At 64.1% G+C, this 50,542-nt stretch carries 41 protein-coding genes, 1 pseudogene and 1 riboswitch; of the genes and pseudogenes, 30 read left to right on the forward strand and 12 right to left on the reverse strand.

Features of this window, described 5'->3' with window-relative positions; all coding sequences use genetic code 11:
• Positions 1–164: 164 nt before the first annotated feature.
• From PG892_RS09500 to cbl, 6 genes are all read left to right on the forward strand, one after another.
• Positions 165–1,166: a sulfate ABC transporter substrate-binding protein gene (locus PG892_RS09500; RefSeq protein ID WP_042864432.1), complete on the forward strand. Its 1,002-nt coding sequence runs from the start codon at positions 165–167 to the stop codon at positions 1,164–1,166.
• A gap of 39 nt (positions 1,167–1,205) precedes the next feature.
• Positions 1,206–1,781 (forward strand): RBBP9/YdeN family alpha/beta hydrolase, encoded by a 576-nt coding sequence (locus PG892_RS09505; RefSeq protein WP_010672824.1) that lies wholly within the window; start codon positions 1,206–1,208, stop codon positions 1,779–1,781.
• 269 nt (positions 1,782–2,050) lie between these two features.
• On the forward strand, positions 2,051–2,890 hold the full coding sequence (gene cysT, locus PG892_RS09510; RefSeq protein ID WP_039039454.1) for a sulfate ABC transporter permease subunit CysT: 840 nt from the start codon (positions 2,051–2,053) through the stop codon (positions 2,888–2,890).
• Positions 2,887–3,780: a sulfate ABC transporter permease subunit CysW gene (gene cysW / locus PG892_RS09515; RefSeq protein WP_010672826.1), complete on the forward strand. Its 894-nt coding sequence runs from the start codon at positions 2,887–2,889 to the stop codon at positions 3,778–3,780. The genes cysT and cysW overlap by 4 nt, the downstream gene beginning before the upstream one ends.
• Before the next feature lie 31 nt (positions 3,781–3,811).
• Positions 3,812–4,879 carry a sulfate/molybdate ABC transporter ATP-binding protein gene (locus tag PG892_RS09520; protein WP_010672827.1) on the forward strand — a complete coding sequence of 356 codons (1,068 nt, stop codon included), beginning with the start codon at positions 3,812–3,814 and terminating at the stop codon, positions 4,877–4,879.
• A gap of 116 nt (positions 4,880–4,995) precedes the next feature.
• Positions 4,996–5,943: an HTH-type transcriptional regulator Cbl gene (gene cbl / locus PG892_RS09525; RefSeq protein WP_010672828.1), complete on the forward strand. Its 948-nt coding sequence runs from the start codon at positions 4,996–4,998 to the stop codon at positions 5,941–5,943.
• A gap of 110 nt (positions 5,944–6,053) precedes the next feature.
• Here the strand turns inward: cbl and gbpA are convergent, their stop codons facing one another.
• Both gbpA and PG892_RS09535 read right to left on the reverse strand, forming a co-directional pair.
• Complete coding sequence (gbpA, locus tag PG892_RS09530) at positions 6,054–7,475, reverse strand: N-acetylglucosamine-binding protein GbpA (protein ID WP_270825349.1); 1,422 nt, start codon at positions 7,473–7,475, stop codon at positions 6,054–6,056.
• 60 nt (positions 7,476–7,535) lie between these two features.
• A riboswitch (cyclic di-GMP riboswitch) is annotated at positions 7,536–7,621 on the reverse strand.
• A 229-nt stretch (positions 7,622–7,850) separates the two neighbouring features.
• A complete protein-coding gene (locus PG892_RS09535; RefSeq protein WP_270825350.1) occupies positions 7,851–9,530 on the reverse strand; it encodes a methyl-accepting chemotaxis protein in 1,680 nt (559 codons plus the stop codon).
• A 294-nt stretch (positions 9,531–9,824) separates the two neighbouring features.
• Between PG892_RS09535 and PG892_RS09540 the strand changes: the two genes are divergently transcribed.
• The 7 genes from PG892_RS09540 to PG892_RS09570 all read left to right on the forward strand — a co-directional run bounded on the left by PG892_RS09540 (position 9,825) and on the right by PG892_RS09570 (position 16,699).
• On the forward strand, positions 9,825–11,675 hold the full coding sequence (locus PG892_RS09540; RefSeq protein WP_270825351.1) for a M3 family metallopeptidase: 1,851 nt from the start codon (positions 9,825–9,827) through the stop codon (positions 11,673–11,675).
• Between the two features lie 398 nt (positions 11,676–12,073).
• The gene (locus tag PG892_RS09545) at positions 12,074–12,550 is read left to right on the forward strand and encodes a L,D-transpeptidase family protein (protein WP_029313677.1); all 477 of its coding nucleotides are present in this window, start codon (positions 12,074–12,076) and stop codon (positions 12,548–12,550) included.
• Positions 12,551–12,671: 121 nt separating this feature from the next.
• The gene (locus PG892_RS09550) at positions 12,672–13,385 is read left to right on the forward strand and encodes an AzlC family ABC transporter permease (protein WP_270825352.1); all 714 of its coding nucleotides are present in this window, start codon (positions 12,672–12,674) and stop codon (positions 13,383–13,385) included.
• 2 nt (positions 13,386–13,387) lie between these two features.
• Positions 13,388–13,723, forward strand: a complete 336-nt coding sequence (locus PG892_RS09555) for an AzlD domain-containing protein (protein WP_010672834.1) — start codon at positions 13,388–13,390, stop codon at positions 13,721–13,723.
• Positions 13,724–13,845: 122 nt separating this feature from the next.
• Entirely contained in the window at positions 13,846–15,372 is a 1,527-nt protein-coding gene (locus PG892_RS09560; protein WP_270825354.1) for a YjjI family glycine radical enzyme, read from the forward strand.
• 37 nt (positions 15,373–15,409) lie between these two features.
• Positions 15,410–16,258: a YjjW family glycine radical enzyme activase gene (locus PG892_RS09565; RefSeq protein WP_270825370.1), complete on the forward strand. Its 849-nt coding sequence runs from the start codon at positions 15,410–15,412 to the stop codon at positions 16,256–16,258.
• 117 nt (positions 16,259–16,375) lie between these two features.
• Positions 16,376–16,699 carry a DUF1820 family protein gene (locus PG892_RS09570; RefSeq protein ID WP_010672837.1) on the forward strand — a complete coding sequence of 108 codons (324 nt, stop codon included), beginning with the start codon at positions 16,376–16,378 and terminating at the stop codon, positions 16,697–16,699.
• 16 nt (positions 16,700–16,715) lie between these two features.
• Here the strand turns inward: PG892_RS09570 and PG892_RS09575 are convergent, their stop codons facing one another.
• The gene (locus PG892_RS09575; protein WP_442865629.1) at positions 16,716–16,856 is read right to left on the reverse strand and encodes a hypothetical protein; all 141 of its coding nucleotides are present in this window, start codon (positions 16,854–16,856) and stop codon (positions 16,716–16,718) included.
• 282 nt (positions 16,857–17,138) lie between these two features.
• On the opposite strand from PG892_RS09575, the pseudogene PG892_RS22625 reads away from it, so the two are divergent.
• Positions 17,139–17,345, forward strand: a pseudogene (locus tag PG892_RS22625) (zinc ribbon domain-containing protein); the annotation flags it as partial.
• Here PG892_RS22625 and PG892_RS09580 read toward each other — a convergent pair.
• Positions 17,342–18,103, reverse strand: coding sequence for a LysR family transcriptional regulator (locus tag PG892_RS09580; protein ID WP_442865630.1), 762 nt, complete (start codon positions 18,101–18,103; stop codon positions 17,342–17,344). The pseudogene PG892_RS22625 and the gene PG892_RS09580 sit on opposite strands and share 4 nt — an antisense overlap.
• A 58-nt stretch (positions 18,104–18,161) precedes the next feature.
• Positions 18,162–19,358 (reverse strand): amino acid aminotransferase, encoded by a 1,197-nt coding sequence (locus tag PG892_RS09585; RefSeq protein WP_270825355.1) that lies wholly within the window; start codon positions 19,356–19,358, stop codon positions 18,162–18,164.
• Between the two features lie 392 nt (positions 19,359–19,750).
• Here PG892_RS09585 and bcsG point away from each other — a divergent pair, with 392 nt between their 5' ends.
• The 7 genes from bcsG to bcsC are packed head-to-tail and all read left to right on the forward strand — an operon-like array spanning position 19,751 to position 31,622.
• The gene (gene bcsG, locus PG892_RS09590) at positions 19,751–21,397 is read left to right on the forward strand and encodes a cellulose biosynthesis protein BcsG (protein WP_270825356.1); all 1,647 of its coding nucleotides are present in this window, start codon (positions 19,751–19,753) and stop codon (positions 21,395–21,397) included.
• Between the two features lie 14 nt (positions 21,398–21,411).
• Entirely contained in the window at positions 21,412–21,636 is a 225-nt protein-coding gene (gene bcsR / locus PG892_RS09595) for a cellulose biosynthesis protein BcsR (RefSeq protein ID WP_270825357.1), read from the forward strand.
• Complete coding sequence (bcsQ, locus tag PG892_RS09600) at positions 21,633–22,295, forward strand: cellulose biosynthesis protein BcsQ (protein ID WP_270825358.1); 663 nt, start codon at positions 21,633–21,635, stop codon at positions 22,293–22,295. Before bcsR ends, bcsQ begins: the two co-directional genes overlap by 4 nt.
• Positions 22,292–24,859: a UDP-forming cellulose synthase catalytic subunit gene (gene bcsA / locus PG892_RS09605; RefSeq protein ID WP_270825359.1), complete on the forward strand. Its 2,568-nt coding sequence runs from the start codon at positions 22,292–22,294 to the stop codon at positions 24,857–24,859. Before bcsQ ends, bcsA begins: the two co-directional genes overlap by 4 nt.
• Positions 24,856–27,081 carry a cellulose biosynthesis cyclic di-GMP-binding regulatory protein BcsB gene (gene bcsB / locus PG892_RS09610; protein ID WP_128274219.1) on the forward strand — a complete coding sequence of 742 codons (2,226 nt, stop codon included), beginning with the start codon at positions 24,856–24,858 and terminating at the stop codon, positions 27,079–27,081. Before bcsA ends, bcsB begins: the two co-directional genes overlap by 4 nt.
• A 3-nt stretch (positions 27,082–27,084) precedes the next feature.
• Positions 27,085–28,194, forward strand: a complete 1,110-nt coding sequence (gene bcsZ / locus PG892_RS09615) for a cellulose synthase complex periplasmic endoglucanase BcsZ (RefSeq protein ID WP_270825360.1) — start codon at positions 27,085–27,087, stop codon at positions 28,192–28,194.
• Positions 28,179–31,622: a cellulose synthase complex outer membrane protein BcsC gene (gene bcsC / locus PG892_RS09620; RefSeq protein WP_270825361.1), complete on the forward strand. Its 3,444-nt coding sequence runs from the start codon at positions 28,179–28,181 to the stop codon at positions 31,620–31,622. The genes bcsZ and bcsC overlap by 16 nt, the downstream gene beginning before the upstream one ends.
• A gap of 28 nt (positions 31,623–31,650) precedes the next feature.
• Here bcsC and PG892_RS09625 read toward each other — a convergent pair whose 3' ends face one another.
• Entirely contained in the window at positions 31,651–31,926 is a 276-nt protein-coding gene (locus PG892_RS09625) for a metal/formaldehyde-sensitive transcriptional repressor (protein ID WP_041214512.1), read from the reverse strand.
• A 71-nt stretch (positions 31,927–31,997) separates the two neighbouring features.
• Between PG892_RS09625 and dmeF the strand changes: the two genes are divergently transcribed.
• A complete protein-coding gene (dmeF, locus tag PG892_RS09630; protein WP_270825363.1) occupies positions 31,998–32,939 on the forward strand; it encodes a CDF family Co(II)/Ni(II) efflux transporter DmeF in 942 nt (313 codons plus the stop codon).
• Between the two features lie 15 nt (positions 32,940–32,954).
• Here dmeF and PG892_RS09635 read toward each other — a convergent pair whose 3' ends face one another.
• Positions 32,955–33,356: a hypothetical protein gene (locus tag PG892_RS09635; RefSeq protein ID WP_041211001.1), complete on the reverse strand. Its 402-nt coding sequence runs from the start codon at positions 33,354–33,356 to the stop codon at positions 32,955–32,957.
• A gap of 261 nt (positions 33,357–33,617) precedes the next feature.
• Here PG892_RS09635 and pulA point away from each other — a divergent pair, with 261 nt between their 5' ends.
• Positions 33,618–37,676, forward strand: a complete 4,059-nt coding sequence (gene pulA, locus PG892_RS09640) for a pullulanase-type alpha-1,6-glucosidase (RefSeq protein ID WP_270825364.1) — start codon at positions 33,618–33,620, stop codon at positions 37,674–37,676.
• A 194-nt stretch (positions 37,677–37,870) separates the two neighbouring features.
• Here pulA and PG892_RS09645 read toward each other — a convergent pair whose 3' ends face one another.
• Positions 37,871–40,297 carry a zinc/cadmium/mercury/lead-transporting ATPase gene (locus PG892_RS09645; RefSeq protein ID WP_270825365.1) on the reverse strand — a complete coding sequence of 809 codons (2,427 nt, stop codon included), beginning with the start codon at positions 40,295–40,297 and terminating at the stop codon, positions 37,871–37,873.
• 253 nt (positions 40,298–40,550) lie between these two features.
• Between PG892_RS09645 and tpx the strand changes: the two genes are divergently transcribed.
• Together tpx and PG892_RS09655 are read left to right on the forward strand one after the other, a co-directional pair.
• Positions 40,551–41,051: a thiol peroxidase gene (gene tpx, locus PG892_RS09650; RefSeq protein WP_270825366.1), complete on the forward strand. Its 501-nt coding sequence runs from the start codon at positions 40,551–40,553 to the stop codon at positions 41,049–41,051.
• A gap of 146 nt (positions 41,052–41,197) precedes the next feature.
• Positions 41,198–42,418, forward strand: a complete 1,221-nt coding sequence (locus PG892_RS09655) for a DEAD/DEAH box helicase (RefSeq protein WP_270825368.1) — start codon at positions 41,198–41,200, stop codon at positions 42,416–42,418.
• Between the two features lie 95 nt (positions 42,419–42,513).
• Here the strand turns inward: PG892_RS09655 and PG892_RS09660 are convergent, their stop codons facing one another.
• From PG892_RS09660 to PG892_RS09670, 3 genes are all read right to left on the reverse strand, one after another.
• On the reverse strand, positions 42,514–44,073 hold the full coding sequence (locus PG892_RS09660) for a methyl-accepting chemotaxis protein (RefSeq protein ID WP_270825369.1): 1,560 nt from the start codon (positions 44,071–44,073) through the stop codon (positions 42,514–42,516).
• Between the two features lie 152 nt (positions 44,074–44,225).
• Positions 44,226–44,525, reverse strand: coding sequence for a hypothetical protein (locus PG892_RS09665; RefSeq protein ID WP_049635948.1), 300 nt, complete (start codon positions 44,523–44,525; stop codon positions 44,226–44,228).
• Positions 44,526–44,635: 110 nt separating this feature from the next.
• Positions 44,636–46,231 carry a peptide ABC transporter substrate-binding protein gene (locus PG892_RS09670; RefSeq protein ID WP_223916820.1) on the reverse strand — a complete coding sequence of 532 codons (1,596 nt, stop codon included), beginning with the start codon at positions 46,229–46,231 and terminating at the stop codon, positions 44,636–44,638.
• A 174-nt stretch (positions 46,232–46,405) separates the two neighbouring features.
• Here PG892_RS09670 and PG892_RS09675 point away from each other — a divergent pair, with 174 nt between their 5' ends.
• Positions 46,406–47,113 carry a ParB-like protein gene (locus tag PG892_RS09675; protein ID WP_041211007.1) on the forward strand — a complete coding sequence of 236 codons (708 nt, stop codon included), beginning with the start codon at positions 46,406–46,408 and terminating at the stop codon, positions 47,111–47,113.
• Between the two features lie 85 nt (positions 47,114–47,198).
• A complete protein-coding gene (locus PG892_RS09680; protein WP_039039476.1) occupies positions 47,199–47,627 on the forward strand; it encodes a DUF2753 family protein in 429 nt (142 codons plus the stop codon).
• Between the two features lie 2 nt (positions 47,628–47,629).
• On the opposite strand, the gene PG892_RS09685 is transcribed toward PG892_RS09680, so the two are convergent.
• Positions 47,630–48,379, reverse strand: coding sequence for an enoyl-CoA hydratase-related protein (locus tag PG892_RS09685; protein ID WP_041211009.1), 750 nt, complete (start codon positions 48,377–48,379; stop codon positions 47,630–47,632).
• Between the two features lie 89 nt (positions 48,380–48,468).
• Here PG892_RS09685 and PG892_RS09690 point away from each other — a divergent pair, with 89 nt between their 5' ends.
• From PG892_RS09690 to PG892_RS09700, 3 genes are all read left to right on the forward strand, one after another.
• Positions 48,469–48,909: a copper chaperone PCu(A)C gene (locus PG892_RS09690; RefSeq protein ID WP_039039478.1), complete on the forward strand. Its 441-nt coding sequence runs from the start codon at positions 48,469–48,471 to the stop codon at positions 48,907–48,909.
• 92 nt (positions 48,910–49,001) lie between these two features.
• A complete protein-coding gene (locus PG892_RS09695; protein ID WP_043155850.1) occupies positions 49,002–49,631 on the forward strand; it encodes a TIGR04219 family outer membrane beta-barrel protein in 630 nt (209 codons plus the stop codon).
• Between the two features lie 18 nt (positions 49,632–49,649).
• Positions 49,650–50,330, forward strand: a complete 681-nt coding sequence (locus tag PG892_RS09700) for an SDR family oxidoreductase (protein WP_045523363.1) — start codon at positions 49,650–49,652, stop codon at positions 50,328–50,330.
• The last annotated feature ends 212 nt before the right edge of the window (positions 50,331–50,542 follow it).

A 50,542-nucleotide genomic window follows, 5' to 3' on the forward strand; every position in this document is an offset into this window, starting at 1 on the left:
ATCGATTGGATCGGACATACTGAGTACAGTGAAACCAGAATAGAGCAATTAGATCACATCTTTAATCTGATTGGTATAAGAGATAAGCAAAGCGCTTTTTCTTTCTTCATGGAATATGCATAAGCGGGCATGCTGTACTCAACCCAACGATATGGAGTATCACCATGAAACTGCGAATGACCGCTCTCACCGTTCTCTCCCTGCTGGCTCTCGGTCAGGTCCAAGCCGCCGAGGTGCGGCTGCTGAATGTCTCCTATGACCCGACGCGGGAGCTGTTCCAGGAGTACAACAGTGCCTTTGCCAAGGAGTGGAAGGCCAAAACCGGCGACGATGTGGTGGTGAGCCAGTCACACGGTGGCTCAGGCAAACAGGCTCGTGCCGTGGTGGACGGACTGGAGGCTGATGTGGTCTCCCTGGCGCTGGCCTATGACGTGGATGCGGTGGCCAAGGCAGGTCTCACCGCCAGCGACTGGGAAGGGCGTTTGGCCAACAATGCCTCTCCCTACACCTCCACCATCGTCTTCCTGGTGCGCAAGGGGAATCCCAAGCAGATCAAGGATTGGGGCGACCTGGTGCGCAAGGATGTCGCCATCATCACCCCCAACCCCAAGACCTCCGGCGGTGCGCGCTGGAATTATCTGGCTGCCTGGGGCTATGCCCTGAAGAAAAGCGGCACTGAAGAGGGCGCGAAACAGTTTGTCAGCGATCTGTTCAAGAATGTGAAGGTGCTGGACTCCGGGGCTCGTGGCGCCACCACCAGCTTCATCGAACGCGGGCTCGGGGATGTGTTGCTGGCCTGGGAAAATGAAGCGTTGCTGGTGCTCAATCAGCCGGGCACCAGCGACAAGTTCGAACTGGTGGTGCCCTCGGTCTCCATCCTGGCCGAGCCGCCGGTAGCCGTGGTGGACAAGGTAGCCAAGAAGCATGGTACCGAGGCCGTCTCCAAGGCTTACCTCGAGTATCTCTACTCTGACGAAGGGCAGCGCATCATCGCCAAATACCACTATCGTCCGAGCAATCCGGCGATCCTGAAGGAGACAGCGGCCCAGTTCCCCAACCTGACGCTCTTTACTGTCAAGGATCTGGAAGGAGATTGGGACAAGGCACAGAAGAAGCACTTCGCCCAGGGCGGATCGTTTGACCAGATTTACCAACCGGGCCGCTAAGAGATGAAGGCCCCTGTGACAACAGATAGGAGTACCACGATGAACAAGATCCTTCTGGTTCCCGGTCTGCACAACAGTGGGCCGGATCACTGGCAGAGCCGCTGGCACCAGCAATTTCCCCAGTGGCAGAGAATGATGGGTCTGCCCTGGGACAAGCCGGATCTCACGGTCTGGAGCGCAAAGCTGGCGAGCAAGCTCAGGAGCCGGCGCAGCCGGGTCCACCTGGTCGCCCACTCCTTCGGCGCTCTGACGGCCATCGCTGCCGCCAGACTGCAACCAGACAAGGTCTCTTCCATCTTCATCGTTGCCCCTGCCGATCCTGCCCGTTTCGGTATCCCGGATGAGGTGTTGACGGGGTCCATCAAAGTCTCTGCCCAGTTGATCGCCAGTCGCAATGACCCCTGGATGAGTTTTGAGCGGGCAGAGTTCTGGAGCCGGCAGTGGCAGGTGCCGTTGTTCGATGCGGGGGAAGTGGGCCATATCAATGCCCAGTCCGGCCATGGGGAGTGGCACCAGGGGCTCGCTTTGCTCGGCACCCTATACCGCCGTGCCGAAATGGTGGTGGAGCCTGCTCCTGCCGAGTGGGGCAAGCAGGCCGCACTCAGTTTTCGATGAGGGACCATCGGATTGTCTCGGCACGATTTCCAGGCGGGCTGGCAACTTGGCCAGCGTGACTGACTTTGCATGTTCCCGGTTTTACCGCTCCGTCTTTTAGGTCTTTTATTTATATAAAAGACCTTTTTTTATGCTTATCGCTCTAAAAGCCTTGTTCCACCATTGTTAGATAAAAAAGTGCTTAGCAAAGGCATTATTGGTGTTTGTTGTCCCTGGCCGCCGTGAGCAAAATCGTCACATCCAAAGTATTTATAACAAATGGATGTGTTATGCGATTAAGTTCTTATTCCGTCCTGCCAGGCCTGGGGCCAACGCTGGGCTTCAGTCTGCTCTATCTGGGCATACTGGTGCTGCTGCCGCTCTCGGCACTGGTGCTGTTTGCGGTGAACAACCTGAGCGCCGCCGAGTTCTGGCAGGTGATCGGCTCCCCCCGGGTGCTCGCCTCCTTTCGCCTGAGCTTTGGCGCCGCCTTCATTGCCGCCCTGCTCAACAGTCTGTTCGGTCTGATACTGGCCTGGGTACTGGTGCGCTATACCTTCCCCGGCCGCAGACTGGTGGATGCGCTGATCGACCTGCCCTTTGCCATGCCGACTGCCGTCTCCGGCATTGCCTTGTGCGCCATCTTTGCCCCCAACGGCTGGATTGGCCAATGGGTCGCTCCGCTGGGCATCGAGCTTGCCTACAACCCCATAGGGGTGGTCATTGCCCTGACCTTTATCGGGCTGCCCTTTGTGGTGCGTACCCTGCAGCCGGTGCTGCGGGAAGCGGAGAGCGAGCAAGAGGAGGCGGCCGCGAGCCTGGGTGCCAACCGCTGGCAGACCTTCATCCGGGTACTGTGGCCGACCCTAGTACCTGCGCTGCTCACCGGTTTTGCCCTGGCGTTTGCTCGCGGCGTGGGGGAGTACGGCTCTGTCATCTTCATTGCCGGCAACCTCCCCATGGTGTCCGAGATTGCCCCCCTGATGATCATGAGTCACCTGGAGGAGTATGACTACGCCGGTGCATCGGCCATTGCGTCCGTCATGCTGCTCATTTCCTTTGTGCTGCTGTTGCTCATCAACAAGTTGCAAGCCTGGAGCTGGGCTCGCATCGGAGGAAGCCGTATATGAACGCCTCTACTGCACATCTCGATCAGGCCCAGGAGTCGGCTCCGGCCACCCCGGCGCGTCATCCCCCGGTGACCCATGAACCGGTCTGGGTCAAATGGCTGCTGGTCACCGTCGGTCTGGGCTGGTTTGCCGCCTTGCTGCTGTTGCCGCTGGCCACCGTCTTCATCCAGGCGCTGAGCCCGGGTCTGGCCTTCTTCTGGCACGCCATCAGCGAGCCGGATGCCCTGAGCGCCCTGGGGCTGACCGCTCTGGTGACGCTCTGCTCGGTGCCCCTGAACCTGCTGTTCGGGCTGGCCGCTGCCTGGGCCATCGCCCGGTTCCGCTTCCCTGGCCGGCAACTGCTTATCACCCTCATCGATCTGCCGTTCTCGGTCTCACCGGTCATCGCAGGCTTGATGTTCGTGCTGCTGTTCGGCAGTCGCGGCTGGTTCGGCGAGTGGCTCAGCGAGCACGACATCAAGATCATTTTCGCTACCCCGGGGATCATCCTGGCGACCACCTTCATCACTGTGCCCTTCGTGGTGCGCGAGCTGTTGCCCCAGATGGAGGCGCGGGGCCCGGAGGAAGAGGAGGCCGCCATCATGCTGGGGGCGAGCGGGTTGCAGATGTTCTGGCGGGTGACCCTGCCCGGCATTCGCTGGAGCCTGATGTATGGCCTGCTGCTCTGTACCGCCCGGGCGGTGGGGGAGTTTGGCGCTGTCTCCGTGGTTTCCGGCCACATTCGCGGCCAGACCAACACGCTGCCGCTGCACATCGAGATCCTTTACAACGAGTACCAGACCGGTGCCGCCTTCGCGGTGGCCAGCCTGCTGGCGCTGTTCGGGATCTTCACCCTGTTGGGTGAGACCCTGCTGGCCAGGCTGCGAGGCCAACCGACCCAGTCCCATTGATCCCGAATTAACGGTTATAGGAGAGGCATTCATGAGCATTCAGGTTCAAGGGCTCAACAAGCATTTCAATCAGTACGCGGCGCTGGCCGACATCAACCTCGATTTTCACGACGGTGAGCTGGTCGCCCTGCTCGGCCCCTCCGGCTGCGGCAAGACCACCTTGCTGCGGATCATTGCCGGGCTGGAGCAGGCGGACAGTGGCAGCGTCATCATCCGCGGCGAGGATGCCTCGGATCTCCATGTGCGCGAGCGCAACGTTGGCTTCGTGTTCCAGCACTACGCCCTGTTTCGCCACATGACGGTATTCGAGAACGTGGCCTTTGGCCTGAGGGTCAAGCCGCGCAGCGAACGCCCGGACGAGGCGGCCATCCGCACCCGGGTCAAGGAGCTGCTGGATCTGGTGCAGCTTAGCCACGTCGCGGCACGCTACCCGACCCAGCTCTCCGGTGGTCAGCGCCAGCGGGTCGCCCTGGCCCGGGCCCTGGCGGTGCAGCCCAAGGTGCTGCTGCTGGACGAGCCTTTCGGCGCCCTCGATGCCCAGGTGCGCAAGGAACTGCGCCGCTGGCTGCGTGAGCTTCACGACGAGCTGCATGTCACCAGTCTGTTCGTGACCCACGATCAGGAAGAGGCCCTGGAGGTGGCGGATCGGGTGGTGCTGATGAACGCCGGCAAGGTAGAGCAGATTGGCACCCCTGCCGAAGTGTATGATCAGCCCGCCAGTGCCTTCGTGCACAGCTTCCTTGGCAGCGTGAACCTGTTTCGTGGCAGGGTGGCCGGGCAGGGGCTCGGCATCGGTGAACAGCAACTGGGTGGCCCCATCCCCTCCCATCTGGCAGAAGGGAGTGCGGCCATTGCCTATGTGCGCCCCCACGAGCTGGAGATCCTGCCCTCGGATGCCCCCGGTGGCATTCGCGCCACCATTACCCGCCTGCTGCCCATGGGGCCGCGCATCCGGGTGGAACTGCGTGGCGATGGGGAGACGGGAGGCGCCCACTACGAGGCCGAACTGAGCAAGGAGGCCGCCCGGGCCTTTGCCCCCGGCCAGGGGGTGCGTCTGGTGGCCAGGCAGGCACAGCTCTATCCCGACTACCAGATCTGAGGGCAAGCCGCGAGGTGCGGCCCTCTGTCAGGCTTGCTGCCGGGCTATGATCCCGGCAATCCATAACAAGAGGACGGTGGCACGAGCCACCGCCACTCAGCGCAGGAGGCGATGAGGTGAACTTTCAGCAATTGCGAATCATTCGGGAGGCGGCACGGCGGGATTACAACCTGACCGACGTGGCCAATGCCCTCTTTACGTCCCAGTCCGGGGTCAGCCGCCACATTCGCGAGTTGGAGGAGGAGCTGGGGCTCGCCCTCTTCATTCGCTATGGCAAGCGTCTGCTCGGCATGACCGAGCCGGGCAAGGAGTTGCTGGTGATCGCCGAGCGTATCCTGGGGGATGCCGACAACATCCGCAAACTGGCGAGCACCTTTGCCAATCGCGACTCAGGCCGGCTGCTCATCGCGACCACTCATACCCAGGCCCGTTATGCCCTGCCGAGGGTAGTGAAGGCGTTTCGGGAGCAATTTCCTCTGGTACAGCTGGAGCTGCGTCAGGGGAGCCCGGAGGAGATAGTGCGGCTGGTGCAGACCGGCGAGGTGGACATCGGCATCAGCAGCGAGCAGCTCGACAAGAGCGAAGGGGTGGTGGCCTTTCCCTACTACCGCTGGCACCACAATATCGTCGTGCCGGAGCAGCACCCTCTCACCGCCGAGCGGGAGCTGACCCTGGCCGCTCTGGCCCACTGGCCCATCGTCACCTATCAGGCCGGCCTCACCGGTCGGGCACGGGTGGATGATGCCTTTGCCGAGGCGGGCATAGTGCCGCAGATCCTGCTGACCGCCCAGGACTCCGACGTCATCAAGACCTATGTCGAGCTGGAGATGGGGGTGGGCATACTGGCGGACATGGCGTTCGATTCCCAGCGGGACAAGGGACTGGTGCAGCTAGACGGCAGTCGGTTGTTTGCGCCGCACACCGCCTGGATCGGCCTCAAGCAGGGGCAGTTCCAGCACAACTTTGCCTGGCAGTTCATCCAGCTCTGCAACCCCGAGCTGGCGCTGGCGGAGATCCAGGCCCGCGCCATGAGCAACGAGCCTCTGCTCGACTATCAGATCTGAACCGAGGGGGGATGAAAAACGGGGAGCCATGTGCTCCCCGTTTGTTTGATGTTGACCTGATCTGGCACGGGAAACGCCGAGCGGGTTCCCGCCAGGTCGGATACGTCCCATCACTGCGCTGTCCAGGCCTCCTGCCAGTGGGAACCTACGCCCGGTTCATACTGGGTGGCCGTGCTCGCCCACTGGCTGCACCAGCCGCTGTAGGGGAAGGGTTTGCACTGATAGACCTTGCCGTTCTTCGGCTGCAGCACCCGGGTTCCGGCGGTGTAGGACTTGAGGCCGTCCGGGAAGGTGAACTGGTAATCGCCCCCGCTTGCCGGATCCTTGAACATGAGGTCCTGGGTCTGCTGCACCGCGTCACCACCGGCCTTGGGTTTGCCCTCGATCACCAGCTGATGGTGGCCTGCACTCAAGCCGGTCAGCGCCATGGAGAAACTCTGGCTGCCGTCCTTGATGTCGGCGCTGCTCTGTCCCCTGGCGACACCGCCGTGGTCATAGAGGGTGTTGGTGATGGCGAGATCCCCCTGGGCCGTGACGGTGAAAGCCAGGGTGAGCTTGCCGTTGTCGAGGGGGTAGTCGCTCGCCAGACCGCTCACGCTGATCCCGTTCTCAACCGGGGGCTGCTGTTGCTCAAGCTGGATCTCGACCCGTTGCAGGTTGCTGCCAGCCTTGAGGTAGACCGGGTTCTGGCCATAGACGGGGTTGAACTGGCCGTCCGTACCTTGCTGGCCCGCACGGATCTGGCTCTGCTCGGCGTTGATCTTGCTCGCCAGGGCGTGGGCCCAGTTGTTCTTCTGGCCCTGCCCGGCGCTGGCGATGGTCAGCTCGGTCTGGAGATCGGTGCGCTCGCCATTGGCATCGAACACCCGGGTTCTGGCTTTGTCACCCGCCACCAGGTCGATGGAGGGATAGATGGTCCCTCCCTGGTTCCAGGTCAGCGGGGGCTGGGTGCCATCCTTGAACCGGGCGTCGATCAGGTTGTAGAAGCTGTTGGCGGTATCCCCTACCTCCCACACCCCGAGAATGACCTGATAACCGGTACGCGGGGGCAGGGTGCACTGATGGGTCACCTGTTTGGGGGGCTGCACCATGTTGCCATCGATGACGCAGAAGGGATTGAGATCGAACGCATCCCGGGTGAGGGGCTGGTTCGGGTTCCAGTCCTGCTTGGTGAGGTAGTAGCGCCAGTTGCGGGTCACGTGGTTGGCAGTGAAGGTCCAGCTGATGGCGAAGGGGCCGGCCTGCACCTCACGTTTGGTCCAGCGATCGAGGGTCTGGGTGTTGAGCTCGCCGAATTGGGGGTGACCGGCCGAGGCTATCTGGCCGTCGGCGGGGCCGCCATCAGGGAAGCCGGAGGGGGCTTCCAGGCTCTGGGGTTCCCACTGGATGGCGCCACACTGGCTGTTGCCCCCTGTCTTGCACAGGTAGTTGCGCCCTTCGGGCTGGCTGATGTAGCCGTGAGCGAGCACGCCGCCACTGGCCAGCAGCGCCAGCGCTGCCGCGAGATGGGTGAGTCGGATATTTGCTGCCATACATTCCTCTGTTCGGTGATGTGGGCAGTCACGTTGGCAGGGGAGTTCCCCGAAACACGGTGCTGCAACCCCGCTATCCTGGACAGCTTGTCTTTAGACCGGAGGCTTTGCGTCCTGGCCTTTCAACCAGTTTGCCAAATGACTACAGAAAGGATCATGGTGCCGCCTGTGGCGACCACTCATCATGACTATATTTTGTTAAAAAATTAAGTGTAAAAATTGACAGTGCCGTCTCATCGGAGCAGCGCATCAGCGGTAGATCACGCCATCGGGATCTGCGCGCTGGTTCAGTGCGAGAGGGTGGCCCGGGAGAGGCTCCCGTGGCCATGACAGGAAAGGAGCCCCTGCCAGCCTGGCAGGGGCTCATGGGGCCACTCAGTGGCGGGGTTGCATGCCTGCTCGGGAAGAGGACGCCTGGGTCGGTCGCATCATCCTGTCCTGGGCTTGGGCGTTGTCCAGCTTGAACACCGCCAGTCGCTCGTCGAGGCTTCGGGAGAGACCGGCCAGCAGTTCGCTCTCCTGGGCCAACTGGGAGGCCGCCTGGGACATCTCTAGCGCCGAGTCGTTGATGCCGCTGACGTTGCGGTTCATGTCTTCCGCCACCATGCTCTGCTGCTCCGCCGCCGTGGCGATCTGGGTCGCCATGTCACTCACGTGCTGGATGTGATTGACGATGAGGGAGAGATCCTGCCCCGCCTTCTCGGACTGGTTGACGCTGCTCTCCGCCAGCTTGCGGCTGGCGTCCATGGCGTTGGCGGCGGTGACAGCCCGTTGCTGCAACTGGGTGATGGTACTCTGGATCTCCTCGGTGGAGTGGCGGGTGCGACTGGCCAGCTGGCGCACCTCGTCGGCCACCACGGCGAAGCCACGGCCCTGCTCGCCGGCCCGGGCCGCCTCGATGGCGGCGTTGAGGGACAGCAGGTTGGTCTGCTCCGAGATGGCGCTGATGACCGCCGTCACCTCGCTTATCTGCATCACACCCTCCTTGAGCTGGTTGACCTGCGAGGTGGCCTGATCCACCTCGGTGGCCAGCGCCTGGATGCCGTGCACGCTGGCATGGACATCCTGGTTGCCGAGCCCGGCCTCGCTGGTGGCATCCTGGGTGTCGCGGGCCGTATTCTCGGCGTGACCCGCCACGTCTGCGATGGTGGCGCTCATCTCGTTCATGGCGGTGGCGAGCTGGGCGAGCTGATCCCGCTGACTGTTGACCGCCTGGTTGGTCTGTTCGGCGGAGGTGGCGATGCGCAGGGCGGCATCCGCCACGTTGCGGGCCCCCTGGCTCGCCTCCAGCAGGGCGCGGCGGATGGCATCCAGCCCCTGGTTGGTGGAGCTGGCGACGGTGCCGAGCTCATCCCTGCCCAGCACCGGGATGCTGACCACCAGATCGCCGGCCGCGACCCGGGCCATGGCCTTGTTGATCTCGGCCAGGGGATTGACGATGGAGCGGCTGATGGCGAGTCCCAGCAGCCCCATCAACAGGATCACCAGCAAGGTGGCGCCACCCATCCACTCATATTGCGACCACATGGTGGCCTCAATGTCCTGCAACAACACACCGGAGCCCAGGATCCAGCCCCAGGGCTGGTAGCCCGTCACCAGCGACATCTTCTGGGCCGCCTCGCCGGACGGGGAGACCCACTGATACTCCAGCCTGCCCTGGTGGCCGCCCTTGCCGAGATCCACCATGTGCTGCCAGTGGGACTCGGCAGGGTTGTTGCCCATCTGCTGGCCGACCAGCTCGGGTTTGGCGGGATGCACCACCACCCGACGATCTTCATTCAACACGAACAGGTAGTTGTCCCCGTCAAAGCGCATGCTGTCGAGCATGGCCTTGGCCTGTGCCTTGGCCTGCTCCGGGGGGAGGGTGGCGGCCAGAGCCTGGATCCGGCTCATGGCCAGATCCAGCACCGCCTGCAGCCTGGCTTCCCGTTCACTCATCAGATTGCGGTGCAGGGCACTGGCCGAGATGAGCAGCAGTGCGATGAAGCCGACCAGGGCCAGTGAGAGCAGCAGCATCAGCTTGCGACTCACGGCAATATCACCGAGCTTGAACATAGTCTTATCCTTACTTTCCCATGCGGGTCTGATTGTGGCCGAACTGCCGGCCGGACCTGATTGTTATTATTTTTAACATATCATTAACTTTCAATGGGTTGCGGTGGAAAACAGCCAATTGAGCAGTTTGACAACCAGTATAGCCAGCAGACAGAAACCCTCGCTTTTGATAGCGTGATGGCGCGCATCCCGGCGCACAATTTGTCTACTCAATTTGCAAGAAGTGTGAATGGGTTGGCATTTCACCAAAAAGGAGTGGGCGCCCCGTGGTCGCCCCATAACAAGAGGGAAGTTATGAGTTCCATTGCCAGGAATTATCTCAACCAGCTCAATGCCGATTACCTGCAGGTGCACAGTCGCAAGGAGGACCTGTTCTGGTCCACCTACATGGGCACCAGCGACGATCAGGCAGGCTTCACCGCGGCCGAACAGGCCTACAAGGCGTTCTGTGCCGATCCTGCCCGCCTGCCGGTGTTGCGGGAGATGCAGGCCCAGGCCGAAGAGGCGGATCTCAGGCGCGGCCTGGGGGGCTGGATCGCCTTCTTCGAGTGCAACGTCATCGAAGATCCCGGTGCCTCCGCCCTGATGGACGAGCTGGTGGCCGCCGAGGCGGATCTCTTCACCCGTCGCAAGGGGTTGAAGCTCACCTTGCTGGACGAGCAGGGCCGCCAGGTGCCCGGCAGTCTGCCCGCCGCCAGCACGGCGCTGGCCGCCAGCAGCAACGAGGCGGTGCGCCAGAGCGCGCTCGCCATGTTCCAGACCCTGGAGCAGTGGGTGGTCGACAACGGCTATCTGGCCATCGTCGCGCTGCGCAACCGCTTTGCCCGTGCCATGGGCTATCGCGACTACTTCGATTACAAGGTGCACAAGAACGAGCAGATGAGCCCGGAGCAGCTGTTTGCCATTCTTGACGACTTCATCGCCCGCACCGATGCCCGCTTGCACCAGAGTCTGGCGGAGCTGAAAGCGGCCAAGGGGGAAGCAGCCCTGCTGCCCCACAACCTGCGCTACAGCGTGAGTGGTGACGTGACCCGCCAGCTCGACCCTTACGTGCCCTTCTCCCGGGCGCTGAAGGATTGGGTCGAGAGCTTCCGCCGGCTCGGCATCCAGTACCGCGGTGCCACCCTCACCCTGGATCTGCTGACCCGGGAGGGAAAATACGAGAACGGCTTCTGTCACGGCCCGGTGCCGAGCTTCTGGCAGGATGGAGAGTGGGTGCCGGCGGTGGTCAATTTCACCAGCCTGGCCAATCCGGCCCAGGTGGGCAGCGGTTGGAGCGGGCTCAACACCCTGTTCCACGAGGGAGGCCACGCGGCGCACTTTGCCAACGTCACCGGCAACGCCCCCTGCTTCTCCCAGGAGTTTCCGCCCACCTCCATGGCCTATGCCGAGACCCAGTCCATGTTCTGCGACAGCCTGCTGGACGACGCGGACTGGCTCAAGCGCTACGCCAGAAACGCGGCGGGAGAACCCATCCCCGATGCGCTTATCCAGGCCATGATTGAAGCGCGCCAGCCATTTCGCGCCTTCAACGAGCGCCAGATCGCGCTGGTGGCCTACTTCGAGCGGGATCTCTACGCCATGGCAGATAGCGAGCGCACCCCGGCAGCCGTGCTGGCCCTGGCCCGCCGCTGGGAGCGCCAGATCCTGGGGGTGGAGAGCCCACGCCCGCTGCTGGCTATCCCGCACCTTCTGAACCAGGAGTCGGCCTGTGCCTATCACGGCTATCTGCTGGCGCTGATGGCAGTGGAGCAGACCCGCGCCTATTTCCTGAGGCGCGACGGCTACCTCACCGACAACCCGCGCATCGGGCCGGATCTGGCCACCCACTACTGGGGACCGGGCAACGGCATTACCCACGACGAGACACTGCAGAGCCTCACCGGCGAGGGTTTCAGTGCGGTGCCGCTGGCAGAGGCGTGCAACCGGAGTGCCGCCGAGGCGTGGCAACAGGCGCAAGCATGCATGGCGGCCGCGCGGCAGCGCCCACCGGCAGGGGAGGGGACGCCCCTCGACGCCCATATCCGGGTGGTACACGGGGCCGAGCTTATCGCCGACAACAGCGAGTCCGAGGCGCGCATGCTGGCAGAGTTCGAGGCCTGGATCCGGCGCCTTGAGACCGCTGCACCAGTGAACCCGGCCTGAGCCCTGTGTCGCACCGTCAAAAGAGCCCCATCAGGGGCTCTTTTTTGTGGGTTGAGATGACCTGACCCCATGGCGCCAGCCTTGGATTGGCGGGTGGACAGGCTCAAGTGTCCTTGACGGCGCTGCCCGCTGGTTTTTCTTCCTGCGCCATCTTCCTGGCCTTGACGATCAGCGCTGAGGCGCCCGGTTGCGGGCAAGAGGCGACGCCCTACCCTTGGCAGGGTGTCTGCATGGCGGGTTGACGGCCATTTCCCCCTGCTGGCCACAGATATGTTTCTCCCGATATATTGAGTATTCACGGCGATCCCATATCATGGCGCTCGCTCGCCACCAGAGGGTGGCGGCATTCAGATGATTTGCTAACAAGAGAGCCCAGAAGGCTCGCAGAGGGATGGATAGTGAGAGCCGTATTGCTGTGTTTGCTGGGGCTGTGGCCCGCGTTGAGTTTTGCCACTCTGTCCGCCGATATGGTGGTGGTGAAGAAGTCGAGTTACAGCCTGACCCTGATGAAGGATGGCAAGGAAGTGAAGCGCTACTGGATTGCCCTGGGCCCGGCTCCCAAGGGACACAAGCAGCGTGAAGGGGATCAGCGTACCCCGGAAGGTCGCTATACCCTGGACTACAAGAAGAGCAACTCCGGTTTCTACAAGGCCATTCACATCAACTACCCGAATCTGGACGACATCAAGCGCGCCAACGAGCTGGGTGTGAACCCGGGCGGGATGATCATGATCCACGGCCAGCGCAACAGCCTGGGGGATCGCAGGGTGCAGCCGTCCAACTGGACCAATGGCTGCATCGCGGTGCTGAACCACGAGATGGACGAGATCTGGAACGCCATCGAGCCCGGCACTCCCATCATCATCGAGCCCTGATCCTGTCTGCCAACGCCCGCTCTCATGCGGGCGTTGCATTTGTCGCAGACCATGACGTGACACTGCCTCCTGCGCCGTGCTAGTTTTTCCGGTTCGCATTGGCTGTGACAAGGATGATCCCATGATGTCGGAAACCCGCCCCCCTGTGCCCGAGCGCACGGGGGCGCTCTGGTGGCGTGCCACCCTGGATATGCTCCCGCTCTCCATTTCCGTCATCCCCTGGGGAATACTGTGTGGCGCCCTGGCGCTTCAGGCGGGTATGAGCCCGCTCCAGGCACAGCTGATGTCGCTGCTGGTCTATGCGGGGGCGGCCCAGCTCTCGGCCACCACCCTGTTTGGGGCGGGGACGCCGCTGCTGCCCATCATGGGCTCCACCATGGTGATCACCTCCCAGCATCTGCTCTATGGCTTCACCTTCCGGCGCGACGTGCTGCCGCTCTCCCTGCGCTGGCGGGCCAGCATCGCCTTCTTCCTGACCGACGAGATGTTTGCGGTGGCGCTGAAAGAGAGGGAGCGCAGCGGCGCCTTCAATCCCGCCTATGCGCTCATCGCGGGCTTTGTCTTCTATCTGTTCTGGAACCTGGCGACCCTGCTCGGCATCGCCGCCGGCCAGTACATTGACGGGCTGGACAAGATGGGGCTCGACTTTGCCATTGCCGCCACCTTTATCGCCATGACGCTTCCCGCCATGAAGAACCTGCCCATGGTGGCGGCCACTCTGGTGAGCGGCGGGACGGCGCTCGTCACCAAGCCGCTGCTGGCGGAGATCCACATCATCGTCTCGGCCCTGGCCGGCATGGTGGTGGGCTATGTGCTGCACCGGATGAGGAGGTGATCATGGGCTGGCTGATGATAGGGCTGCTGGCCCTGATCACTTTCTTCAACCGTTTTGCCTTCTTCTCGCGGTTGACCCGTTATCAGCCGGGGGCCGAGATGGGGGCTTTCCTCAGCTTCTCGGCCCAGTCGGTGCTGACCGCCATCTGGCTGCCCATCGTCTTCAGCTATGAGCCCGGCCACGGGCTGGACTGGGATCCGGACTACCTGGCCGCCACCCTGCTGGTGACGGTGTTGACCCTGCTGCGCCTGCCTACTCTGGTGGTGGTGGTCGTCGGCATGGGGGGCTTCTTCCTGCTGCGTTGGCTGGGGGGCGTGGCCCTGTTCTGGCCCTGGTGAAGGATGTGCCGTGATCCGGCATGGCGGATGTCTTAATGGGATATCCGCTCAGTTGGGAATGTCACTTCAAAAAAGGCCTCTCAAGTGTGAGGATTTTGGTTCCACCCGCCACGGAGCGAGCCATGTCTTTCACCGAAACCTGCCAGCGCATCGTGCGCGACCCTCTGCTCTCATCGGCCCAGAAGGGTCGGGCCCTGGCGCTCGCCGCCGAAAACGCGTTGCCTTACCCCGAGTTGCCTGCCGCCGTGCAGGATGCCATGGCACAAGGGATGCTGTGCGACATGTTCGAGGGGCACGCCCCCTACAAGCCGCGCTATGTGCTGCCGGATTACGCGCGGTTTTTGCGCCAGGGCTCGGCCTGGCTGGAGCTGGCGCCACCGCGTGACTTCGACGAGGCCCTCGATGCCCTGCGCATCCTCTACCACCACGTGCCCTCCGTCACCAGCATGCCGGTCTGGCTGGGGCGCCTCGATCACCTGCTGCTGCCCTTCGTCGGTGAGCTGGATGATGAAACGCTCCATCGCAAGCTGAAGGCCTTCTGGATCTATCTGGATCGGGTGCTGCCGGATGCCTTCATGCACGTCAACATCGGCCCCGACGACAACCGGATCTGCCGGCTGATCCTGCGCATCGACAGGGAACTCCAGCAGGTGGCGCCGAATCTCAGTCTGTTCCACGACCCGGTGCAGACTCCGGACAGCCTGTTGCTGCAAGGGGTCGAGAACATCTCGGCCTGCAGCAAGCCCCACATCGTCAACTATCCGCTGCACAGGGACACCTTCGACGAACGCGGCTTTGGCATCGTCAGTTGCTACAATGCCCTGCCCCTGGGGGGCGGTGCCAATACCCTGGTGCGCCTTTCCCTCAAGGGCGTGGCCGGGCAGAGCGCAGGGGTTGAGGATTTCATGGCGCGCACACTGCCTCACTATTGCGAGCAGGCCTCGCGGCTCATCGAGGCGCGTGCCGCCTTCCTGCACCGGGAGTCGGGTTTCTTCGACAGCTTCCTGGTGGAGGAGGGGCTGGTCGAGGAGACGCGCTTCGTCCCCATGTTCGGCATCTTTGGCATGGCGGAGGCGGTGAACCTGCTGATGGAGAAGGGAGGTTTGCCGTGGCGCTATGGCCATGACGATGAGGCCAACCAGCTTGGCTATCGCATCTCTGCCCGCCTCTCCGAGTGGGTGGCCAGGAGGGGCCAGACCCATGCCTGGGGCGGCCGCGCCCTGCTCCACGCCCAGGGTGGACTCAGCGTGGACAGGGGCGTGACCCCGGGGGTACGGATCCCCTATGGCGAGGAGCCGGATCCCGCCAGTCACCTGCTGGCCCTGGCGCCCCACCACGGCTTTTATCACTCCGGGATCAGCGAGATCCTGACCCTGGATCCCACCATACGCCAGAACCCGCAGGCGCTGCTGCAACTCTGCAAGGGGGCCTTCGCCCTCGGCATGCGCGAATTCAGTGCCAACGTGGCGGACAGCGATCTGGTGCGGGTGACCGGCTACATGATCCGCAAGCGCGATGTGGCCCGCTTCGCGGCAGAAGGCTCGCGGCTGCAGACCACCTGCCTCGGCGCCGAGGCGAGCGAGCTGACCGGGATCCGCCAGCGGGCACCGCGGGTGGTGGCTATCGAGACCCTCTTGAATGAGCACTGAGAACGGCAGGCAGAAGGGGGCCGAGTTCAGGGCGACGGTGAGCCGCTGGCTGCCCTTCTCCTGCGTGGACGGCCCCGGCAACCGGCTGGTGCTGTTTTTGCAGGGCTGCAACTTCCGCTGCCCCGGCTGCCACAACCCCCACACCATGGGGTTGTGCGATCACTGCGGTGACTGCGTGCCCGGTTGCCCGGGCGGAGCCCTGGCGATGCAGGAGGGGCGGGTGAGCTGGCAAGCCGAGCTTTGTACCCACTGCGACCGTTGCCTAGATGTCTGCCCTCGCCACGCCAGCCCCAAGACGCGCCAGATGTCGGTGGCCGAGGTGCTGGCCCTGCTGCGCCGCTATGGCCCGCTGCTCACCGGCATCACCGTCTCCGGCGGGGAGGCTACCACCCAGTTGCCGTTCGTGATCGCCCTGTTCACGGCCATCAAGGCTGCGCCGGATCTGGCCCGTCTCACCTGCCTGCTCGACAGCAACGGATCCCTGGGTGAAACGGGTTGGCAGCGGCTGTTGCCGGTGCTGGACGGCGCCATGATAGACCTCAAGGGGTGGCGCGAGCCTGTGCATCTGGCCCTGACCGGGCGGGGCCGCGAGCGGGTGCTGGCATCGCTGCAACTGCTGGCGCAGGCGGGCAAGTTGGCGGAGGTGCGGCTGCTGCTGGTGCCGGGGCGGAGCGATTTTCTCGATGCCACCGGCGCGCTGGAGGAGGCGTTGACGGCCTTCTTGCTGTCGCTGGGGCCCGTGCCCATCCGCCTCAACGGCTTTCGCCACCACGGGGTGCGAGGGGAGGCGCTGTCATGGCCAGAAGCCGGGTCGGCTGACCTGACAGTGCTTGCCAACGCATTGAAGGCCAAGGGATTTGGGTCGGTGATGCTGCCTGCGATCTGAGCTCTGCGGCACGTCGGGATGCTGAGACCCGATATGACGCAACTGTGAACTCTGTCTATAGGGGCTGTCCGAGGGGACGGCTAGAATGGGCAAACCGTCCATCACCAACAGATACCCATGAGTGAATCCAACGCCCTTTATCGAGTGCAGTTCATTTGTCACAGCGAGCGTTACGAAGTCTATGTAAGAGAGGTGAATCAGGGCCAGCTGTTTGGCTTCATCGAGATCGCCCACTTCGTGTGGGACAACCACACGGCGCTCATCGTCGACCCCAGCCACGAGAAGCTGAAGAGCGAATTTGCCGACGTCACCCGCACCCTTATTCCCATGCACCACGTGCTGCGGGTCGATCAGGTGCGCAAGCAGGGGGCCGCCCGCATCACCGAACTGGGCAACAACGTCACCTCTTTCCCAGGCCCCATCTATACCAAGAAGCCCTGAGTCCTGCCACCAGGCATCATTGTGGGGCGTCCAGCTCCCGGGCCAGTTGCAGGATGCGCTGACGGAACCAGCGCAGGGCGGGATCTTCCCCCAGGGGGCCATACCACACCAGGCTGTGGGTCACGGCGCCGTAATCGAAGGGAACGGGGCGGCTCACCAGATCTTTGCGAGAAGCCCCTTCCTTTTAGGGAGGGGAGGTAGAGCAAAGCGGGCATCGACCGCTCATCTTGGTTTGTATTTCTTTCTTATAAATTAGAAGCTTGGTTAACAATATTCGTATTGATATCTGGATTTAATTGGCTTATTATGGATAGGAATATTCGTAGGCGATGTGAGCCCCAGCAAACTGGTAAAGACCAGGATGGCAAAGTCCTGGACGCTGGCTGGGCAATGCTCAAGACACAACTGTAATACAAAGCGATAGCGCGGTCAGTGGTTTGAAGTCGTCAATGAAAGCTACTCCACCCAGACTTGCTCGTGCTGCGGGACAATTCCCACAAGCAGTCCGAAAGGTAGGGCAGATCTCGGAATAAGAGAATGGACTTGTGTTGAATGTGGAGCGACATATGACCGCGATATTAATGCGGCCAAGAACATTCTTGCGGCGGGACATCGCCGTCTAGCAGTAGGAATCCCCGTCCTTTAGGGCGGGGAGGATGTCAAGGCCGTGAGAATGAGATCGCTCTGGCGCAGCAGGGCGGCGGCGCTGCCAAAATCCGGCAGGGTGGCCCCCAGTCTGCGCCGTACTTGGCGCTGGGCCAGACTCTGCTCGAAGAAGGGATCGGCCAGCTCCTGATCGCGAATGGCGATGTGGCGCCAGCTCAGGTAGGCATCGAGATCCCAGGGGCGCGTCAACGCCGGATGATCCGCGCGCATCAGGCAGACCAGCTCGTCCTCCCGCAAGGTTTCCCAGACGAGGCCGGGCTGATTGACCCCGGGCTGGCTCTGATCGTGGGGCAGGATCACGAAGTCGAGCTTGCCCGCCGCCAGAGCAGCCAGTCCCTGCTCGTCCTTGTTACGCACGACGGGCATCAGCCCCGGCACCTCCTGCATCAACTGACCCAGTACGGCCCCCATGGGCCAGATGATGCTGCTCTCCCGCATCGCCAGGTTTAGCTCCCCCTGCCAGTTGGCAGGGGCAAATCCTTCCTGGCTGGTGAGGCCGTTGAGCTCCCCCAGCAGGCGGCGCAGAGTTGGGCCGAGGCGCTCGGCAAACGGGGTCAGCAGCAACTGGTTGCCCTGGCGGTAGAGCAGTTGATCCCCCAGCAGTTCGCGCAACTGGTTGAGGGTCTTGCTGACAGTGGAGGGGGTGGTGCAGAGGCGTTCGGCGCTGCGGGTGTCGAGCAGCAGATGCAGGGTCACCAGGTGGCGACCGCCGAGGCGGGAGAGGGCAATGAGATCCATCACGGTTCCACGGGCAAGGGGACAAATGAAAAGCCCCGCCTGAGCGGGGCTTGCGGGCTTAGCCCTTGAGCGCGGCGGCCATGGCGTCGGCCACGTAGTCGACGTTGCGGCTGTTGAGGCCCGCCACGCACATGCGACCGGAGCGCACCAGGTAGACGGCGAACTCTTCCCGAAGGCGGTCCACCTGCTCCGGCGTGAAGCCGGTGTAGCTGAACATGCCGCGCTGGTTGATGAAGTAACTGAAGTCGCGGCCCGGCACCTTGGCACTCAGCACCTCGAACAGCTTCTGGCGCATGGCCTTGATGCGGGTGCGCATCTCGGTCACCTCACCGACCCACATGGCGTGCAGTTCGGGCTGGCTCATCACCGCCGCGGTGATCTGGCCGCCATGGGTGGGGGGGCTGGAGTAGTTGCGGCGCACGGTGGCCTTCATCTGGCCCAGTACCCGACCGGCCTCTTCGGCATCCTTGCAGATGACCGACAGGCCACCGCAGCGCTCGCCGTAGAAGGAGAGGTTCTTGGAGAAGGAGTTGCTGACGAAGAAGCTGACGCCGGCGGCCATCATGGCGCGGATGGCATAGGCATCCTCTTCCAGCCCATCACCGAAGCCCTGATAGGCGATGTCCATGAAGGGGATCAGGTTCTTCTCGACCACCAGGGCGATCACCTGGTCCCACTGGGCACGGGAGAGATCCACCCCGGTCGGGTTGTGGCAGCAGGGGTGCAGTAGCACGATGCTTTTCGCAGGCAGGCTGCTCAGGCAGTCGATCATGGCGTCGAACTGCACGCCGCCGGTGGCCGCATCGTAATAGGGGTAGTCGTGCACCTTGATGCCGGCCCCCTCGAACATCGCCTTGTGGTTGTCCCAGGTGGGATTGCTGACCCACACCTCGGAGGTCGGGAAGTAGCGCTTGAGCAGATCGGCACCGATCTTCAGGGCGCCGGAGCCGCCGATGGTCTGGATGGTGGCGATGCGACCCGCCTTGACCGCTTCGTGCTCGGCGCCAAACAGCAGGTGCTGCACCGCGGTGCGGTAGTTGGCGGCGCCTTCCATCGGCTGGTAGGGGCGCGGGGCCGGGGCAGCGGCGCGCTGCGCTTCGGCCTGCTGCACCGACGGCAACAGCGGAATGCGGCCCTGCTCATCGTAATAGAGGCCGATCCCCAGGTTCACCTTCTGCTCGCGGGTATCTTTATGGAAGGTCTCGACTAGCGTCAGTATGGGGTCGCCAGCATAGGCATCGACGTGTTCAAACATGGGGGGTCCTTGAAGTTGACTGTCCAATTCGGCCGGCCATCAGCCGGGCCGATATGATGGCGCAATCCAGAGGTGGCCTCAAGTTGTTCGAGATGGCGACAGGGCTGACAAAGTCTGTCGCAGTGGTAAGCGCGGGGCCCTTGTCAGGATCCTGCATCCCGTCTGCACGTTCCCGCCATTTTGTCAGAGAAGGCTGCCTTATCGGGATCGTTTGGATAATATATGGATACATACGGCCCCTCTCATTCCCCTTACACCCATCCGGGGGAGTCAGGTTCAGCGCCACCTGAGACAAATTAATAGTTGCATAATAGTCAGGCTATTCTTTTGACAACCATTGCAGTGTGCCCGGCCCCTTCGGGGGGCCCACGATAACAGGTGACTCATCGCCGATGACCCGACACGTTTCTGATACCGATTCTCCCTGGCTGGACTGGCACGGCCTGGGTGGCTGGAATGTCTATTTTCTTGCCAAGCTCGCCCTGCTCTGGGGGGGATATCTCAACTTCCACCCCCTGATCAACCTGGTGTTTGCCGCCTTCCTGATCTTTCCCCTGCCAAGGGCCGGGTGGCGCCGTGCGCGGCACTGGCTGGCGTTGCCGGTGGGGGCGGGGATCTTCTATCACGATACCTGGTTGCCGGGGATAGAGAGCATTCGTTCCCAGGGCAGCCAGGTCTTCTCCTTCACCCTGGATTACTGGACGGAGTTGCTCGGGCGTTTCATCAATTGGGAGATGGTCGGCGCGGGGTTCGTGCTGCTGACGCTCTATCTGTTCATCGCCCAGTGGCTGCGCTTCACCCCCTGGATCCTGCTGGCGCTGCTCTGGCTCTGGGTCTCGCCCCAGGTGAGCAATCCCTTCGCGAGCAGCAAGGGGGCGAGCGAGCACGCCCTGAACACGTCCCGGGAGGAGACCCGCTCTTCAGTGCTGCCCATGGAGGAGCAGCCTGACCAGAGTGCCCCGCCGACCAACGAGAACCTCAACGCCTATCTCGATGACTTCTATCGGGAGGAGCAGGAGAGACTGGTGCACTTCCCGGAGAGCCTGCCAGCCCAGGCGACCCCCTTCGATGTGCTCATCATCAATGTCTGCTCCCTGGCCTGGCATGATGTGGAGGCGAGCGGCCTGAGCGGGCATCCGGTCTGGTCCCACTTCGACATTCGCTTCAACCGCTTCAACTCCGCCACCTCCTACAGCGGCCCGAGTTCCATTCGCCTGCTGCGGGCCAGTTGCGGGCAGACCAGCCACCAGGGGCTCTATGTGACGGCGCCGAAGCAGTGTCTGCTGTTCGAGAATCTGGCCCAGCTCGGCTTTGCCAAACAGGTGGCCATGGATCACTCGGGGGATTTTGGCAACTACCTGACCGGCCTGCAGCAGTATGCCGGGCTGGATGTGACCCCCATGGACAAGAAGGGACTGGCCCATGATCTCGCCTCCTTCGATGGCGAGCCCATCTATCGCGGGGATGCCCTGTTCGGCCGCTGGCTGAACGAGCGGACACAGAGTCAGGCGGCACGCAACGTCACCTTCTTCAACCTCATCGCCCTGCACGATGGCAACCGCTATGTGGCGAGCCGCCAGATAGCGCCCTACAAGGCGAGGCTCAAGACCCTGCTGGATCAGCTGGACGACTTCATGACGACGCTGGAGCAATCCGGCCGCAAGGTGGCCGTGGTGATGGTGCCTGAGCACGGCGCCGCTCTCACCGGCGACAAGATGCAGATGGCCGGGCTGCGGGACATTCCCAGCCCGAGCATCACCCAAGTGCCGGTGGGGGTAGCCCTGCTCGGTACCAAGGCGCCCCACGAGGCGACCCGCAACGTGTACACCCCCAGCAGTTTCCTGGCGGTATCAGAACTGGTCTCCAGGCTGGTGGGGAAGGATGTTTTCGGGAGCGAGACCATCGATTGGGATGCCCTGCTGGGCGACCTGCCACAGACCCCGTCGGTGTCCGAGAACCAGGGCTCGGTGGTGATCGAATATCAGGGCAAGTACCACATCAAGCTGGGGCAGGGGGACTGGGTTCCCTATCCCCAATGAGACCGGAGGTGACGATGCGCAGCGAACGGCAATCAGACATGCAGACCCCCTTCGGCGTCCCGGTGGAGGGTTCGGTGATCAATGACGTGGCCATGGTCCAGCAGGTCTTTGGTGTCAGCCTCTCCTACCAGGATATTGCCGCCAGGGAGCGGCTCGCCGCCTTGTGCGCACGCTTCCCCCTGCTGGCGGAGGTGGCAGTGAAAGGGCCCGAGGGGACTGGCGAGGGGAGGTCTGCATGAAGGTGATCGCCCTGCAGGGGATCCGGGGAGGTGTGGGGACCACCGCCATCGTGGCGGGGCTTGCCCAGGCAGCCCATGAGCAGGGGGCAAGGGTGCTGGCGGTGGATCTCTGCCCGGACAACCAGCTTGGCATCCACCTTGGCCTGCCCCATGACGATCCGGGAGGCTGGAGCCGGCTGACCCAGCCGGCGCGGGAGTGGCGAGGTGCGCTTCACCGTCGGGAGGAGGTACTGGATCTGCTCTCCCATGGCGGGGGGGAGGGGGCGTCGGCCGAGTGGCTGGCGGGGATCGATGGCTATGATCTGGTGCTGCTGGATCTGCCCCTGGGCATGGCCCCCGTCATTCCCTGCAGGCGCTTGCTGGTGGTCAATGCGGATGCCAACTGCCATGTGCGGCTTCACCGCCACCCCTGGGCGGCCGATGAGCGACTGCTGGTGACCCAGTTCTCCAGCCAGCGGGCCCTGCAGCAGGGGCTGCTGGATCTCTGGCTGGAAGGGGGGCTCCCTCTGCTCAATCTTCATCTGCACAGGGACGAAGCCATGGCGGAGGCCATGGCCGCCAAGCTGCCGGTCGGACGCTATGCCCCCACCAGTCTGGTTGCCCACGAGCTGGCCGCCCTGGCGACCTGGTGTCTGGCAGAGGGGGAGGCGCCCCGATGAGAGTGCGGCTGCTGACGCCGGCTGCGGGCCTCTGGTGCTCGCAGTGCTATCGCGCACTGCGCGAGCGGGGGGCTTCCCGCCCGGGGGCGGCCGCATTGACCCTGGGCTGGCTGCTGGCCTGGGTTATCTTCCCCCTCGAGCGTCATGGTTGGCAATGGGTGCTGAGCCATGCCCGGGGGCTCTATCCCCAGCTGACGCACCCCCGGGTGGGGGATCCCCTGCGCGTTCTGTTGCAGAGCCTCTGGATGATAGTGCGTCGCCCACAGCCCATCCCTCTGCGCTGGCCTGCCTCCTGGCAACGGCTCTGGCACCGGGGCACTCAGGCTCTCGGTGCCTTCCTGGCCCGTCAGGAGGAGAAAGGGCTGGCCGCCGCCAGGGCCACGCCCCGCGAGGCACGCTGGAAGAGCGTGCTGCTCTGCGTGGTGGCCGGGAGCCTCTCCCTGCTCTGCGTCACCCAGCCGTTCACCCTGCAGGCGCAGCTGGTGTTCGTCCTCCTGCTGGCGGCCATGGCCTTCATCCTGCGCGCCGTGCCGGGCCGTTATCCCATGCTGATGATGATGGTGCTCTCCCTCACCATCTCCTGCCGCTACATCTGGTGGCGCTACACCTCGACCCTCGACTGGTTCGATCCCGTCAGCCTGGCCTGCGGCCTGCTGCTGCTGGCCGCCGAGACCTATGCCTGGCTGGTGCTGCTGCTCGGCTACTGGCAGACCGCATGGCCCCTGCACCGCCCTCCGGCACAACTGCCGGCGGATCCGACCCAGTGGCCCAGCGTGGATCTGATGATCCCCACCTACAACGAGGATCTCGCCATCGTGAAGGGGACTGTCTACGCCGCTATGGGGCTTGACTGGCCCGCCGACAAGCTGACCATCTGGCTGCTTGACGACGGGGGGCGGGCGGCGTTTCGCGACTTCGCCGAGGAGGCCGGGATCCGCTATGTGGCCCGGTCGACCCATGAGCACGCCAAGGCGGGCAACATCAATCACGCCCTCAAGATGGCCACCGGGGATCTGGTCGCCATCTTCGACTGTGACCACCTGCCGACCCGCTCCTTCCTGCAGATGACGGTGGGCTGGTTCTACCGGGATCCCCGTCTGGGCGTGGTCCAGACCCCCCACCACTTCTTCTCCGCCGATCCGTTCGAACACAACCTGCAACGGTTTCGCAAGATGCCGAACGAGGGGGCCCTCTTCTACGGCCTGGTGCAGGATGGCAACGACATGTGGGACGCCAGCTTCTTCTGCGGCTCTTGCGCCGTCATCAAGCGCACTGCCCTGGACGAGATCGGTGGCATCGCGGTGGAGACGGTCACCGAGGATGCCCACACCTCCCTGCGGCTGCACCGCCTCGGCTACACCTCGGCCTATATCCGGATCCCGCTGGCGGCGGGGCTGGCCACCGAAAGCCTCTCTGCCCACATCGGTCAGCGCATCCGGTGGGCGCGCGGCATGGTGCAGATCCTGCGTCTGGACAACCCCCTCTTCGGCAAGGGGCTCAAGCTGGGGCAGCGGCTGTGCTACTTCAATGCCATGCTGTATTTCCTCTCGGGCATACCGAGGCTCATCTTCCTGACGGCGCCGCTCGCCTTCCTGATCCTGCACGCCTACATCATCTATGCCCCGGCGGCGGCCATCGCCCTCTACATGTTGCCGCACATCTTCCACAGCGCTCTGACCAACTCCCGGTTGCAGGGCAAGGTGCGCCACTCCTTCTGGGGCGAGGTCTATGAGACGGTGCTGGCCTGGTACATCGCCAGGCCGACCACGGTGGCGCTGTTTGCACCCCACAAGGGGACGTTCAACGTGACTGCCAAGGGGGGGATGACGGAGGAGGTGTTCCTCGATCTGTCGGTCTCCCGCCCCTATCTGCTGCTGATCCTGCTCAATCTGTGCGGGCTGGGGTTCGGCCTCTGGCGCATCGGCACCGGCCCTGCCGACGAGGTGCCGACCCTGATCCTCAGCATGATCTGGACCCTCTACAACATGACCATACTGGGCGGCGCCCTGGCGGTGGCCTTCGAGTCGCGGCAGGTCCGTGCCAACCCCAGGGTGGAGATGGTGATGCCGGCGGCCATCAGGCTGGCGAACGGTCACCTCTACCCCTGTACCGTCAGGGATTACTCCAACGGGGGGGTCGGGGTGCTGCTCGAGGCGCCCCTGCCCCTGGCCGACAAGGAGAGGGTCTGGTTGCTGCTGCGCCATGACCAGCGGGAGCAGGCGTTCGCCGCCAAGGTGCAGTGGGTGTTCGGCTGCAAGCTGGGACTGGAGCTGGAACCCATGGCGCAGGCGCAGCATGTCGAGTTCATCCAGTGCACCTTCGCCCGGGCCGATACCTGGTCCCTGTGGCAGCAGCGTCTGGGCAAGGATCGCCCCCTCCACAGCCTGATCGACATTACCCTGCTCGGCTGGGGGGCTTACTGGCGTCTGGCCCGTACCTCACCCATCGGCTTTGTTTGTATCCTCCTCGAGAAGCTGGCTCGCTGGCTCCTCTCCTTCGTTCCCCGTCGCGTCTCCCCAGATTTCCGGGCCGGGACTCCGACCTCACAGACAGTGAAAGGATGATGAAACCACAACGCTACCTTATTCCTCTCCTGCTGATGGCTCAGGGTGCGACCGCCGCCGAGGCTGTCGGCCCCCTGCCGCCTGTTCCCGCTCCGGTGCGCACCCAGGGGATGAGCTTTGAACAGATGGCATCATCGCCAGGCACCCTGTCCCTGCGCGGCAATGCGCCAGACGGACTGGCCGACTTCACCGTGCGGCGGGACGAGGTGGTGACCCGGGCCACCCTGGACCTGAACTTCACGCCATCGCCCTCCCTGCTGCCGCTCATCTCCCAGGTCAAGGTCTATCTCAATGACGAGCTGATGGGGGTGACGGCCCTCAACCAGGATCAGATGGGGACGATGACCCATGCCAGCATCGAGCTGGATCCCCGCTATGCCAAGGATTTCAACCGCCTCAAGGTGAGCTTCGTCGGCCACTATCAGAAAGTGTGCGAGAACCCGGCGAGCGACACCCTCTGGCTCAACGTCAACCGGGACAGCAAGCTGACCCTGCAGTTGCAGACCCTGCCGGTGCGCAACGAGCTCTCCTTCTTCCCCATGCCGTTCCTCGACGTGCGGGACAATGGCAAGCTGACTCTGCCCATGGTGTTCACGGGCTCAGTGCCCCCGGAGCAGCAGCAGGCGGCGGCGGTGCTGGCCTCCTGGTTCGGCACCAAGGCCCAGTGGCGGGGCCAGCATTTCCCGGTGCTTATCAACCAGTTGCCGGATCGCAACGCCGTGATCTTTGCCACCAATGACGCGCGCCCCGATTTCCTGGTGGACTATCCCGAGGTGAAGGGGCCCACCATCGACATGATCAGCTCCCCCGACAATCCCTATGTGAAGCTGCTGCTGATCCTGGGGCGGGATCAGCAGGATCTGCTGACGGCGGTGCAGGGGCTGGCGCGAGGCGATGTCATGCTGCGTGGTCAGAGCGTCATGGTGGACGAGGTGAAGCCGCTCTCCCCGCGTCAACCCTACGATGCCCCGAACTGGGTGCGACTGGATCGCAAGATGCGCTTTGATGAGCTCACGGAGTACCCGGGCCAGTTGCAGGCAACGGGACGCACGCTGTGGCCCATGAGCCTGACGCTGCGCCTGCCGCCGGATCTCTATCTGCTGGGGGAGAACGGCATCAGGACGGAGCTGAAGTATCACCACACCTCGCCCACTCTGCGCGACGGTTCCCGGCTGGATGTGGGGGTCAACGGCCAGCTCATGAAGTCGTTCACGCTCGAGCCCGGCGAGGTCAAGAGTGAGCGGTTGCTGACCCTGCCGCTCTGGTTTGCCGACGACGGCGACACCATGGCGCTGCGCATGCCCGGGCTCAAGACCACCCAGGCCAACAGCCTGAGCTTCTCGTTCGAGTATGCCCAGCAATACATGGGAGGAACGGAGGATGGCCGTTGCGACCTGGTGATGCCGCCTGCCCATCAGGTACGCATCGACGAGGGCTCCACCATCGACTTCACCGGCTATCGCCACTTCATCGAGATGCCCGACCTCAAGGCGTTCGCCTATGCCGGCTTCCCGTTCAGCCGGATGGCGGATCTCGCCGACACCCAGATTGTCATGCCGGCCAGACCCCATCCCGGGCAGATCACCACCTTGCTCGATGCCGTCGGTGCCATCGGGGCCGAGACCGGGTATCCGGCGCTCTCCCTGCAGGTTCTGGACGACTGGGAGCGGGCGCGCACCGCGGATCGGGATACCCTGCTCATCGGCACCCTGCCGGAGGAGTTTCGAGGGGATCTGGCTCCCGACGCCCTGCTGCAATCCACGCGCAGCTGGGTCAACGAGCCAACCCGCCAGCACAAGGGGGATCTGCTGCACACCATGGCCGATCGCCAGCCCCAGGCCCGGGTGGGCATGACGGGCAACCGGGCCATCGCCGTCATCCTGGGGCTGCAATCGCCGACCCATGATCAGCGCAGCCTGGTCGCACTGCTGGCGGATGGACCGGCGGGGGTCACATTGCTCAATGAGGCTCTGCAGACCCGGACCCTGCGCGATCAGGTGGCAGGCTCGGTGGCCATCATCCGGGAATCCGGGGTGAAGAGCCTGGTGGTGGGGGATCGCTACGAGGTGGGCTACCTGCCGTGGTGGGAGCGTCTTTGGCAACTGTTTGCCCGTTATCCGGTGCGTCTTGCCGGGCTGACCCTGCTCTGCATGCTGGTACTGGGCTGGGGCCTGCGGGTGCTGCTCGCCAGTGCCAGTCGCCGCCGTCTGAAGGAAGATTAAGAGATGACTCAGATGAAAAATGTCTGTGGTGCCCTGCTCCTCTGGGCCCTTTGTTCCCTCCCGGCGCAGGCCGTCTGCCACTGGCCGGAGTGGGATCACTTTCGCCAGCACTACATCAGCGAAGAGGGCAGGGTCATCGACCCTGCCGAGGGGCGCCGCATCACCACCTCGGAAGGCCAGAGCTATGCCCTCTTCTTCGCCCTGGTCAACGATGACAGGGAGACCTTTGCCCGCCTGCTCGACTGGACGGAGCGGCAGCTCGCCCGCGGGGATCTGACCGGCTTCCTGCCATCCTGGCTCTGGGGCAGGCAGCAGGACGGCAGTTGGGGTGTGCTGGATGCGAACAGCGCGTCCGATTCGGATCTCTGGATAGCCTACAGCCTGCTGGAGGCGGGTCGCCTGTGGGACAACCACAGCTACTCGGCCCTCGGCACCCTGTTGCTGCGCCGTATCGCCCGGGAGGAGGTCGCCACGCTGCCGGGTCTCGGCCCCGTGTTACTGCCCGGGGCGAAAGGCTATGAGGGGGAGGGAAGCTGGACCCTCAATCCCAGCTATCTGCCTCCACAACTGCTGGCCAGATTCGCCTCCTTCAAGGGGCCCTGGGGCGAGATGCGGGCCCTCTTGCCCAAGCTGTTGCAGGAGAGTGCGCCCCGTGGCTTTGCCCCGGACTGGGTGGACTGGCAGGCCGACAAGGGATGGCAGGTGACGGCGGACAAGGGACCCCAGGGCAGCTACGACGCCATCCGCGTCTACCTCTGGCTCGGCATGTTGAGCGAGGAGGATCCCGCCAGGGCTTCCCTGGTGGCCCACTTTGCCCCCATGCTGGCGCAGCTGACCGAATCGGGTCATCTTCCCGAGCGGGTATCCAGCCAAAGTGGTCAGGTTCAGGGCAAGGGGCCGAGCGGCTTTGCCGCCGCCCTCCTGCCCCTGTCACGGGGCTTGCCGGCGCAGGTCACCTTGCGCAAGCAGGTCTCCGATCACGGGCTGGATGCGGATGCCTACTACGGCAGCGTGCTGACCCTGTTCGGCGCAGGCTGGGATCAGGGGCGTTATCGCTTTGCCGCCGACGGTACCCTGCAGCCGGATTGGAGCGAGTCATGTCAGGCAGAGTGACCCTGGCTTGCCTGCTCGCCTGCCTGATGAGCGGCAACCTGGCGCTGGGGGCCGTGCAGCCGGTGGACTGGCTGCTCGAGCAGGTCAGGATAGGGGAGGCCAGCGGGCGTGAGGATCTCGTCAGCAACAGCCTCTATTCCCTCTCCCTGGTGGAGCCCAATCACCCGGAGCTGCTGGCGGCCCAGGCGCGCCAGGCCCTGCGTCAGGGCAAGATCAGGGAGGCGAAGGCGCTGCTGGCCCGGCTCGGCAAGCTGGCGCCGGACTCCCCGATTTACCGCCAGGGCATGGCCAATCTCGCCCTGAGCGACTCGGCCCAGCGCCAGCAACTGCAACAGGCGCGGCTGCTGACCAATGCCGGCCGGCTGGAGGAGGCCGAGCGCCTCTATCGCTCCCTCTTCGTGGGGGATCTGCCCCCGAATCTCGACGTGGCGGTGGAATATGCCCTGCTGCAGATGCGCATGCCCGCCATGAAGGCGAAGGGCATGGCCTCGCTGGAGAGCCTGAACCGGCAATATCCGGGTGAGCCACGGGTGCGCAGCGGGCTGGCCCGCCACTACCTGGCCGACGGTCGGCGCCAGCAGGCCCTGGGGCTGCTGCGGGAGATGGCGAAGGATGACAACAGCCGCGGGGAGGCGGCGGAGATCTGGCTGGCGGACATCGAGGCCATGCCGGTCGGGCCCCGGAGCATCGACGAGTTGAAGCAATACATAGCCCTCTTCGGTACCGAGATGGAGGCCGACAAGGCCGAGGCGCTGCTCGCCACCCAGGAGGCGCAGTGGGCCTCTCCGGCCTATCGCTCCCGACAGCTGGCACTGGCCCGTACCGCCAGCGGCGGAGCCTCCATCGCCGAGCTGCAGCGGGCCCTCGCCGCCAATCCCGGGGATCCCGAACTCATGGGGGCCCTGGGGCAGGCCTATTCCCGCCACGATCAGCGCGCGCTCGCCATCGCCCAGTTTGAACAGGTGCTGGCACACCCTGAGGTGACCGACAAGGACAAATGGCGCAGCCTGCTGGCCACCAACCGCTACTGGCTGCTGGTGAGCCAGGGGCGCAGCGCCCTGGAACGGGAGCAGTGGGATGAGGCGGCGACCCTGTACCGCCGTGCCATCGCCCATGATGGGCGTGAGCCCGAAGCCTGGCTGGGGCTCGGAGACAGCGAGCGTGGCCGCCATCGCGATGCCGACGCGGAGTCTGCCTACCGCAAGGCGCTCGCCATGGGGAGCGCGCGGGAGCGGGCCCTGGCCCGGCTGTTCGATCTCTACAAGGAGCAGGATCCGGCGCGTGCCCTGGCCCTGCTGGAGCAGCAGGGCCCCCCCGGGATGCAGGCCGAAGGGCGGCGGCTCAAGGCCGGGCTGTTGCAGGAGGAGGCCGATCAGCTTGATCGGGCCGGCAAGGTGGCGGCGGCGCTGCGCCTTCGCGAGCAGGCACTTGCGCTGACCCCGGAAGAGGTGTGGCTGGCCTATCGAGTGGCCGATACCCGGGCCCGCCTCGGGGAGGCCGGCAGCGGGGAGCGGCTCTTGCGGGAACGGCTGGCGGCGCACCCGCAGGATGCCACCCTGCGCTACGCCACCGCCCTCTATCTCTCGGGGCAGGACAAGATGGTGGAGGCGAGAGGGGTGCTGGCCGCCATCCCTAGGTCCGGCTGGACACAAGACATGGATGCGCTGGATCAGCGCCTCGCCCGCGGCGAGGTGCTCGCCAGGGCGAGGGCGCGTCACGAGGCCGGGGATGATGAGGGGGCCGAACGCCTGCTTCAGCCGTTGCAGCCGGATGAAGAGGCGAGCCTGATGCTGGCGGAGTGGGCCACGGATCGGGGGGCCTATGCACTGGCGGAGCTGCGCTATCAGGAGGTGCTTGCCCGCACGCCGCAACAGCCCGAGGCCAGGCTTGGCATGGCCGAACTGGCCAGGGCCAGGGGCGATCTGGCAAAGGCCCGTCACTGGCTGCCCGCCTGGCCGGTCAGCCCGCTGCCCCCGGAGGGGGCCAACTACTACCGCCGGGTAGCCAATCTCTATCAGGCGCTGGGAGAGGGCGAGACAGCCCGCGCCATCTTCACCGACTACGAACCCCTGGTGGCGATGCAACCGGCCTCCCAGCAGACGGCGCTGTTCTGGCGCGATACCGCCCGTCAGCGCGTTGCCGAGCATGATGTGGAAGGGGCTCTGGTGCGGGATCGCAAGGGACTGGTGGCCGCAGGTCTGGCCCCCCGCGAGGATCTGGAGGGGGGCGAGCTGACCCGGCTGGCCCGCAGTCAGGATGGGGAGGGGTGGCTGGCATCCGGCCTGCGCAGCGATCTTGACAGACATTACCGGCAGAGCCAGACCACCTTCTCCCTCGACAGCGATTACTGGGGCTCCAGCGGTACCGGGGGCTACTCGGATCTGCGGGCGCTGACCCAGATGGCACAACTGGATACGCCGCTGGCCGGTGGTACCGTCTTCGGCCGCCTTGAACTGGTCGACATGGATGCCGGAGATCTGCCGGACTCTCCTTACCGGGCACAGTTCGGTACCTGCGCGGCCAGGGACTGTCGCGGGGACGCGCACCAGCAGAGCCGGGGCACCACCCTGGCGGCAGGCTGGCAGCGGGGGGCCTGGGCGTTCGATCTGGGGACCACGCCCCTCGGTTTCGAGGTGGTGGACTGGGTCGGGGGCGCCACCTTGACCGGTGACTGGCACACGCTGGGGTGGGGGATGACCCTCTCGCGTCGGCCCGTCAGCAGCTCGCTGCTCTCCTATGGGGGAACGGTGGATCCGGGCACGGGCATCAGCTGGGGCGGGGTGCGGGCGAACGGGATCCGCCTCGATCTCAGCCGGGATCTGGGAGGGGCCGTCGGGTTCTGGGGCAGCGCCCAGCAGCACCTGCTGACCGGCAAGAACGTGCCCGACAACTGGCGCACCCGGCTCATGGGAGGGGGCTATTACAAGTTCGTCAACGAGACCCATCGCCGTGCCAGCGTGGGGCTCAGCACCATGCTGTGGCACTACCAGCAGGATCTGGGGGGCTATACCCTGGGGCAGGGGGGTTATTACAGCCCGCAGGGGTACTTCTCGCTCTCGGTGCCGGTGAGCTACCGGCAGCGTACCCCGGACTGGTCGTGGGAGCTGGGGGGATCGGGATCCTGGTCCTACGCCCGAACCGACGACAGCCGTCGCTACCCGCTGGAAGGCCTGCTGCCCGCCGGTTTGCCAGACAGAAATGCGCCTGTGAAAGGGGGCAGTAGCAGTGGATTCGGCTACACCCTGAATGGCGTGGTGGAACATAGGCTGACGGAACACTGGCGCATCGGTGGCCGGGTGGACATCCAGCAGGCGGATGACTATGCCCCCAGCCATGTCACCCTGTTCCTGCGCTACACCTTCAAGCCCTGGCAAGGGGATCTCGACATGCCGCCAAGGCCTCTCACCCCCTACGCGGACTTCGACTGACAGAGGCGCCCGTCATCACCGGGCGCCCTTATTTCAGATAGGAACGCAGTACCCTCACCACCTGATCCAGATCCTCCAGCCGCTCGGCATGGGTCGCCTCCTCGGCGCCAAGATGCTCGCGCATGTGCCCCTCCAGCACCTCCAGCATCAGGCCGTTGACGGCGCCGCGGATGGCGGCGATCTGCTGCAGGATGGCGGCGCAGTCTGTTTCCTGTTCCAGGGCGCTCTCCAGGGCACCGGTCTGCCCCTTGATGCGCCTGACCCGTGCCAGCAGCTTCTTCTTGTCGTGAACCGTGTGTGACATGCAGGATCCTCTCGATCAATAAAACTATACTGGGGTATAGTATATAGCATCCTCGTTTTCAGGAGAAATCCATGCCATCCCTCGCCTCATCCCACTGCCATCACCCCGTCGTCCACGAAGGGAATCCCCTGGCCGAACAGAAGACCCGCTGGGCCGTGCTGCTCACCGTCGTCATGATGGTGGCGGAGATCGGTGGCGGCTGGTTCTACAACTCCATGGCGCTGCTGGCCGACGGTTGGCACATGAGCTCCCATGCCCTGGCCCTCGGCCTCTCGGTGCTGGCCTACCGCGCCGCCCGCCACTTCGCCCGCGACCACAGGTTCAGCTTCGGTACCTGGAAGATAGAGGTGCTGGGGGGCTTCAGCAGCGCCCTGCTGCTGGTGGGGGTGGCGGGGTTGATGCTGTTCGAGTCGGTGGCCAGGTTGCTGGACCCCAGCCCCATCCATTATCAGCAGGCGATCGGCATTGCCCTGCTGGGCCTGCTGGTGAATCTGGCCTGTGCCTGGCTGCTCAGGGACGATCACGGCCATCACCATGGTCACGACCCCCATCACGGTCATCACGACCACTCGCACGATCACCACCACGGCCATCAGGATCTCAACCTGCGCGCCGCCTACCTCCACGTGCTGGCGGACGCGGCCACCTCGGTGCTGGCGATTGTGGCGCTGGTGGGAGGCATGTTGTGGGGGGCGGACTGGCTGGATCCCCTGATGGGCATCGCCGGGGCCGTGCTGGTGGCGGTGTGGGCCAGGGGGCTGCTGCGTGAAACCGGGCGCGTCTTGCTGGATGCGGAGATGGATGCGCCCCTGGTGGACGAGATCCGCGAGGTGATCGCCGAGCTGCCTGGCGCCGAGATCCGCGATCTGCACGTCTGGCGGGTGGGGCAGACGCAGTATGCCGCCGCGATGTCGTTGCAGATGGCGACCCCGGTCCCGGCACAGGCGATCCGCGAGCGCCTCGCCATCCACGAGGAGCTGGTGCACCTGACCATCGAAGTGTCTGCCGACTGACGCCCCTGGCGGGCGTCAGCGGGGAGGCTCGCTCCCCTGATCTTGCCAGAGGGAGCCCAGCATCAGCCTCAGCAGCAGTCCCGGCGGGTCGTCGAGCAGGCGGCCCGGCTCCAGCAGCAGGTGGCCGTCGGCATGAAAGCCCAGGCTGGCGTGAACCTTGCCTTCCTCGCCACACACCTGGAGGAGGCCGTTCAGGGAACCCCCCTCGCCGGGTTGACAGCGCAGCCGCAGCTCCCGTGGTTCCCCCAGCAGGGTGAAGGCGCGGGCGAGGGGCGGGCTCTCTTCATAATCCGGCCAGTTGAAGAAGTGATAGCGTTCGGCGAGCACGCCGGCCTGCTGGCAGAACTGATCGAACAACTGGGCAATGCCCTGATACTCCTGGTCCAGCCGCCTGGCCTGCTCCTCAATCCGTTTCATCACCCAGCCCCCTCTATCCATTTGATTGGACATTGATTTCGTCACTCGCTCCCCTCTTCACGCTGGTATGGGCCGAAAGCGGTGCCAGGTCTGTGAGCGCGATCGAATTTTCGTTATGAAAACGTTATCTTGTTGATGCGGATTGGTTTTTTTTGCCCATCCGCTCACATTTACGGCAATTCCCGCTGATTAATATGGCACCGCTCGGCAATGACCGGGTACTCGGATATCGAGACTAACTACAGCGGGAATTATAAAAAAATGGATATGAAAAAGACCAAAGTGGCGCTGGTAACAGCCTCACTGCTCGCGCTTTTGTCAGGCTGTAACGACAACAGTTCTTCCTCTTCTACCCCCACCCCCCAGGATGAGCCCGTCGCTCGTCTTCCCAACGTCCAGCCCCCGGCCGAGCTGCTGACGGCCGGTCCCGACGAGGCCGTGATCGCCCTGGTCGATACCCAGAGCAGCGCGGCACGCGGGGCCACGGGCCCCTTCGCCAGCCACAGCCTGCACCTGTGGAACAACGACGCCTGCAACGCGACGGCCGAGAGCGGCCTCAACAGCAGCTGGGATGACAAGAGCAAGACGCCGTCCGAGGCGGACAGCTTCGGCCCGGCCTGGGTCGTGCCGCTCAGCAAGATGGAAGGCTGCATCAACTTCATCGCCCGCAACGGCGATCTCGCGAACCTGACCGGCAGCGACATGAAGGTGGTCTTCAGCGATCACCCGGATCGCACCGTGGCCATAGTGGCGGGCAAGAGTGAGATCTTCGGCAGCCGGGCCGAGGCCTTCACCGCCGCCTTCGGCGTGGCGGGGGCCAGCGCCCACCTGATCGACGACAACACCCTGATTTGGCAAGGGGGCAAGGACAAGCCCTATGTGCGCCTCTACTACACAGAGTCAGGCACCATCACCGCAAACAGCGAGGGTGTATTCGATTTCCCCTACCTCAAGCTGACCCCGACCAGCCTGACCGAAGAGCAACAGGCCAAATACCCGCACCTCAAGGATGCCGCCGCCTTCGCCCTGCCTGCGGGGAAAGATCTCAAGCCCCTGCTCAAGGGTGAGCTGGTCGCCATCGGGACCGATGCGGACGGCATCCTGCAGGGGGCGACCCTGGTGCAGAGTGCCGGTGCCCTCGATGCCCTTTACAGCGAAGCGGCCACCAAGCTGGCCTACGGCGCCGTGGTGGAGGGGGGCAATGTCACCTTCCGGCTCTGGGCACCGACCGCCAAGTCGGTCAAGCTGGCGCTGTTCGACGAGCAGCACAAGTCGCTTGGCGAGCGCGCCATGACTCTGGACGAGGCCAGCGGCAGCTGGAGCGTGCAGGGGGGCAGCGATCTTGTCGGCAAATACTACCGCTACGACATCCAGGTCTATCACCCGGTCAGCCGCAAGCTGGAATCCTATCAGGTGACCGACCCCTACTCCCTGAGCCTGGCGATGAACTCCGAGTTCAGCCAGGTGGTGGATCTCGACGATCCGGCCCTCAAGCCGGAAGGCTGGGACGGCCTCAAGGCGCCCCACAGCCAGAAGAACCCCGCCGATATCACCATCTATGAGGCCCACGTCCGGGATCTGACCGGCAACGACGAGTCGACGCCGGTGGAGCACCGCGGCAAGTTCCTCGGGCTGACCGACAGCGACAGCGTGCCCGTCACCCACCTGAAATCCCTGGCCAAGAGCGGCGTCAGCCACCTGCACCTGCTGCCGGTGTTCGACATCGCTACCGTCAACGAGGATCCGGCCAAGGTGGCCAACATCGGCGATGACTTCAGCAAGCTGTGCGAGGTCAATCCCGAGGTCAAGAACTCCAGGTTTGCCAGCCACTGTGGTGGCGGCGAGACCATCGAAGCCGTGCTCGGTGATCTGCAAGCCAGCGACAGCAAGGAGAACCCCGTGGTGCAGGAGCTGTACGGCTATCTGCGCGGGGTGGACTCCTTCAACTGGGGCTATGACCCCTACCACTACACCACCCCGGAAGGCTCCTACGCCACCAATGCGGAGGGGACGACCCGGATCAAGGAGTTCCGCGAGATGGTGCAGGCCATCAAGCAGAACATCGGCATGAACGTGGTGATGGACGTGGTCTACAACCACACCAACGAAGCGGGTCTCGGGTCCAAATCCGTGCTCGACAAGATTGTGCCCTGGTACTACCAGCGCCTCAATCCGGAGACCGGTTCGGTGGAAAACTCCACCTGCTGCTCCAACACGGCGCCGGAACACGCCATGTTCGCCAAGCTGATGGATGACTCTCTGGTCACCTGGGCACGGGACTACAAGATCGATGCCTTCCGCTTCGACCTCATGGGCCATCACCCGAAAGATCAGATGGTGCAGGCCCTGGCCGAGGTGAAGAAGGTCAATCCGGACATGTACTTCTACGGCGAGGGGTGGAACTTCGGCGAGGTACAGGATGACAAGCGCTTCGTGCAGGCGACCCAGAAGCACCTGGCCGGTACCGGCATCGGCTCCTTCTCCGACCGGCTGCGTGATGCGGTGCGCGGCGGCAGCCCGTTCGACGGCGGCGAAGCCATTCGCAAGACCCAGGGCTTTGGCAACGGCGCCCTGGTGGATGCCAACGAGCTGGACGGCGTCGATCTCGCCACCGCCCTGCATCAGTCCGATCTGGTGCGCCTCGGCATGGCGGGCAACCTCAAGGAGTTCGTGCTGACCGACAAGGACGGCATTCCGAAGAAAGGCTCCGACATCGACTACAACGGTCAACCGGCGGGCTATGCCCAGGATCCGACCGAAATCCAGAACTATGTCGACAAGCACGACAACCAGACCCTGTTCGACAACCTGGCGTACAAGGCACCCGCCGGGGCCGACCTGGTGCGGATGCAGGGGGTCTCTCTGGCGACTGCCATGCTGGGTCAGGGCATTCCCTTCACCCACGCAGGTGTCGAACTGCTGCGCTCCAAGTCCATGGAGCGGGACAGCTACGACTCCGGTGACTGGTACAACCGGGTCGATTACACCCTTGGCGACAACAACTTCGACAAGGGCTTGCCGCGCAAGGACAAGGACGAGGCCAACTACGAGCTGATCGAGCAGGTGCTCGGCCAGCACGCCAAGCCGGGTTCGGCCGAGATGCATCAGATGGTGAACTTCTACCAGGAGCTCTCCGAACTGCGTCAATCCTCTCGTCTGCTGCGTCTTGGCAGCGGCGCCGAGGTGATCAAGCGGGTCGACTTCCGCAACACCGGCCCTGAGCAGATCCCGGGTCTCATCGTGATGAGCGTGGATGACGGGGTGGGCGCCGGTGCGGATCTGGATCCGGCCATCGACGGCCTGGTGGTGATGATCAACGCCACCAATCAGCCCCAGAGCATCGGCGATTTCCGTGACGGCAAGGATCAGCCCATCGATCTGACCAGCATGGTCCTGAGCGGTGCCCACCGTGACTCCGATAGCATCGCCAGCGGTGCGGCCAATGACAGCGGTCAGCTGACCCTTGGCGCCTGGTCGGCGGCGGTGTTCGTCAAGCCGCAGAGCGGTGCCCAGGGCGCGGGGCTGCCGGTGAGCAAGAAGACGGATCTGAGCACCTTGCCTCCCTTCGGTGACACCGAGGTGTTCGTGCGCGGTTTCCTGAATCAGTGGGATCCGGTCAACAAGATGAACTTCAGTGGCAATTTCACCTATGAGTTCACCACCGAGGTGACGGCGGATCAGCTGGGGTCGACCCAGGTGAAGATCGCTGGCAACGAGTGGAGCGGCCCCGTCAATTACGGCAAGTGCAGCGATACCGACCAGCTTGCGACCGGCCAGGTCAATACGCTCTGTGCCAATGGCGGGGATCTGCCGTTCAACGTGGAGAAGGCTGGCACCTACAAGTTTGTCTTCACCGCCATGAACAAGGACAAGCCCACCCTGAGTGTCAGCTACACCGAACCGGCGCAGAGCTGCAAGGTGCTGGATACCGTCGCGGGCAATCCGCTCGGCTTCCCGCTCTATGTGCGCGGCAGTCTGAGCGACTGGAACGCCCAGCCGGCCTACCAGCTGAGCTACAAGGGGATGGAAGGCAACCTCGCTATCTATCAGGCCGCCTTCAACTACGCGGGCAGCTTTGACTTCAAGTTTGCCAACGACGATGGCAACTGGAGCAAGCAGTTCTTCGTGAAGGATGCCGGTGGCACCCTGATCGCACTGGAGCCCGAGCAGGTTTACCCGCTCCAACACGGCGATGGTGGCATGGGCAACAACAGCATCACGCTGGAACAGGGTCTGTGGAGCTTCCTGGTGAAGGTTGACCCGACCCAGACTTCCGGCGAGGTGGGCAGCGTCATCATCCAGGAGTGCAGCGCCAAGTAAGTCTTTCCCATCGAGCCCGGGGCTGGCTCGGCAGCCCCGGGTTGAATTCCGCCTCGCCAAGGGCGGGATAACACCGAGAGAGTAAGCAAAGCGCGACTGCCGACCGGCAGCCGCGCTTTTTCTTTGCTCGTGGGCGAGGCAATAAAAAAGCCGCCCCGTTGGAGCGGCTGTTGGTTGTACCGTTAACGGTCAGCCTAGCGTTTTCGCAGCAGGCGCAGGGCGTTGGCGGTGACCAGGGCGGTGGCGCCGGTGTCGGCCAGCACCGCAATCCACAGGCCGGTGATGCCGAGCAGGCTGGTGACCAGGAAGATGGCCTTGAGCCCCAGCGCCAGCGCGATGTTCTGGTGGATGTTGGCCAGTGCCGCGCGGGAGAGCCGGATCATGGCGGCGACCCCGCCGAGCTGGTTGTGGGTCAGCGCCGCATCGGCGGTTTCCAGCGCCACGTCGGTGCCGCCTCCCATGGCGATGCCGATGCTCGCCCGCTTCATGGCCGGGGCGTCGTTGATGCCGTCGCCGATCATCGCGACCTTTTGCGTCAGACCGAGCTTGGCGATCTCATCGACCTTGCCCTCCGGCAGCAGGCCGGCGCGCCAGCCCATGCCGAGCTCGGTGGCGATCGCCTCGGCGGCGCGGGGGTTGTCCCCGGTCAGCATGATGCTCTTGAGACCAAGCTGGTTGAGCTCTTGCAGCGCCGCAGCCGCCTCGGGGCGGATCTGGTCGCGAAGTGCCAGCAGGGCGGCCGGGGCGGCGTCAGGCTGACCGAGCACCACCACTGTCTTGCCTTGCTGCTCCAGGGTGGCGACCCGCGCCTGCATCGCCGCATCCAGGGTGGCGACCCGGCTCGGTGCCAGCAGCTGCCAGAGGACTCCGTCGATGCGACCCTCTACCCCCATGCCGGGCAGGGCGCGCAGCTCCTGGGCGGCGGCGAGGCTGAGGCCCCGTTCGCTGGCCGCCGTCACCACGGCGCGTGCCAGCGGGTGGTGGGAGCCCTGCTCGATGGCCGCCGCCAGCGCCAGCAGGTCGGCCTCAGGTTGACCATTGAGGCTTACTAGTTCGGTCAGCTGCGGCTTGCCCAGGGTCAGGGTGCCGGTCTTGTCAAAGGCCAGGGTATCAATGTGTGCCAGCCGCTCCAGCGCGGCGCCCCCCTTGATGAGGGCCCCCTGGCGGGTGGCTGCCGCCAGCGCTGAGGTGACCGCCGCCGGGGTGGAGATGACCAGGGCGCAGGGGCAACCGATGAGCAGCAGCGCCAGCCCGCGATAGACCCACTCGTCCCAGCTCAAGCCGAAGGCGAGCGGCGGTACCAGCACCACCAGCAGGGCGACCAGCATCATGGCCGGGGTATACCAGCGACTGAAGCGGTCGATGAAACGCTCGATGGGGGCGCGCTGGGTCTCGGCCTCCTCGATGAGATGCAGGATGCGGTCGATGGCGTTGTTGCCGGGTTCGGACACCACCTCGAGGCGCAGCACCCGATCCGCCGCCAGACTGCCGGCGGGGACCTTGTCACCCCGGCGGCGCTCCACCGGGATGGATTCGCCGGTCAGGGCGCTCTCGTCAAAGGCGCCGAGGGCGTCGAGCAGGCGGGCATCGGCGGCCAGGCGGGCGCCCGGGGCGATTTCGATGATGTCACCGGGACGCAGCTGGTCGGCAGCGACTTCTTCCCGTACCTCGCCCTCGGCAGGGGTACGGATGCGCAGCGCCTTGTCGGGCACCAGCGCCATCAGGGCGGTGACCCCGGCGCGGGCGCGGCCGGCAGCGTAGGCTTCCAGATGTTCCCCCAGCATGAACAGCAGCAGCACCATGGCCGCTTCGGCGGTTTCGCCGAGGAAGAGGGCGCCGATGGCGGCGACCGTCATCAGGGTCTCGATGGCGAAGGGGGAGCCGCTTCTGGTCAGTGCCCACGCCTTGCGGGCGACGGGCCACAGCCCCCAGAGGGTGGCCAGGGTAAAGAGCGGCTGACCAATCTGGCTCGGCAACAGGGCCGCCACCCCCATCAGGCCAGCCAGCGACAGCGGCTGCCAATACTTGGCGAGCAGGGTCTGCAGCGGGCCGCGCTCGCGGCCGGGCTGCTGCTTGCCGCTGCGCTCGCCCTTGAGCTGGAAGCCGGCGGCCAGCACGGCGGCGGTAACGGGGTCGGGGGAGAGGCCGGGGGCCAGATCCACCACCAGCTTCTCGGTGGCAAACAGCACCCGAGCCTGCTGTACGCCCTCCAGCCGGCTGACGGCGGTTTCTATCTTGCGGGCACAGCTGGGACAATCCATGCCCAGCACCTGCCAGCTATGGCGGCGGCTGTTCTGCTCGGGGGTCGTCAGCGGCGGCTCGGTCGCGGCGGCCGTATGGGCGTGCTCGTGCCCCTGTTCATGATGATGATCGTGGTCGTGGTCGTGGTCGTGGGCTGTGTCGGTGGCGCAAGCGCCTCTGGGGGGCTCTTCATCACCCGGGCCGTCTGCGCCACTTTGCCCCTGATGATCGTGGCGGGTCGGGTTGGCGACGCCACTGGCCTGTGCCGCGTTGTCGCAGCAGTGGCTGGTGTGGCTGTGCCCGGCCTGTGGGGTGGCGGCCTTGCTGACGGCCTTGATGGGGGCGGCGGCGTGTTGATGGCTGCAGCAGGATTTGCTCATGATGCGTTCCTCTTGAGGGATCCCGCCCCTGCGGGATCCTGGATGACTGAGCCGAGTGTAAACCTTGGTGTAAAGTCCAAGGTCAAGCCCTCTTCTCCTCTTTGTCCGGGGCCATGACAGTGGCCGCTGATCTGCCCCTGGAGCAGGGGGATGCAAAGGGATGCCAAATCCCTTTCATTAGCGGGTGTTTGTCATCCCGTGGCGGGCCTATACTGGGGACCCTGGATCCCACATCAATCATCAAGGACCTAACATGAGCAATACCGTCACCCTGCAAGGCAACCCCGTCTCCGTCTCCGGCCACTTCCCCGTAGTCGGTGAGCAGGCCAAGCCCTTCTCCCTGGTTGCTGGCGATCTGTCCGATGCGACCCTGGCGACCTTCGCCGGCAAGCGCAAGATCCTGAACATCTTCCCGAGCGTCGACACCCCGACCTGCGCCACTTCCGTGCGCAAGTTCAACGAGCAGGCAAGCGCCCTGAACAACACCGTCGTGCTGTGCATCTCTGCCGATCTGCCGTTCGCCCAGGCCCGTTTCTGCGGCGCCGAGGGTCTGGACAAGGTGGTGAACCTCTCCACCCTGCGCGGTGTCTCCTTCCTGCAGGACTACGGCGTGGCCTTCTCCTCCGGCCCGCTGGTGGGTCTGGCTGCCCGTGCCATCGTGGTATTGGATGAGCACGACAAGGTGCTGCACAGCGAGCTGGTGGCCGAAGTCGCCGACGAGCCGAACTACGCCGCCGCCCTGGCCGTTCTGTAAGTCGCGCCACAGGCTGATTGCCTGACGGCCTGCCCCGTTCACACGGGGCAGGCCGTTTTTATTGCGCTCCCGAACCTTTTACTTATGGGGTGGGTCTGGCTAGACTTCGCCTCCACATCCTCGTTCAGCCTGTATCTGCGATCCCCATGACGTTTGACGAACTCGCCCTTGACCCCGCCCTGTTGCTCCTGCTGCCCGCAGCGCTGGAAAAACCGACCCCCATTCAGCAGCTAGCCATTCCTGCTGCCTTGTCAGGACGGGATCTGCTTGCCCTGGCCAGGACCGGCAGTGGCAAGACTCTGGCATTCGGCCTGCCGCTGCTGCAGAGGCTGGACGCAGCCAGTGACCGGGTACAGGGATTGGTACTGGTCCCCACCCGGGAGCTGGCAAGCCAGGTGAGCGCCGCCCTGCAGGAGATTGCCGACGGGTTGGGGGTGCGCCTTCTGACCCTGTGTGGCGGGGTGGCCCAGGTGTGGCAGGAGCGGGAACTGGCTCTCGGCCCCCAACTGCTGGTGGCGACCCCCGGACGGTTGCGGGACTTGCTGGCCCAGCAGACGCTGGGGCTGGGTGCCCTGCGCATGCTGGTGCTGGATGAAGCAGATCGCCTGCTGGAGATGGGGTTCTGGCCCGATATCCAGTGGCTGATGAAGGCGATGCCGGAGGCGCGGCAGCAGATGCTCTTCTCCGCCACCTTGCCGGTCGAGCTGGAGAGCCTGGCCTCGGGCCTGCTGCAGGATCCGGTGCGCATCGAGGCCGAGCCGCTCAACAGCCTGGTGAACGACATCGAGGAGCGGCTCTATCTGGTCAACAGGAGCAGCAAGGTGCCTGCGCTGATCGCCCTGCTGGAGGCCGGAGAGTGGCCCCAGGTGCTGGTCTTCATCAGTGCCAGGGACGACGCGGACGGGGTGGCCAAGAAACTCGCCAGGGCTGGCATGACGGTGGCAGCCCTGCACGGAAACAAGGATCAGGCCACGCGGGAGCAGGCGCTGGCGGATTTCAAGGAGGGCAGGGTGCGGGTGCTGGTGGCCACGGATCTGATGGCGCGCGGCATCCACGTGGAGGCATTGCCGGTGGTGATCAATCTGGATCTGCCGGAGCATGCGCCCGTCTACGTGCATCGTATCGGTCGTACCGCCCGTGCCGGGCAGAGCGGTCTGGCCATCTCCCTTACCTGCCACGGTGATGGGGAGGCGCTCGAAGGGATCCGGGCCCTGACCGGTCGGCCCCTGCCCCTGGCGGCGCTGGCAGGTTTCCCGGTGACCGACAAACCCGCCAGCGGGGAGAGCAAACGGGCGCCAAGAGACAAGCAGGCGAACCGTCGCACCCAGGGCAAGCGCAGCATCAAGCAGTTCAAGGGCAAATCCTGAGACGGACTTCTTGCCCCCGGCGGGAGCCTGTCGTCGTGAAGGAGAGGAGAGATCGGCAGCGCGCCCGGGGGCGCGCCAAACTACACGGCAAGGGGTCAGTCGTGGAACTGGTTGATCAGGCGGGAGAGGTTCTGCAGCCGCTCCACCAGCAGGGTGATGCCATCGAGGGCCTGACGGCTGTTGTCCGCGGTGTGGCTCGCCAGTTGGTGGATCTGGTGGATCCCCTGATCCAGGGTGCTGGTGACATCCGCTTGCTGGCTCACCGCCTGGGCTATCTCGTCGCTGGTGTGGGTCACCCGGGCCAGCATCCGGTTGATCTGGTCGAGCACCTCGGCGGTGGCCCCCATGTGCTGCTGGCAGAGCACTGATGTCTGGGCCCCCTGCTCCATGCCATCGGACAGTTGCCGGGTACTCTGTTGCAGCGCCCCTATCATGTCGCTTATCTCGCCGGTGGAGCTGCGGGTCTTCTGGGCCAGGGCCCGTATCTCGTCGGCCACCACCGCAAAGCCGCGCCCTTGTTCACCGGCCCGTGCCGCCTCGATGGCCGCATTGAGGGAGAGCAGGTTGGTCTGATCCGCAATCTGCCCGATCACCTCCAGAATGCCGTTGATCTTCTGGCTGTCCTGGGTCAGGCGCGCCAGCACGCCCTGGCTGGCGTCCAGCTCCTGATGAAGCCTGTCGACCGAATCCCGGGTGGTGGCCAGCGCCTGCTGGCCACTGGCGGATACCTGCTGGACCTCGCCCACCAGCGCATTGGCCTGGTGGGCATTGTCAGCCACATCGCGGATGGACTGGCTCATCTGGGTGATGGCCGCCGCCAGTTGCTCGCTCTGGGCCCGCTGCTGTTGCAGGTGAGTGTCTATGGTCTGGATATGCCCCCTGTCATCCTCCGCCGCCTGCAGGATCTGCTGGTTGGTGTCCGCGCTGCGACCCACCACGGCGCGCAGCTCCGCCTTCTTCATGCGCAGCAGCAGTTCAAGGGCGGCCAGGCTGTCCTGACGCCTGGCATAGAGTACTTGGCAAAGGGCGCTGCCCTGCTCCTCGCCCGCCATGGCCAGCAGCCTGGCCAGCCGCCGTTGCAGATGCCAGCCATGTCCCATCTGGGCCAGCAAGCAGAGCAGGGTGATGACTCCCCACCCCGGCTGGCCGGTGACCAGACCGGCCCCCATGCCGAGCAGGGCGGTGCCAGAGAGCAGCAGACACAGCTGCCCGGGCTCCAGGGTCAGCCGGGTCAGCCAGGGCAGTGCCTTGCCGTCACGGATCCGGGCATAGAGCTGCTCTGCCCAGGCGATGTCGTGATCCTGGGGACGGGTGCGGACAGACTGGTATTCGATGATCTGCTGCTGATCGTTGAGGATCGGCGTGACGTAGGCGTTGACCCAGTAGAACTGACCACTCTTGGCGCGGTTCTTTACCAGCCCCATCCAGCTCTTGCCTTGTTGCAGGCGGCGCCACATGTCGGCGAACGCGGCCTTGGGCATGTCGGGGTGGCGGACCAGATTGTGGGGCTCCCCTTCCATTTCGGTCGCGCTGTAGCCCGCCACATCGCAAAAGTGCTGGTTGGCATAGGTGATGTGACTGGCGGGATCCGTGGTTGAGATCAGTGAGATGTGATCGGGGAAACGGATCTCCCCTTCGTGCCGGGTTGTGGTCATGTGCGCATCCTGAATGAGCCAAGTAACTGATAAAGTTATTTTTTATTTTTGTGATTGTTACGGCGTCATTGTAGATGCGGACTGTTACACCACCTTGGCTTGGGTCAATAAATCAACACGGGAAAGGCTGAAAAAAGTCGTAGATGGCGGGCTCAGCCGCGGGGAGTGAAGTCGTGGATCTCCCCCGTCCTTGGTTTGAAGCGGGGGTCATTGTCTTCTGCGCTGGCGACCCAGGCCATGGCCTGGCAGAAACTCTCCTGCTTGGCGAAGGCATCCCGGGCCTGATCGATGGCTCGTTCGGCATTGCGCCGATCCATCTTGCTGGCCTTGCGGTCGCTGAACTGCTTCTGCTGGCTCAACATCCATTCCAGGAAGGCCTGGCGGCATTCGGTTTCATCGGCGGCCTTGGCGGGAAGGGCAACAAACAGGGCAATCAGGAGCAGAGCACGCATGGCAGGATCGGATCACGGGGTTGATGAATGAAAAGAGGCGGCATTTTATGCCGGGAACTTGAACAGGAACAGTGCCAGGAGGGGTCAGATGTCCCGACCCCTCCCCGGACTCAGTGTTTGACGAGGTAGAGCTGACGGCTGTAGGCCACGTCTTCCGGGTTGTTGATGGGATACCCCTTGAGCCAGGGCTTGATGAGCCGGGCATTGGTGTACTGGTAGATGGGGGCGATGGGGGCCTCCTTCTGCAAGATGGCCTCGGCCTCATCGAACAGGCGGGCCCGTTCTGCGGGATCCTGACTGTTGGCCGCCTGCGCCAGCAGCTTGTCGTAAGCCGGGTTGGCGAACCGGGCCATGTTGCCGCTGTGGCCCGATCCCCAGAGCCCGAGGAAGGCGGAGGAGTCGTTGTAATCGGCGACCCAGGAGGAGCGGATCACCTCGAACTGGCCGCTTTGACGGCTGTCGAGATAGGTTTTCCACTCCTGGTTGGCGAGCTCGACCCGGGCCCCTAGCTTCTGTTTCCACAGGTTGGCGATGGCCAGCGCCATCTTCTTGTGAATTTCCGCCGTGTTGTAGAGCAGGGTCAGCTTGAGGGGATTGCTTGGGCCGTAGCCCGCTTCTTTCAGCAGGGCTCTGGCACGCTCGTCCAGCGCCTGCTGACTGCTGGTGGAGAGCAGATTGGGCTTGGGGTCGAAGTCGGCGGTCACGTCCGGGGTGAAGTGGTAGGCCGGTTTCTCCCCGGTGCCCAGCACCTTGTCGGCAATCAGGCCCCTGTCGATGGTGTAGGAGAGCGCCTGGCGCACCCGCACATCATTGAGGGGCGGGCGCTGGGTGTTGAAGGCGTAGTAGTAGGTGCCGAGCTGTTCCGGGGTATAGACCTCCCCCGGGATCTGGGCCATCAGGCTCTGGTACTGCTCCTTGGGGAAGGATTCGGTGATGTGCAGATCCCCGGCCAGATAGCGGTGGGTGGCCGCGCTCTCCTGGTTGATGGACACGAAGGTGACGCGGGTCAGCACCGTGTGGGCGCGATCCCAGTAGTAGGGATTGGGCGTCAGCTCCAGTTTCTCGTTCACCACCCGGTGACTCAGCACGAAGGCGCCGTTGCCCACCAGCTTGCCGGGCTGGGTCCACTGGTTGCCATATTGTTCCATGCTGGCCCGGTGCAGGGGCGACAGGCTGGGATGGGTCAGCAGGCTCAGGAAATAGGGCACCGGCTGGGAGAGGGTCACCTTCAGGGTATGGTCATCGACGGCCTCCACCCCGAGCGCATCGGGGGCCAGCTTGCCTGCCACTATGTCGTCCACCTTGTCGAAGCGGGCGAGCTGGGCGAACCAGGCGAAAGTGGCGGCTTCCCTGGGGTCAACCAGCTTGCGCCAGCCATAGACGAAGTCGGCGGCGCGCACGGGGTCGCCGTTGGACCAGCGGGCATCCGGCCTCAGGTGGAAGGTGAATGTCTGGTTCCCCTCGTTGTCCCAGCGGGATGCCACCCCGGGCAGCACCTTGCCGTCCGGCCCCTGGGTCAGCAGCCCCTCGTAAAGGTCTCTGAGGACCTGCAGCTCCGGCAGTCCCACCAGCTTGAGAGGGCTCAGGCTCGCCGGTTCATCCTTGAGATGACGGACGACGGCCTGTTCGGCGGCGAGTGGGGTGCCGGGCGGCACATCGGCAGCCTGGACGCAGGCACAGCCCAGCAGGGGGCTCCATCCTTTCATGGTGAATCCTTCAAAATGTGTGAAGCGGGGAGAAAACTCGGCGAGAATGCATCGCCGGCAGATGGGAAATCATGATATCCCCTTTGCTGGTCAGACCGCCAGCATGAGTCCCATTGATATCCGATGCGGCTGTCAACGAAGGGGCGCCGTGAGCGCCAGGAAAAGGAGAGAATGATGAGAGCATGGATCTTGTTGGTCTGCGTGCTGAGCCAGGGCGCTTGGGCGTTGGCCCCGTGCGAGAAGAGCAGCCCGGTGGGAAGCTGGTGCGAGGTGAATATAGAGGCGCTGCACCCCACCCAGGGCGGCGTGGGGCAGTTGCAGGTGGATACCACTGCCCGGGAGCTGGCGGACAAGAGCGAGAAGCAGCTCGACAAGCTGATGAAAAAGAAAGAGATCCCTATCGTCATCGCGCCGGATGGGGGTTACTGGCTGGTGGACAGGCACCACCTGACCAAGGCGCTGTGGCAGCAGGGGGTGAAGCAGGTCAGGGTCAAGGTGATTGCACGGTTGCAGGACAGGGCCAATTTCTGGAGCCAGATGCAGAACAACCACTGGGCCTGGCTCAAGGATGAACGGGGTCAACCCCTGACTCCCGAGCAGTTGCCCGGCCATATCGGTGAGTTGCCGGATTATCCCTACCGCACCCTGGCGGGGCTGTTGCAGGATGCGGGCTACTTCAGCAAGAAGGATCAGGTCTACTTCGTCGAGTTTGCCTGGGCCAGCTGGCTCGGCCAGCAGATGGCCTGGCAGCCGATCGATGAGGTCAACCTCGCGGATCGCCTCGCCGAAGCCAAACGGCTGGCGTGCAGCAGCAAGGCGTCGGATCTGCCTGGTTACCCCGGCAAGCAGTGTCGCGTCAATCAGCCCAGAACGGCGGGTTGAGGGATCCTGCACAAAGGGTCTGGTTGATATTTGTTCTCGATTGGCCATGATACAAACTCCACTCGTGTCGGCAAAGGAGAGGAACATGGAACATCAGAACTGGCAACGTTACATGCTGGAGGCGGAGAACGCCCTTGGCATGGGGGCTCTGGGCACGGCGATCTGCCTCTATCAGCAGGCCCTGGGGGAAGTGTATGAGCTGGCCTCCGGGGATCTGGACGAACTGGCCAGCATGCGGGTCGCCACCTGTCACCGCATGGCCGATTTCTGGCGTGCCATGGAAGAGCCCGCCTATGAACTGCGCTACCTCAAGCTCGCCTCCGAGCTGGTCACCGCCCTGGTGCCCCAGTGCCCCAACCGGGCGTGCGAATCCCTCATCAGTGAGCTGGGCTGCTGCCGCGCCGCCCTGCTCTCCTTCTTGAAGCGCCACCCCAATCCGGAGATTGCCCGGCTTATCCAGGTGCAGGACAGGGTGCAGGGCTGCGAGTTGATAGGCCGGTTCCGTCTCAACTGAGTTCAGCGCCGTTTTTGCAGCTTGCTGGCGATGCGGCTTTGCGCCTCTTCCCCTTGCAGGGCCTGGGCGAAGGCGCGCGCTTCCAGGTCGATGACGAAATGCACCGCCTGTTTGAGCTCCTGCTTGAGCAGCGCCTTGCTCTTCTGGAGCGCCATCGGCGGCTTGGCCGCCAGTTTCAGTCCCTGCTCCCGAGCGAAGGGGAGCAGGTCCGCCGGGGCCAGCACCCGGTTGGCGAGCCCGAGACGCAGCGCCTCTTCTCCATCGATGGCCTCTGCCAGCAGCAACAGTTCCGCCGCCTTGAGGTGACCGACGGCGCGTGGCAGCAGCAGGCTGGCGGCAAACTCCGGCACCAGTCCCAGCTCGACGAAAGGCAGCTGCAGCCGGGCGTTGTCACCCAGATAGACCAGGTCGCAGTGCAGCAGCAGTGTGGTGCCGATGCCGACTGCCGGGCCGCCCACGGCGGCGATCACCGGTTTGGGGAAGTCGGCCAGGGTGTGCAGAAATTGCAGGATGGGGTCGTCCGGCTCAAGGGCGTGCTTGCCAACAAAGTCGGCCAGATCGTTGCCGGCGGTGAAGCACTCCGCCTGGCCTTGCAACAGCAGCACATGGACCTCTTCGTCCCGGGCGGCCTGGCGCAGTGCGTCGGTCAGCGCCAGATACGTCTCCGTGTTGAGGGCATTGCGCTTTTCCGGTCGATTGAAGGTCAGGGTGAGCAAGCCGTCCTGCTGTTCGGCCAGAATTGTGAGGGCCATGTCTGAATCCTTGTTGTCGGGGGCTGTCAAAAGCTTGCCACAGGGGTAAGCTTTGTCTCGTTTAACAACATCATAAAAGGATTTCAACCATGTTTAAACGTGCGTTTTATTCCACCATGGCACTGCTTCTGGCCGCCCCGGCCCTGGCCAAGGTCGACGCAGTCGATGGTTATGTGCGCCTGCTGCCCCCTGGCTCGCCGAACACGGCGGCGTTCATGGTGCTCAGGAACGATGGGGACAAACCGGTGAAACTGGTGGCGGGAGCGTCCCCTGAGGCGGGCCGTGTCGAGCTGCACACCCATTTGCACGAGAACGGCGTCATGAAGATGCGCCAGGTGGAGAGCATCGAGATCCCGGCCAAGGGGGAGGCCGTGCTCAAGCCCGGCAGCCTGCACATCATGTTGTTCGACATCCATACCCTGGCCCAGGGCACGCCCTTCCCGCTGACCCTGACCCTGGACGATGGTCAGACGCTGTCACTGAGCCTGCCCGTGAAGCCGGTCGAACCCATGAAAGGGATGAAGCACTGACATTTATGGACGCTTGTTCAGCTTTTTACTCTAGGTATTCCTTGCCCAGCGGGTAAAATGATGGCCTTTCCAGTCCAAAATGGAGCGAAGTGATGAAGAAGACCCTGATTGCCGGCACTGTGATGGCTCTGCTCAGCCATGGGGCCATGGCCGCCAATGACTGGCGTTTTGCGGCTGGTGCCGATCTGTGGAATGCCCAGGGAAGTGGCCAGGTCAGCAGCGTGGGTGCCGATGGCAGCTACGACGAGAACTACAACTGGAGCGGCTACCTGCAACTGGAGCACGGCATCCTGCTGCTGCCCAACGCCAAGTTCGAAATGTCCGACTTCAGCAGCAGCGGCGGCAGCTTCAACAACGATCTGCTGGCTTACGACCTGAGCCTCTACTATCGCCTGTTCAACAACGACCTGTTCCAGATCGACCTGGGTCTGACCGGTCGTCGCTACGACGGTGATTTCAACACCCAGCACTACTCCTATGACAAGGATGTGCTGATGGCCTACACCGGCGCCGAAGTGCGCATCCCGGGGACCGGCTTTGCCGCCTTCGGCGATGCCCGCGTGCAGGATGCCGACAACTACGACTACCGTCTGGGCGGCTCCTACAAGTTCTCTTCCGTGCCGCTCAAGATCCGCGCCGGCTGGCGTGAGGCCGAGATGGACTTCGATCGCGTCGATCAGACCATCGACGGCTGGTTCATCGGTGGTGAATTCACCTTCTGATCTCCCTGAGGAGCACACATGGGCCACATCATAGTGACTGGCGCGGGGTCCGGACTGGGCCGCGCCCTGACCATAGGGCTGGTTGAACGCGGCCATCAGGTTTCCATGATGGGTCGCCGTTACCAGAAACTGCAGGAGCAGGAAGAGCTGCTCGGCAAGGCGGTGATCGGCATTGCCGCCGATCTCGCACACCACGAAGAGGTGGATGTCGCCTTTGCCGCTGCGGTGGAGTGGGGCGGCCTGCCCGACATGGTGATCCACTGTGCCGGTGTCGGCGAGTTCGGCCCGGTGGGTGTCTACACCGCCGAGCAGATCCGCCGGGTGGTGGAGAGCAATCTCATCTCTACCATACTGGTGGCCCAGCAGACGGTGCGCCTCATCGGCGACAAGGGCGGGGTGCTGGCGAATGTGCTCTCCTCCGCTGCCCAGACCGGCAAGGCCAACGAGAGCCTCTATTGCGCCTCCAAATGGGGCATGCGCGGCTTTCTCGAATCCTTGCGGGCCGAGCTGAAGAGTGCTCCCCTGCGACTGGTGAACCTCTATCCGAGCGGGATCCGCAGCGAGTTCTGGGAGAATTCGGATCACGTGGATTCGAGTGGTTTCATGACGCCGGAGGACGCGGCAGCCTACATGCTGGATGCGCTGGCCGCGAGAAGCAGCTGCCATGTGACCGATCTCTTTATCGGTCGCAATGCCTGAAGCGCCGTGAACCGGCCCCGTCGCCAGATGACAAGGAAAAAAAAGCGCGCCATTTGGCGCAATGCTGATCAGTTAAGGATCCATTGACCGATCCTTCTGCTGTAGGACAATCCGGAACCAATCACTGGTTCCGGATTTTTTATGTCTATTGCAAACGATCTGAACGATGTTGTTGAGGCATCTGGCGACATGCTGGCTCGGCTGGCCATTTT

The sequence above is a fragment of the Aeromonas sp. QDB68 genome, assembly GCF_027707405.1.
Classification (GTDB): Bacteria; Pseudomonadota; Gammaproteobacteria; order Enterobacterales; family Aeromonadaceae; genus Aeromonas; species Aeromonas caviae.

Bases quoted from the DNA above. Each gene is read 5' to 3' on its own strand.
- bcsZ (WP_270825360.1), top strand. From the start codon at position 27,085: ATGACTCAGATGAAAAATGTCTGTGGTGCCCTGCTCCTCTGGGCCCTT.
- PG892_RS09670 (WP_223916820.1), bottom strand. From the start codon at position 46,231: ATGAAAGGATGGAGCCCCCTGCTGGGCTGTGCCTGCGTCCAGGCTGCC.
- bcsG (WP_270825356.1), top strand. From the start codon at position 19,751: ATGACCCGACACGTTTCTGATACCGATTCTCCCTGGCTGGACTGGCAC.
- cysW (WP_010672826.1), top strand. From the start codon at position 2,887: ATGAACGCCTCTACTGCACATCTCGATCAGGCCCAGGAGTCGGCTCCG.
- tpx (WP_270825366.1), top strand. From the start codon at position 40,551: ATGAGCAATACCGTCACCCTGCAAGGCAACCCCGTCTCCGTCTCCGGC.
- PG892_RS09665 (WP_049635948.1), bottom strand. From the start codon at position 44,525: ATGCGTGCTCTGCTCCTGATTGCCCTGTTTGTTGCCCTTCCCGCCAAG.
- PG892_RS09570 (WP_010672837.1), top strand. From the start codon at position 16,376: ATGAGTGAATCCAACGCCCTTTATCGAGTGCAGTTCATTTGTCACAGC.
- PG892_RS09680 (WP_039039476.1), top strand. From the start codon at position 47,199: ATGGAACATCAGAACTGGCAACGTTACATGCTGGAGGCGGAGAACGCC.
- PG892_RS09625 (WP_041214512.1), bottom strand. From the start codon at position 31,926: ATGTCACACACGGTTCACGACAAGAAGAAGCTGCTGGCACGGGTCAGG.
- PG892_RS09660 (WP_270825369.1), bottom strand. From the start codon at position 44,073: ATGACCACAACCCGGCACGAAGGGGAGATCCGTTTCCCCGATCACATC.
- dmeF (WP_270825363.1), top strand. From the start codon at position 31,998: ATGCCATCCCTCGCCTCATCCCACTGCCATCACCCCGTCGTCCACGAA.
- PG892_RS09695 (WP_043155850.1), top strand. From the start codon at position 49,002: ATGAAGAAGACCCTGATTGCCGGCACTGTGATGGCTCTGCTCAGCCAT.
- PG892_RS09645 (WP_270825365.1), bottom strand. From the start codon at position 40,297: ATGAGCAAATCCTGCTGCAGCCATCAACACGCCGCCGCCCCCATCAAG.
- PG892_RS09685 (WP_041211009.1), bottom strand. From the start codon at position 48,379: ATGGCCCTCACAATTCTGGCCGAACAGCAGGACGGCTTGCTCACCCTG.
- bcsB (WP_128274219.1), top strand. From the start codon at position 24,856: ATGATGAAACCACAACGCTACCTTATTCCTCTCCTGCTGATGGCTCAG.
- gbpA (WP_270825349.1), bottom strand. From the start codon at position 7,475: ATGGCAGCAAATATCCGACTCACCCATCTCGCGGCAGCGCTGGCGCTG.
- PG892_RS09555 (WP_010672834.1), top strand. From the start codon at position 13,388: ATGGGCTGGCTGATGATAGGGCTGCTGGCCCTGATCACTTTCTTCAAC.
- bcsC (WP_270825361.1), top strand. From the start codon at position 28,179: ATGTCAGGCAGAGTGACCCTGGCTTGCCTGCTCGCCTGCCTGATGAGC.
- PG892_RS09540 (WP_270825351.1), top strand. From the start codon at position 9,825: ATGAGTTCCATTGCCAGGAATTATCTCAACCAGCTCAATGCCGATTAC.
- PG892_RS09550 (WP_270825352.1), top strand. From the start codon at position 12,672: ATGATGTCGGAAACCCGCCCCCCTGTGCCCGAGCGCACGGGGGCGCTC.
- bcsR (WP_270825357.1), top strand. From the start codon at position 21,412: ATGCGCAGCGAACGGCAATCAGACATGCAGACCCCCTTCGGCGTCCCG.
- PG892_RS09580 (WP_442865630.1), bottom strand. From the start codon at position 18,103: ATGGATCTCATTGCCCTCTCCCGCCTCGGCGGTCGCCACCTGGTGACC.
- PG892_RS09505 (WP_010672824.1), top strand. From the start codon at position 1,206: ATGAACAAGATCCTTCTGGTTCCCGGTCTGCACAACAGTGGGCCGGAT.
- PG892_RS09675 (WP_041211007.1), top strand. From the start codon at position 46,406: ATGAGAGCATGGATCTTGTTGGTCTGCGTGCTGAGCCAGGGCGCTTGG.
- PG892_RS09500 (WP_042864432.1), top strand. From the start codon at position 165: ATGAAACTGCGAATGACCGCTCTCACCGTTCTCTCCCTGCTGGCTCTC.
- pulA (WP_270825364.1), top strand. From the start codon at position 33,618: ATGGATATGAAAAAGACCAAAGTGGCGCTGGTAACAGCCTCACTGCTC.
- PG892_RS09585 (WP_270825355.1), bottom strand. From the start codon at position 19,358: ATGTTTGAACACGTCGATGCCTATGCTGGCGACCCCATACTGACGCTA.
- PG892_RS09560 (WP_270825354.1), top strand. From the start codon at position 13,846: ATGTCTTTCACCGAAACCTGCCAGCGCATCGTGCGCGACCCTCTGCTC.
- PG892_RS09655 (WP_270825368.1), top strand. From the start codon at position 41,198: ATGACGTTTGACGAACTCGCCCTTGACCCCGCCCTGTTGCTCCTGCTG.
- PG892_RS09635 (WP_041211001.1), bottom strand. From the start codon at position 33,356: ATGAAACGGATTGAGGAGCAGGCCAGGCGGCTGGACCAGGAGTATCAG.
- PG892_RS09700 (WP_045523363.1), top strand. From the start codon at position 49,650: ATGGGCCACATCATAGTGACTGGCGCGGGGTCCGGACTGGGCCGCGCC.
- bcsA (WP_270825359.1), top strand. From the start codon at position 22,292: ATGAGAGTGCGGCTGCTGACGCCGGCTGCGGGCCTCTGGTGCTCGCAG.
- PG892_RS09520 (WP_010672827.1), top strand. From the start codon at position 3,812: ATGAGCATTCAGGTTCAAGGGCTCAACAAGCATTTCAATCAGTACGCG.
- PG892_RS09535 (WP_270825350.1), bottom strand. From the start codon at position 9,530: ATGTTCAAGCTCGGTGATATTGCCGTGAGTCGCAAGCTGATGCTGCTG.
- bcsQ (WP_270825358.1), top strand. From the start codon at position 21,633: ATGAAGGTGATCGCCCTGCAGGGGATCCGGGGAGGTGTGGGGACCACC.
- cysT (WP_039039454.1), top strand. From the start codon at position 2,051: ATGCGATTAAGTTCTTATTCCGTCCTGCCAGGCCTGGGGCCAACGCTG.
- PG892_RS09690 (WP_039039478.1), top strand. From the start codon at position 48,469: ATGTTTAAACGTGCGTTTTATTCCACCATGGCACTGCTTCTGGCCGCC.